This window comes from Actinomadura parmotrematis (genome assembly GCF_019458805.1).
GTDB lineage: Bacteria > Actinomycetota > Actinomycetes > Streptosporangiales > Streptosporangiaceae > Spirillospora > Spirillospora parmotrematis.
Window position 1 is genome coordinate 167,831 of record NZ_JAIBOA010000013.1, and the last position, 55,563, is coordinate 223,393.

A 55,563-nucleotide genomic window follows, 5' to 3' on the forward strand; every position below is an offset into this window, starting at 1 on the left:
GGGGTGCGGTGGAGAAATGGTCGACCAGGGACGCGTATCCGCCCGCTCCCGGGTAGCGCTCCGCCCGGTCGAGCTGGATCATCCGGACCTCGAACGGAATGTTCGCCGCGAACCGCAGCCCGTCGGCCAGCAGCGCTGCCAGAGCCACGAACCCGGCGATGGAGAGGGCCGCGGGCCACCCCACCGGCGCCCCGCGACCCGCCACCGCGCGGCGCAAGTGCAGGCGCACCGCGCCGACCAGCAGGTCGGCGGTGTCGGCGGCGGACGGCCGCGTCTGGCCGGGACGGGCGGCGTCCAGCAGCACGTCCAGCATCTCCCGCCGCTGCCCGGCCGGGTAGAGGCCGAGCAGGCGGCGGTAACGCTCTTCGAGTGTGCGCAACGATCTTCCTTCGGAGGGGGGCGCGGGTCGGTCAGGCGGACGGGTGGGCGCCCTTGCGGAGCCGCGCCGGGAGCTCGATCAGCAGGAGGCCGCCCAGCGCGACGGCGAGTCCCGCGACGGCGGTGAGCATGGGACCGTGCGGGCCGTCCTCCACGGAGAAGCCGCGCACGGCCGTCTCGGCGACCGTCGCAAAGACAGGCGTGACGGGCAGCACGAGCAGCGCGCAGGCGCGGCGGCCGTGGCCGCTGCGAGCGAGCACGGCCAGCAGCGCGATCCCGAGGGCGGCCACCACCAGCAGGCGGCCGACCTGGAGCATCCGCAGCGCACCGCTGAACATGTCCAGCGCCCCTGGCTGGTACCGGTCGCCCGGCCAGTACATGCGGCCCGTCACGAGGGCGGCGCTCGGCGCGGTGAACAGCAGGGCCAGCAGCGCGCCCGCGGCCGGGACCGCCGAGGCGACGCGACGCCCCAAAAGCCGCGCGCCGTGCGCGGGTCCTGGCGAGGTGACCAGGGAGGCGGTGCACAGCAGGCCCAGCAGGAACGGGACCGTCGAGACCGAGGTCGCGGGCATGCCGTACGGGACCGGGCCGTGCGCCAGATACACCGTGAGGACGGCGGACTGGGCCGTGAGGACGAGGGCGGTGAGGCCCGTCGCGGTCCGCCGGAACCCGCGCCGGACCAGGACGGCGACGGCCGCCCAGGCGAGCCAGTACGGACCCGTCCCGAGCGCGGCGGACAGGTGCTCGAAGGCGCCCCGGCTCTGGTCGCCGGCGGTGAGCGCCAGCACGTACGGCGCGTTGACGAGGAAGCGCAGCCCGTCCGCGAGCAGCAGGACGAGCGACACGTACCCCGCGATCGCGAGGCCCTGCTGCCACGTCCCGCCGCCCGCGCCGCAGACCAGCCGGCGCGCCCGGATGCGGACGGCGCCGAACAGCAGGTCGGCGGTATCGACGACGGACGGCCGCGCCTGGCCGGGGCGGGCGGCGTCCAGCAGGACGTCCAGCATCTCCTGCCGCCGCTCGGGCGGATACAGCGCGAGCAGGCGGCGGTAGCGGTCTTCGAGAGTGCGCATGGGGGGATTCCTCGTCTCGGTCAGGCGGGCGCGGTGCCGGGGCGCGGGCGGGCGGCGAGGCGGCGGGCGGCGGCCTCGGTGCGCCGCCGCAGGGCGTCGACCTCGGCGGCGAGCGCGGCGGCGCCCTCGTCGGTCAGCCGGTAGTAGCGGCGGAGGCGGCCGTCCACGACCTCCTCGCGGTCGGCGCCGATCAGGCCGTCGGCCTGGAGGCGGTCCAGGGCGGCGTAGAGCGTGCCCGCGCGCAGCCGCGTCCGGCCGCCGGAGATCCGCTCGGCGTCGGTGATGATCCCGTAGCCGTGCTGGGGACCGTCCGCGAGCGCCGTCAGGATCAGGAAGGTGGGCTCCTGCATGGTCTTGCTCATGTCATCTTTATATACCGATGATCTGACTATGATCAACCCGCGTCCCGGACGCGGCCGGACGCCGTCCCCGTCAGCGCTCGGCGGGGTGCCGGAGGCAGGGCGAGGCGACGTGGACAGTGATCCGGGACCGTCCCGATTCGGTGAGCGCCACCCCGAGCCGCGCCCCGTACCCCTCGTCGGGCGCGTCCATCAGCAGCACCGGCTCGTCACCGGCCGCGTTCGGGGCGAGCACCGACGCGCGCTCGCGCCAGCCCGCCGCCTCCAGCCGCTCGCGCGCGGCGGCGAGCGCGGGGACCGCCGCCGACGGCGCGACCAGCTCGACGTGCCCGATGTAGAAGACCTGGTACGGGCTGTAGTCCACCCACCAGGCGGGCAGCGGCGGCTCGGGCACCGGCTCGTCCACCGCCACGGTCCCCTCGAGCGCCTCGCACGGCTGCGGACTCACCTCGTCCGGCGACCGGCTGAGCGCCCCGGCCTCGGCGAGCGCGCGCCCGACCGTGAAAGCGTGCCGCGTCACCTTCTCCGCCGCGTCCCGCGGATGCTCGACCGCCAGGCCGGACGGCATCCACGCCTCAGGCATTGGGATGCCTGAAGCAGTCGGTCTCCAGCTGAACGGTCAGAGTGGCTCGCGGAGGTGTACCGGTGTCATAGACCGACAGTCGAACGTCGTCCTTCTCGCCGCTGAGGCCGCCCGGCGCTCCACCCATCGTCTTCTGTTCTGACGGATGCCAACCGCCCACGTTCTTCACTTGCCGGAGCACTGCCGCCAGCAGCGCCCGCCGGTCCTGCTCATCGCGCAACACCACCTGAGCATCGAAGTGGATGCTGTAGAGGGCGTACTTGACCTTCCTCGGATCATCGGCCAGCGGAGCGACCTCGCGGTTGTAGTCCTTTTCGTAATCGTTGCCGCAGGGAAACCCGTAGACGCCGCGGCCGCGCACGTCACGCCCGCCGAGAGCCGGAACCAGCTCGCGGCTCAGCGCCGAGACCTCATCCCCCACACCCTTCGGATCCCTGCGCGAGTAGTGCCCGGAAAGCGGATCGCAGGCGCAGCCGGCGAAAGCGCAGGCGAAGACGGCGACCGCCGCTCGGATCATCGTGTTCCGCATCCGCCCCGCCATCGGCCTGCTTGAGGCGGACGAACTCAGAAGAGGCGTTGCCACCATGTGTCCTTACTCTCGCCGGGCCCGCCCGACCCGTAGGGAACCGGATCGTTGCCGCTGCCGCCCGCGTCGTAGGCGGTCCCGGCCACCACCCTTCCCTGTTGGTCGAGACTCCTCATGGCACCGCCGAAGGTGTAGGGATCCGGATCCTTGTCCGTCCAGTAGGAGCTGTGGCCGCCCCCGTCGGTGACGAGACGGCGGCCGCCGAACTCGGGGTCGGAGGGGACGCGCGGCGGGCCGATCGCACCGCCGTCGCCGTGGCCGTACCTGCCGATGCTCGGGACCTGGTCGCCCCGGGCCTCCTGCGCGTAGACGTGCCCTGCGCCGATGTGGAGGTCGCCCGCCTTGTCCACGCGCATGCCGGGGCTGCCCGCGACCATGATGTCGTTCACGCGGAGCCTGTCGTCGGCGTGGCGGGCGGCCTCACCGATGACGGTCGAGCCGTAGCTGTGGCCCACCGCCGTCATGTGCGCGTTCGGGTTGCCCTCCGCGGCCTGGGTGGCGCGCAGGCCGTCGACGAAGGCGTTCAGTTTCGGGCCGCCCGCGTCGGCGTACTTCCCGCTCGGCGAGTCCGTGTAGACGCTGTCGGGCGCGTCGTAACCGAGCCAGGCGATCGTGGAGACCGGCTTGTCGGTGTAGGCGCTCGCCGCATCGTTGAGGTTGGCCGCGCGGTTCATGCTGCCGCCGAACTTGTCGAGGTCCTCGGTGGTGCCCGGGACGTAGGTGGCGACGTGCGTGGCGGTGTCGGGATTGCCGAAGGCGACGATCGCGCGCCCGTCCGAACCGTCCTTCTCGGCCTTCTCCCGCACGGTCGAGTCCAACCCGAGCAGGTACAGGTCGCGGCCCTTCGCCTCGTAGGTGCGCATGGCGGCGTCGAGGTTCGTCAGCCGTTTCAGGTCGCGCTGCTCGAAGGCGCTGAGGTTCGCGCCCTTGGCCTGGAGTTCGGCGAGGCGGGCGTCCAGGCGGGTGCGGTTGGCCTCGTCGCGGTCCTCGGACGGGATGCCGTTCGCCCAGCCGATCTTGTCGGGGTAGGCGTTCATCAGCAGGTGCCGCTGCTCTTCGGGCAGGCTCTTCCACCAGGCGGTGACCTTCTTGGGGTCGGTCATACCCTTCGGCGGCACGTTGCCCGGATCGAACCCGGCGAGGGCGGTCGCCTTGCGGGCGTCGTCGCGGAGGTCGGCGAGCGGGTGCCTGCTGGTGAGGATGTCGGGTTGGAAGGCACGGAGCGCCGCCGCGACCTGTGTGTCGGCGTCGGTGGCCTTCTTGACGGCCGCGGCGAACCGGTCGTGGACGGCGTTGGCGGCCTGCTGGTACTGCTGCCAGTTCGCGTAACGGGGCGGCAGGCTCGGCGCCAGTCGGATCGAGCCGTCGTCGCCGACCGACAAGTACTCGCCCTGCGCGGCGTGCAGGACGTCGCGGAGCTCCGCCTGGGCCGCGGAGATCTTCGCCTGGGCACTGCACAGGACGCCGGCGATGCTCGCCGCTTCGGTGCCCGCGACCTTCATCCTGGTCCGCTCCAGGAGCAGGACGGGCATCGCCGCCTCGGCGTCCTTGCCCGTCCAACGCGCCTTGCGGATGCCCTGGAGGAACCCGTCGTGATAGGCGTCCTCGGCCTTCTCCAGGTGCTCGACGAGCTTGCGCCACGACCGCCAGGCACCGTCCAGCTCACCGGGTTTCGCGTCGCGGAGCTGTGCGAAGGAGACCACCGCGTCACGCCCCGGCCTGGATCCGGCCGAGCCGCCGCCGGGTCGCCTCGTCGGCGTTGCCGTGGTTGGCCGCGCAGGTCTCCACGGCCTCGCCGGCGCGCTCGACCTGCTCGGCGAGCTTGCCGAGGGCGGTGCGCCAGCCCGACACTGTCTCCTCCAGCGCGGCCGCCATCGTCCAGCCGCGCAGCGCCGCGACGGCCTGCTGATTCTCGCCAGGGACGGGACGGGCGCCGCTGACGATCCCCTCGCTGACCTGGGACGTCTTCTTCGAGGCGCTCCTCATGGCCGCGGAGTCGAAGCCGATACCCCCGGAGGCGGCCGGTCGCGGGTCCGGTCGCGGGGGGCGCGGCGGGGCGACGGGCGGCGCCTGCGGGCTGGGCCGCGGCGCCGTCGGGGCGGCCGGGGACGGCGCGGGTGCTCGGGGACTCGGCTGCGGCTGAGGGATGGGGCCGTTCAGCAGTTGGTCGATGCGGTTCGGCGGGGCCACGCTGGGGTGCTCCTCCCGGAAGGGGCCACGGGACGGCGTGGGGTGGGCAAGATGATTCACAGAGCCATGACTCTCGGTCAAGTGGTGCGTTGTCCTTGATCGGGCTTTCGGTCGGACCGGGAAGAGAATCTCCGGTGCGGGGCACGGCGCGTGTCGAGGGGCGGTCGTCGGCTCCGACCTTGTGTTGATGGCAGGGCGCGCGAGTGGCGGTCCGCTCGCGGACGTGGTGGGGTCGGACAGGCCCGGCCGGCCGCGTGACCTGCCGCGCTTCCGATCCGCACGACGCCCGACCCGATACGAGAGGACCACCGCCATGGCCACCACCACCGTCACCTCCGCCGACGGCACCACGATCGCCGTCGAGACCGCCGGGGACGGGACGCCCGTCGTCCTGATCGGCGGGGCGTTCAACGACCGGTCCACCGTCGCGGGCCTGGCCGCCGCGCTCGCGCCGCACGTCGCCGCCGTCACCTACGACCGGCGCGGGCGGGGCGGCAGCGACGACAAGGACCCCGCCGGGTTCCGGGTGGAGCGCGAGGTCGAGGACCTCGCCGCCGTCCTCGCGCACGTCGGCGGATCCGCCGGGGTGTTCGGGCACTCCTCGGGCGCGCTGCTCGCGCTGGAGGGCGTGCTGAGCGGCCTGCCGATCTCGCGGCTGGCGATGTACGAGCCGCCCGTCATCGTCCCCGGCACCCGGCCCGCGCCGCCCGCCGGCGCGCTGGAGCGGCTGCGCGCGCTCACCGAGGCCGGTGACCGCGACGCGGCCGCCGCGCTGTTCCTGACCGAGCAGGTCGGCGTCCCCGCCGAGGTCGTCGAGGGCATGAAGAGCGGCCCGGCGTGGGGGTTCATGAGCGGCCAGGCGCACACGCTCGGCTACGACGTCGCCGTCTCGGCGCGCAACGCCGACCCGCGGGACGCGCGGCTCGCCGCGATCGGCGTCCCGGTGCTGGTGCAGAACGGCGGCGCCGGGGAGGCGTGGATGGCCGAGGGCGCCGCCGCGCTCGCCGCGTCCGTCCCCGGCGCCCGCCACGAGGTGCTGCCCGGCGAGGACCACGCCGTGCTGCAGCGCCCGGAGAACCTCGCGCCGTCGCTCGCCGCGTTCTTCGCCTGACGGGCGGCGGGGGCTGCGGGGACGGTCAGGACTCGATGTCGTCCGGGCCCCACAGGGCCCGCATCTCGACGACCTTGCCGTCCTCGCCGAACGTCATGACGTCGATCGCGCGGATCCGCATGTTCATCGCCGGCACCTCGACGGTGAACGCCATCGCCGCCTGGTTTCCGTGCGAGCCGCGGATCGGCCCGTCGAGTGTGAGCTTGCTCCCTGCCGCGATGGCGTTGGCGTAGAACTCGTCGATCGCCGGGCGGCCGTGGACCGGCGGCGTGCCGACCGGGTCCTCGATGACGGCGTCCGCCGCGAACAGGTCGGACACGGCCGCGGCGTCGCCGGCGGCGAAACCGTCGATGTAGGCCTGCAGGGCGCGCTTCATGTCTTCCTGGGAGAGCATGCCCGGAGACTAGCAAGCGGTTGCTCGGTTCACCATGGAGCAGAATGCCGCCATGGCGATCGCATCGTTCATGGTCCCGCTGGGCTCCCCCGCGCCCGGCTTCTCCCTGCCGTCCGCCGCGGGCGGGACGGTCGCGCTGGACGACCTGGCCGGCGCGCCCGCGCTGCTGGTGGCCTTCCTCAGCAACCACTGCCCCTACGTGCGCCGCGTCGAGGCCGGCCTCGGCGCGCTCGCCGCCGAGTACGCCGCGCGCGGCGTCGCGACCGTCGGCGTCTGCTCCAACGACACCGACCGCTACCCCGACGACGGCGCCGCGCACCTGCGCGAGCAGGCCGCGCGCGCCGGGTTCGCCTTCCCCTACCTGGTGGACGCCGACCAGACGGTCGCGCTCGCCTACAAGGCGGCCTGCACGCCCGACTTCTTCCTCTACGACGGCGCCCGCCGGCTGGCCTACCGGGGCCAGTTCGACGCGGCGCGGCCGAGCAACGACGTCCCGGCGGACGGGGCGACGCTGCGCGCCGCGCTGGACCGGGTCCTGGCGGGCGAGCCGGTCCCCGGGCCGCACGTGCCGAGCCTCGGCTGCGGCATCAAGTGGCGGCCCGGCAACGAGCCCGCCTGAGCGGTCAGGCGCGGGCCGCCGGGGCGGCGAGCGTGCGGCGGGCCCGCTCGGCCGCGGAGGCGAGGGCCTCCATCAGGTCGGCGGGGCCGCCGGCGGTGTCGCAGTGCCAGTTCCGGACGATCCGCTCGCCCTCGGGGCCTGGGTCGAACCGGCCGCCCGCGAAGCAGCCCGCCGCGTCGAGGCGGGCGACGGGATCGGCGTCGTCGTCCAGCCGCATCGCGTAGGCGGCGGCGTCGATGAGGCCGATCGCCGCGCGGGCGTCGTGCCCGCCGTCGCGGTCGGCGCCCTCGTCGTCGCGGGCGCCGGCCCGGTCGACGCGCCACCGGGCGTACGGGCGCAGGTAATCGGCGATCATCCAGCTCTTGCTCACCGCCCCATGGTGCGCGCCGCCCGCCCGCCCGTCAGCGGCTTGACCGGTTCCTTGCCCGCGCTTTCCGCATTCCGGACGGCCGGCGCCGGGGTCAGCCGCCCGGGGCGAGGCCGTGGCGGTAGGCGTAGGAGACGGCCTGGGCCCGGTCGCGCAGGGCGGCCTTGGCGAACAGGTTGTTGATGTGCGTCTTCACCGTCGCCTCGCTGATCACCAGGTCGGCGGCGATCTCGGCGTTGGAGCGGCCGCGCGCGATCAGCGCCAGCACCTCGGCCTCGCGGCGGGTGAGGCCGTCGGGCAGGCCGCCGGCGCGCGGCGCCCGCGGCTCGGCGGCGGCGACCGCCTCGACGAGGCGCCGCTGCACCGCCGGGTCGAGCTGGGACGCGCCGCCGCGCACCGCGGCGACGGCGCGGGCGATCTCGTCGGCGCCGGCGTCCTTGGTCAGGTAGCCGCGGGCGCCGGCCCGCAGCGCCGCGAAGATCGACTCGTCGTCGGCGTAGGTGGTGAGCACCACCACCTCCACCTCCGGGTGGGCGGCCTTCAGGCGGCGGGTCGTCTCCGCGCCGTCCATGCGCGGCATCCGCAGGTCCATGAGGACGACCTCGGGGCGCACCTCGGGGACCAGCCGGAGCGCCTCCTCCCCGTCGGCCGCCGCGCCCACGACCTCCAGGCCCGGCAGCAGCTCCAGCAGCAGCACCAGGCCCTCGCGGACCACCGTCTGGTCGTCCACGACCAGCACCCTCGTCCGCCCGCTCACGCCGGCACCCGCAGCGCCACCCGGAACCCCTCCCCCGCGGCCCCCGTCTCCAGGGCCCCGCCGATCAGCTCGGCACGCTCGCGCATGCCGACCAGCCCGTAGCCGCCGCCCGCCAGGTCCAGCACCGGCTCGGTGCCGCCGCTGTCGACGACCTCCAGGCGCGCCTCCTCCGGACCGTAGTGCAGGACGATCCGCACGCGCGCGCCGAGGGCGTGCTTGCGGACGTTGGTCAGCGCCTCCTGGGCCGTGCGCACGATCGCCAGGGACGCCTGCACGGGCAGCTCCCGCGGCTCGCCGGTCACCTCGACGGCGCACGCGCGGCCCGTCGCGGCCCGGAACTCCTCGGCGAGGTCGGCGAGCGCGGCCTCGGGCGGCGGCGCGTCGCCGCGGAGCGCGGCGAGGGCGCGGCGCGTCTCGTCCAGGCCCGCGCGGGCGAGGCGCTGCGCGCGCTCCACCCGGTCCAGCGCCTGCGTCCGGTCGCCGTCGCGCGACAGCAGCAGGCGGGCGCCCTCCAGGTGCACGATCTGCGCCGACAGCGAGTGCGCGAGGATGTCGTGGATCTCGCGGGCCAGCCGCGACCGCTCGTCCAGCACCACCGCCTCGGCCTCGGCCCGCCGGGTCGCCTCCTCGGCGAGATCGCGCTGCCGGGTCGCGACCGCGCCGAGCAGGATGCCGAGGACCGCGACCAGCAGCCCGTACTCGGGCCCGCCGCCGCGGAACAGCGCCCCGGTGCCCGTCAGCGCCGCCATGAACGCCAGCCCGAGCGCGCCCACCCAGGCGGCGGGCAGCATCCAGGCGAGCGGCCACAGCGCGATCATGCCGAGGACGATCCCGGCCCCGCCCTTCGCCAGCGCGTACAGGGCGAGCGCGGCGGGCAGCACCGCGACCAGCGCGGCGGCGCCCGCGCGGCTCCCGCCGTCCCACGGCGGGCAGGGGCCGGGCCGGTCGTGCCGCCGCGCCCGGGTGGCCCAGAGGCCGGCGGCGAGCAGCACGACCGCGAGGGCGTTCAGCACGATGACGGCGAGCCCGGCGCCGCGCGGCGAGGGGTGCGGATATCCCGTCCACACGCTGTGCAGGTAGGTGACCGCTCCCCACGCCGCGCAGCAGAGGACCAGGATCTCCCGCAGCCGGACGGCGGTGTGGCGGGGCGGGTCGGTCCGCACGGGGCTCATGTCCCTCACGCTAGACGGTCGCCCGCCACGGGGGATCGGAGCACGGGCGGACCTTCCCTCTCCACCCGGGGGCGGAGCCGGCCGCTGTCAAGGGGCACGCCGCCGGCCTGCCCGCCGCTCCCGGCCGGCCAGGACCCCGCGCCCGCCAACTGCCTCCAGCTGGTGGTCGTGGGCGGCTCGATGAAGCTCGGCGCGCTCACCCAGCAGACCACCTCGCCACTGAAGATCACCGCGCTGGTGCCGGCGCCCGAGCTCGGCGACGACTTCACCGCCACGCAGGTCACCATGACCGGCGACTCGCTGACCGTCCCGGGCGGCGTGCTCGGGCTGCTCGACCTTCACCGTGCCGGAGACCACCGGCTCCGGCCTCGTCGGCCCGATCGCCGGCTGGAAGGCGGGCCTGCCCGCGGCGGTCGGCAGGGCGGCCGCGAAGGCGACGGCGAAGCAGAGCCCGCTCCAGCGGCCCCGGCCGCTTTTGGACGAGATGTCAACTCTTGTTCGCAGGTAAGTGCTCCGTTACGTTACGGCCGGGAAACTCGCGCCCTGGAGGTAGTGACGATGCGCCGTGCCATCCGCTGGACCGCCCCGCTCGCCGCCGCGGCGCTCGCGTTCGGCGGCGCCGTCCCCCCGGCCCACGCCGCACCCGCGAAGGCGGCCGCCGCCGCGTGGAAGGCCCGCCCCGCCGCCTACGGCGTCACCGCCCAGCAGGACGTCCGGCTCACCATGAGCGACGGCGTCCAGCTCGTCGCCGACATTCGCCGCCCCGCCCTGAACGGCAGGGCCGCGCCGGGCCGCTTCCCCGTCATCGTCACGATGACCCCCTACAACAAGACGCTGCCCGGCGCGAACATGGCCGACGACTACCTCGTCCAGCGCGGTTACGTGCAGGTCATCGTGGACGTACGCGGCACCGGCGGCTCCCACGGCAAGTGGGAGGCGTTCAGCAGGCGCGAGCAGCTCGACGGCAAGGAGGCCGTCGAGTGGGCGTCGTCGGCGAAGCGGCCCTGGAGCGACGGCCGCGTCGCGATGGTCGGCGCCTCCTACGGCGGCATCAACCAGATCTTCACCGCGGCGCAGCACCCCAAGGGCCTGAAGGCCATCTTCCCGGTCGTGCCGATGGGCGACAGCTACCGCGACGTCATCGGCACCGGCGGGCAGCTCGGCCTCGGCTTCGTGCCGCTCTGGCTCGCCGGCGTCGGCGGCCTGTCGCTGCTGCCTCCCACCTACAGCGGCAAGAGCCCCGACGAGGCGATCGCGCTGCTGAAGGAGCACTTCGGCAACATCGGCGACTTCCAGATCGCGATGCTGTTCAACGCCCTCACCGGCGGCGACAAGGCGTTCGACGGCCCCTTCTACCGCGAGCGCTCGCCGCTGGAGGTCGTCGACAAGGTGAACGTCCCCGCGTTCGTCGTCGGCGGCGAGTTCGACATCTTCCAGCGCAGCGAGCCGCTCCTCTACCAGCGGCTCGCGCGGCGCGTCCCGGCCCGCTTCACCTACGGCCCCTGGTACCACATCAGCGGTGCCGCGCCCGCCCTCGGCCTGCCGCTGCCGAACGTCCCGCAGCCGCCCGGCCCGTCCATGCAGGAGCTGATGCTGCGCTGGTTCGACCACTACGTGCGCGGCGCCGCCGACCCCGGCCTGGACCGCGACGTCGCGCCCGTCACCTACTACGACAACGGCGCCGGCACGTGGCGCACCGCCGGCCAGTGGCCGCCCGCCGGCGTCCGCTACCGCGCCCTCCGGCTGACGGGCCGCGCGGGCCTCACCACCGGGCAGGGCTCCGGCGGCCCCGACGCCGTGCCGTTCCAGCCGTTCGCCGGGCTGTGCAGCCGCTCCACCGTCCAGTGGGCGGGCGCCGGGGTGCTCGGCCTGTTCGGCTGGTCCTGCGAGCTCGACAACGGCGAGAACGACCGGCTCGGCGCCGTCTACGACCTGCCCGTGACTAAGCCGCTCCGCCTCGCCGGGCCGATCAACGCCCACCTCAGCGTGTCCACCGCCGCCAAGGACGGCCAGCTCACCGTCCGCGTCGAGGACGTCGCCCCCGACGGCAGGGCCACCCAGCTCACCGCCGGCTGGCAGGTGCTGTCCCTGCGCGCCCTGGACGGCGCCCGCACCGTCCGGCAGGACGGCCTGACCACCATCCCCTACCACCCGTTCACCAAGGCGTCGGCGAAGGCGATGCCGAAGAACGCCCCCGTCGGAGTGGACGTCGAGGTGTTCCCGATCGCCGCGACCGTCCAGCCCGGCCACCGCCTGCGCGTCTCGGTGCAGACGGCCGACTTCCCGCACCTGTTCCCCGACCTGCCCCAGCTCGGGAACTCCCTCGGCGGCGGCGTGCGGATCTGGCACGACGCCGCCCACCCGTCCTGGGTCGCGCTGCCCGTGCAGGGCTGACGCCCGCCTCGGCCCCCGGGGCGGGTCAGGTGTCGATGCGGTCGGTGTCCAGCTCCGAGGCGCCCGCGGTGATGAACGCGCGGCGCGGCGCGACCTCGCTGCCCATCAGCAGGTCGAACACCTTCGACGCCTCCTCGGCGTCCTCGATGCGGATGCGGCGCAGGATGCGGTGCTGGGGGTCCAGCGTCGTCTCGGCCAGCTGGTCGGCGTCCATCTCGCCGAGGCCCTTGTAGCGCTGGATCGGCTCCTTCCAGCTCTGGCCCTTGCGCTCCAGCTCGACCAGGCGGCGCCGCAGCTCGGCGTCGGAGTAGGTGTAGATGTACTTGTCCTGGCCGCGCTTCGGCCGCACCAGCTCGATGCGGTGCAGCGGCGGGACCGCCGAGAACACCCGGCCGGCCTCCAGCATCGGCCGCATGTAGCGGTGGAACAGCGTGAGCAGCAGGCAGCGGATGTGGCTGCCGTCCACGTCGGCGTCCGCCATGATGATCGCCCGGCCGTAGCGGGCGGCGTCCAGGTCGAAGGTGCGGCCCGAGCCGGCCCCGAGGACCTGGATGATCGCCGCGCACTCGGTGTTCTTCAGCATGTCGGCGACGGACGCCTTCTGCACGTTCAGGATCTTGCCGCGGATCGGCAGCAGCGCCTGGAACTCGGAGTTGCGGGCGAGCTTGGCGGTGCCGAGCGCGGAGTCGCCCTCGACGATGAACAGCTCGCTGCGGTCGTCGGTGGCGCGGCAGTCGACCAGCTTGGCCGGCAGCGCCGAGTTCTCCAGCGCGTTCTTGCGGCGCTGGTTGTCGCGCTGCGTGCGGGCCGCGATGCGGGTCTTGGCGGCGCCGACGACCTTCTCCAGGACGGCGCGCAGCTGCGGCTTCTGCCCCCGCCCCGGGTTCTCGAAGATCTCCTTGAGCTCCTTGGACACCACGGTGCCGACGATGCGGGTCGCCGCCGAGGTGCCGAGGATCTCCTTGGTCTGCCCCTCGAACTGCGGTTCGGGCAGCCGCACGGTGACGACGGCGGTGAGCCCTTCGAGGGCGTCCTCCTTGATGACGTCGTCGTCGCTCGCCTTCAGCAGCCGGGCGGCGCGCAGCTGCTCGTTGAGGACGCGGGCGAGGGACCGCTCGAAGCCGCGCAGGTGCGTGCCGCCCTTGGGGGTGGCGATGACGTTGACGAACGAGCGCATCGTGGTGTCGTAGCCGCCGCCCCAGCGGAGCGCGATGTCGACCTCCAGCTCGCGCTCGACGTCGGTCGGGGTGAGGTGGCCCTGGCCGTCCAGGACCGGCACCGTCTCGGTGAAGCGGCCGCGGCCCTGCAGCCGCAGCACGTCGCTGATCGCGGCGTCCTTGGCCAGGTAGGTGCAGTACTCGCCGATGCCGCCCTCGAAGCAGAAGGTCTCGTGGACGGTCTCCTCGCCGCGCTCGTCGCGGACCTCGATGGTGAGGCCCGGGATGAGGAACGCGGTCTGGCGCATGCGGTCCAGGACGAGCGACTGCTCGACGGTGGCGTCCGGCAGGAAGATCTGCAGGTCGGGCCAGAAGCGGGTGCGGGTGCCGGTGGTGCGGCGCGCGACCCGGCGGATCTGGCGGACGCCCGAGCTCTTCTTGAACCGGGCGTTCGGGCGGCCCTCGTCGGCGAACACGCCGGGCAGGCCGCGCTTGAAGCTGATGGCGTTGGTGTGGCCCTCGCGGTCGACCTCGACGTCCAGGCGCGCCGACAGGGCGTTGACGACGGAGGCGCCGACGCCGTGCAGGCCGCCGGAGGCGGTGTAGGACACGCCGCCGAACTTGCCGCCGGCGTGCAGCCGCGTCATGACGAGCTCGACGCCGGGCAGTCCCGTCTTCGGCTCGATGTCGACGGGGATGCCGCGGCCGTTGTCGCCGACCTCGAACGACCCGTCGGCGCGCATGACCACGCTGATGTGGGTGCAGTGGCCGGCGAGGGCCTCGTCGACGCTGTTGTCGACGATCTCCCACAGGCAGTGGGCGAGACCGCGGCTGTCGGTCGAGCCGATGTACATGCCGGGGCGCTTGCGGACGGCCTCCAGCCCCTCCAGCACCGAGAGGTGCCGGGCGGAGTAGCCCTGCTGATCGTCGGTCGTGGGTTCGGCGGTGGCGGCGGTCAACTGCGTGCGCTCCTCGGGGGTGAGGCAGGTCCGGTTCGTGGTGGCGAACTGCCGGGACGAGAGTACCCCCGCCGTCCGACAATCTTTTCGAAGGCTCGCCGCCGGCCCCGGCGGTGATGGCCGCCCCTGGCCGTCCTCGACCCTCCTCGGGGTGGAGAGCGGAGATCCACCCGTGGTGGGGTGTGCCCGCGCGGCCCGCTCCGTAACGTCCAGATCATGGCATACACCATCAGCGCGAGCGGCCTGCGCAAGCGGTACGGCGACGTCGCGGCCGTCGACGGCGTCTCCTTCGACGTCGAGGCGGGCGAGTTCTTCGGCATCCTCGGCCCGAACGGCGCCGGCAAGACCACCGTCCTGGAGATCGTGGAGGGGCTGCGGCGGGCCGACGGCGGCGAGGTGTCGGTGCTCGGGCTGCCGCCCTGGCCCCGCAACCCGCGGCTGCTGCCGCGCATCGGCGTGCAGCTGCAGTCCAGCGCGTTCTTCGAGCGGCTGACGGCGCGCGAGCAGCTTCAGACGTTCGGGTCGCTGTACGGGGTGCCGGCCGCGCGCGCCGACGCGATGCTGGAGATGGTCGGGCTCACCGACAAGGCCGGCGTCCAGGTGGAGAAGCTGTCGGGCGGGCAGGCGCAGCGGCTGTCGATCGCCTGCGCGCTGGTCCACGACCCCGAGCTGGTGTTCCTGGACGAGCCGACCGCCGCGCTCGACCCGCAGGCCCGCCGCAACCTGTGGGACGTGCTGGCCGGCATCAGCACCGAGGGCCGCACGATCGTGCTGACGACCCACCACATGGACGAGGCCGAGTCGCTCTGCGACCGCGTCGCGATCATGGACGCGGGGCGGATCCTTCAGCTCGGCGCGCCCGCCGCGCTGGTGCGCGGGCTGGACGCGCCCGCCCGGGTGAGCGTCGCCTCCGGCACCCTGCCGGTCGAGGACGCGCGCGCCCTGCCGGCCGCCGACGAGGTCGCCGACGACGGGGTCTCGCTGGTGGTCTCCACCCGCGACCCCGGCGCGGTGGTGGCCGCGCTCGCCGCCAAGGACGCCCTCGCCGGCGTCCGGATCGGCGGCGCCACGCTGGAGGACGTCTTCCTGGAGCTGACCGGACGGGAGTACCGGGCATGAGCACCTACCAGAGCTTCACCAGCCTCGCGCGGGCCATGCTCCTCGGCTTCCGCCGCGACAAGGGCGCGCTGTTCTTCACCGTGCTGTTCCCGCTGATGTTCCTGGTGATCTTCGGCGGGGTGTTCGGGCACCAGGCGACCGCCAAGGTCACCGTCGTCGCGGCCGGACCGGTGCCGCTGGTCGACCGGGCGGTGGCGCACGACGGCGACCTGGCGGGGACGCTGAAGGTGGTGCGCGCCGCGAGCCGGGACGCGGCCTTGAAGAAGGTGGAGAAGGGCGACGCCGACGCCTTCGTCGAGCAGTCCGGGAACGCGCTGAACGTCCGCTACTCGGTGGCCGACCAGGTGAAGTCCGGGACGGCGCGCGGCCTGCTGTCGTCGATCGCCCAGTCGGCGAACCTGGCGGCGACGGGACGGCCGCCCGCCTACACGGTGACCGAGGCGCAGGTGGAGGACAGGTCGCTGAAGGCGATCCAGTTCTTCACCCCGAGCCTGCTCGGCTGGGCGCTCGCCTCGGCGGGCGTGTTCGGAGCGTCCCAGACGCTCGTCACCTGGCGCACCAAGGGCATCCTGCGGCGGCTGCGGCTGTCGCCGGCGCCCGTCCCGACGGTGTTCGCCGCCCGGGTGGCGGTGAGCCTCGGCATCGCGCTCGTGCAGTTCGCGGTGTTCGTGGCGGTCGCGCACCTGCCGTTCTTCGGGCTGAAGCTGACGGGCGACTGGTGGCTGGCGATCCCGACGCTCATGGCCGGGGTGCTCGCCTTCCTCGGCATCGGCACGCTGATCGGGTCCTGGGCCAAGACCCAGGAGACCGCGCAGCTCGTCGGGCAGCTCGTGGTGCTGCCGATGGCCTTCCTCGGCGGGTCCTTCTTCCCCCTGGACTCGATGCCGGGCTGGATGCGGGCGGTCTCCTACGTCTTCCCGCTCCGCTACCTCAACCAGGGGATGCTCGACGTCATGGGCCGCGGGCTCGGCCCGGGGTCGGTCCTCGTGCCCATCGCGGTACTGCTCGGTGTGGCGCTGGTCACGGCGCTGCTCGCCGTCCGGGTGTTCCGCTGGGACGCCGCCTGATCGGCCCCTGCTGATCGACTTCTCGCCGCCGGAGGCCGCATCCCTTGCGCCGCAGGGGATGCGCTCCGGCGTCCCGAAAGGATGTGACCTCGGTCACCATGGGGGCCATTCCGCTGTGAGCGTATGCGTGGCCGGATTGGGAACGTCCACGTCGGGTTAGATGTTCTCCTAAGTACCGACCCCGAGCATGAGGAAGGTGCCGTGACTGGAGCCCTTGCCCCGACCAAGCCGCTGTCCGTCGCAGACCGCTGCGACCGCTGCGGCGCCCAGGCCTACGTCCGTGCGGTCCTTGTAGGCGGCGGCGACCTTCTGTTCTGCGCCCACCACGGACGCAAGTACGCAGAGGCGCTCCGTTCCAACGGGGCCGACATCCAGGACGAGAGCGACCGTCTGATCGAAACCCCGGGCACCGCCTCCGAAGAGGAGCGGTAAGCCCTCGAAATAAAAGAATCGCGGAACGGCGGCCACCCACGCGGCGGCCGCCGTTCGCATTTCCCGCGATACTTCGCAGCGTGCCCATTCAACTACGGAGAGTGTCGGCGTTTCGCCGGGCCTTTCCGACGCGATAGTGATAATGGCCCGCCGGGCGGAACCCCTCGCTCTCGTAGAGGGCGCGGGCGCCCGCGTTGGCCTCCACCACCACCAGGTAGGCGCGCCGGCAGCCCTGCGCGCGCCCCCAGGCCATGAGCGAGCGCAGGACGCGCCGCGCGAGGCCCTGACGGCGCGCCTCCGGGACGACCGCCATCGCGTACACCCCGAGCCACTCCCCCTGCGGCACGCCGCGCCCCACGGCGGCTCCGGCGAGCGAGGCGTACCCCGCGGGCACGCCGGCGAGGATCCGCTCGGCGACCGCCAGGCCGCCGGGGAAGCGGCCGTCCACCGACCACCACGTGTCGAGCCAGGCGGGCGACGGCGCGTCCGCGATCTCCACCTCGGGGTCCGCCCCGCCGGGCCCGAGGTCCGCCGCCATCGCCAGCGTGCGGTCCACCTCGGCGTAGCCGCGCGCGGCGAGCCGGGCGTCCAGGTCGGCGGGACGGGACCGGCCGGTGACGGTGAAGACCGGCGGCAGGCCGAGGGCGGCGTAGTGCCGCTCCACGGCCGCGATCGCGGCGTCCGGGTCCGCCGGTTCGCCGAGGGCGAGCACGGAGTTGGCGCGCTTGGTGACGCCGTGCGCGCTGCGCAGCGTCCAGCCCGCCATATCCTGGGAGTGCAGGGCGGGCCACGCCGCGGCCACCAGCTCGCCGAGCCGGTCGTCGAGACGACCGCCGGGGCCGCGGCCGCGCTGTTCCATGAGCTCTGCCATGGCCTGCACCCTAGACAGGCCTGCGGTCCATCACGCTTTCGGGGGGAAAGTGCACATCCTGCTGCCGCCGTCGGAGAAGAAGACCCCGGCCGGGGACGGCCCGCCCCTCGACCTGGCCGCGCTCAGCTTCCCCGAGCTGAACCCGACCCGCGAGCGCGTGCTCGCCGCGCTCGGCGAGGTCTGCCGGAGCGACGACGCGCCCGCCGTCCTCGGGCTGCCCGGCGGCCAGATCGACGAGGCCCTCGCCCGCAACCGGGCCCTCCGCACCGCGCCCACGCTGCCCGTCGCGCGGCTCTACACCGGCGTCCTCTACGCGCAGCTGCGGCTGGACGCGCTCGACGCCGCCGGCGCCGCCCGCGCCGCCGACCAGATCATCGTGTTCTCCGGCCTGTGGGGCGCGCTCCGCCTCACCGACCGCATCCCGCCCTACCGGCTCGCCATGGGCGTCACCCTGCCGGCCGAGGGCCGCCTCGCCGCCACCTGGCGGCCCGCGCTCGCCGCCGCCCTGGACGGCCTGGACGGCCTCGTCGTCGACATGCGCTCGGGCCCCTACGCCGCCGCGTGGAAGGCCCCGGAACCCGCGGTCGCCGTCCGGGTGTTCCGCGAGCGCATCCTCGGCGGCGTGCCGAAGCGCACCGTCGTCAGCCACATGGCCAAGGCCACCCGCGGGCGGATCGCGCACGACCTGATCGCGTCCGGCGCCGACCCGCGCACGCCCGAGGAGCTGCTGAAGGCCGTCACCGGCCTCGGCCACACCGCCGAGCTGAACGGCGCGAACCTGGACGTCGTCCTCGCCGCCTGACCGGCCGCCCGCTCAGGCCGCCATGACGTTGAGCTGCCGGCACGCCTTGACGTACTGGCCGACGCCGTCGCCGCCGCCGAGGTAGGTCCACGGCAGCCCGCTCGGCCGCCCGAACGTGCGCAGCAGGTGCTGGCGGGCCGGGCGGCGCGCGTCGGCCAGGTGGAACGCGGCCCCGAACAGGTTGTGCGCCTCGATCGTCCGCGGATGCGGGTGCGGGCCCTCGAACCAGCCGCGCGCGGCGGCCGCCACGTCCCGGATCTCGTCGTCGTCGAACCACGACGACGCGCCCCGGATGATGGACGAGCGCTCCTGCACGAAGTACTCGAAGTAGGCGAGCGGCACCAGCGCGGCCCGCGGGTCCGCGCGGCCCGCCAGCCCCATCGCCACCCGCGCGAACTCGAACATCTCGCCGTGCACGCCGCCCCACTGCGGCGACAGGCTGACCACCCGGGCGACGTGCGCCCCGTACAGCGTCGGGCAGCGCGCCGACGCGCGCCGCCAGAGGACGTCCTTGTCCTCGCGGTCCAGGTCGAGGCCGAGCGCGAGCCAGAGCATCGCCTCCCACGGCACCGGATCGTCGTGCCAGATCTCGGCGGCCCGCATCAGCGGCTCGCGCGCCGACCGCATCGTCTTGGTGTAGGCGGTGTAGGCGGCGGTCTGCGTCGACCGGGCGCGCGCCTCGGGACGCATCGCCCACGCCTCCTCCACCCGGGTGCGGCCGAGCCAGAGCCACAGGTCGGGGTTGCCGGGATCCTCGGCGAGCAGCGCCTCGATGCTCGAACTCCAGCCGCGGGCGGCCTTCGCGAGGGCCTCCACGCGCAAGGACCGCACCTCGAAATCGTGCCGGGAGGTGCCGAGCAGGTGCGCGCCCAGCCGGAAGTAGCGGTCGTGGACGGCGTTCACGGCCTGGTCGAGCGCGGCGTCCGCCCAGGGACGCCCCCCGACCACCTGGGCGGGCCGGGGACGGGTGGCGGGGCCGGCGGCGCGGTCGTACTCCACCGAACCTCCAGGCGCCGGGTCGAGCTCCATGAGTCCCATAGCGCGGAAGCGTAGGAACGCGCAGCACGGCGGACGCTACCTGGACGTAAATCCTGTGTTACATCCCGGAAAGCGCCCTGACCTGGAGGTTCACCCCGCGTCAGGACGCCCGGACGGCCCCCCGCCCGCGCGGTACACACGCGCGTAACGGTGCAGGCCCCCGCCGGAGCGGGGGCCTGCACCGTCGCGCGGCGTCCTAGTCGAGGTAGTCGCGCAGCACCTGCGAGCGCGACGGGTGGCGCAGCTTCGACATGGTCTTGGACTCGATCTGCCGGATGCGCTCGCGGGTGACCCCGTACACCTTGCCGATCTCGTCCAGCGTCTTCGGCTGGCCGTCGGTCAGCCCGAACCGCATCGAGACGACGCCCGCCTCGCGCTCGGACAGCGTGTCCAGCACCGAGTGCAGCTGCTCCTGCAGCAGCGTGAAGCTGACCGCGTCGGCCGGGACGATCGCCTCGGAGTCCTCGATGAGGTCGCCGAACTCGCTGTCGCCGTCCTCGCCGAGCGGGGTGTGCAGCGAGATGGGCTCGCGGCCGTACTTCTGGACCTCGACCACCTTCTCGGGGGTCATGTCCAGCTCCTTGGCCAGCTCCTCCGGGGTGGGCTCGCGCCCGAGGTCCTGGAGCATCTGCCGCTGCACGCGGGCGAGCTTGTTGATGACCTCGACCATGTGCACCGGGATGCGGATGGTGCGGGCCTGGTCGGCCATCGCGCGGGTGATCGCCTGCCGGATCCACCAGGTGGCGTACGTGGAGAACTTGTAGCCCTTGGTGTAGTCGAACTTCTCGACCGCGCGGATCAGACCGAGGTTGCCCTCCTGGATCAGGTCCAGGAACAGCATGCCGCGGCCGGTGTAGCGCTTGGCGAGCGACACCACCAGCCGGAGGTTGGCCTCCAGCAGGTGGTTCTTGGCGCGCCGGCCGTCCTCGGCGATCCACTCGAAGTCCTCGAGGTCGTCCTCGGACATCGACGGGCCGTCGGCGGCGAGGCGCTCCTCGGCGAACAGGCCCGCCTCGATGCGCTTGGCGAGCTCGACCTCCTGCTCGGCGTTGAGCAGCGGGACCTTGCCGATCTGCTTCAGGTAGTCCTTGACCGGGTCGGCGGTGGCGCCGGCCGCGGCGATCTGCTGCGCGGGGGCGTCCTCGTCGTCGTCACCGAGGGTGAACGACTCCTCCTCGCCGGGGGCCTTGACGCCCTCGGGCTTGGCGCCGGGGGCGGCGGTCTTGGCGGCCGGCGCGGCGACCTCCTCGACCTCCTCCTCGGTCTCCTCGGCCTCGTCGGCGGTCTCGGCCTCGGTCTCGCCCTCGATGTCGAGGTCGGCCTCGAGGTCGGTCAGGTCCTCGTCGAGGTCGACGTCCACGTCGTCCTCGAGCTCGGGGTCGTCGGCGCCCTTCTTGCCCTTGGCGGCCGGGGCGGCGGCCTTCTTGGCCGGCGCCTTGGCGGCGGCGGCCTTCTTCGGCTTGGCGGCGGCGGGCTTGCGCGCGGCGGCCGGCTTGGCCGGGGCGGCCGCGGCCTCGGTGGCGTCCTCGTCGTCGCCGACGACAGCGGTCACCGTCTCGGGCTGCTGCTCCTTGGCTGCAGCGGCGGTCTTGGGACGCGCCGGTTGCGCCGCGCGCTTGCGCGGTCGCTTCGGCGCTGCGGAGTCGGCAGCGCTCAACACGACGGTCACACCCTCCTTGCTGAGGCTCCGCAGGATGGAGGTGGCTTTCGACACGGGGATGTCGGCCTCTTCGAACGTACGGCGTACGTCGTCGGCTTCGAGGTAACCCTGGGACCGTCCACGCTCGATCAGTTGCGCGATGACATGCTCGTGCAGATCTGACGCTTTCGAGGTCGAGCTAGCAGGCGACACAAATACCTCTCGAACGAACGTGTGGCTTGGTTGACCCAAGTGCCCTGACGGGCCGGCCTCACACGGGGTGGGACCACACACCGAGCGGGGCCACCCTGTGCGGGACCGCAGCGTACCCGCTTCTGTCTAGGGTCAAGCATTCTGGCACGGCTGCGCATTCCGCTTCGAAACCCTGCCCGGTAACACACCACCTTAGAGGGCGCGGAGCTGTCCTTCGTACGTGCTGCGGCGACCGCAGGCCGTCACGAGTGGGGGTTCTAGGAGGACTTGGGCGGAACGTGCAGGGCAAGTACGGTCACATCGTCCACCTGCTCGTAACCGGCAAGCATGCGATCGACCAGGAAGTCGACGAGTCTCTCGGGATCTCCTACCACTTCAGGTGGGGCGTCCTCCGCGGCGGCGACCAGCTCGTCCAGCCCGGCGTCCACCCCACGCCTACGGTTCTCGACAAGTCCATCGGAATAGAACACCACAGTGTTGCCGGTCTCGATGGAAAAATTCGTCTGCTGCCGCTGCGAGGGCCAGCCGAGGGGCGTCCCCGGCTCGTTGGTGCTGACCCGCGCGGGCTCGTCCGGCGAGATCAGCAGCGGCGGCATGTGGCCGGCGTTGCTGAAGGCGCCCTGGCCGGTCTCGGGGTCGATGACCGCGTAGGCGACGGTGGTGAACTGCTCCTCGTCCTCGGTGGCGCTGAACAGCCGGTCGAGTCCGGCGAGCACCGCGGCGGGGCGGGGGTCGTTCAGCGCGAGGGCGCGCAGCGCGTTGCGGACGCGTCCCATTCCGGCCGCGGCGAGCACGCCCTTGCCCATGACGTCGCCGGCCGCGACGGCGAGGCGGTCGTCGGGCAGCCGGAACACGTCGTACCAGTCGCCGCCGACCTGCACGTGCCGGGTCGCGGGGTTGTAGCGCGCGGCGAGCACCATGCCGGGCAGCTGCGGCAGGTCGCTCGGCAGCAGGCTGCGCTGCAGCTCCTCGGCGGTCTTGTGCTCGCGCTCGAACAGCAGCGCCCGCTCGACGGCGAGCGCGCACTGGCCGGCGAGGGCCTCCAGGAAGACCCGCTCCTCCTCGGTGATCTCGCGCGGGCGGGTGAAGGAGAAGCGCAGCGCGCCGATCGGGGCGCCCGCGGCGAGCAGCGGCAGCCCGACCCAGGCACGCTCCTCGTTGTGGCGGCTGAACAGCTCGGCCTCGTCGCGGCCGAGCTGCAGGCGCAGCGCGTTCGGGTGCTCGGCGAGGAACGGGCGGCCCTCGCGGACCGCCACCGACATGACGGTCTGGTCACCGACCTTGATGTCCTCGCGGTAGGCGCGGCGGGACTCGCCGGACTCGCCGCCGGGCTGCGGCGGCTCGACGATCGACAGCCGCAGCTTGTCGTCGTCCAGCAGCGCGACGGCCGAGTGGTCGGCGCCGATCGCCGACCGGCCGACCTCGGTGATGACCTGCACGACCTGCGAGACCGTCAGCGCCTCGGCGAGCATCGAGGTGGCCTGCTGCAGGCGCGCGGTGCGCAGCGCCGCGGCCGACAGCTGCTCGGTGAGGCGGCCGCGCATCTCCTCGGCCTCGCGCTGGCCGGTGACGTCGGCGTTCGCGCCGACCCACTCGACGACGGTGTCGCCGCGCCAGATCGGCACGGCCCGCACGTCGAAGTGGCGGTAGGTGCCGGACTTGGTGCGGACCCGGTAGCCGGCCTCGAAGACGCGGTTGTCGGCGGTGCACTCGTGCCAGACGCGCTCGACCTTGGCGCGGTCCTCGGGGTGCACGACGGCGAGCCAGCCGCCGGTGGCGTAGTCGTCGGGGCTCTGGCCGGTGATGGCGCGCCACTCGGGGGCGTCGTCGATGGCCGAGCCGTCGGCCGCCGCGACCCACACCACCTGGGAGCTGGCCTCCACCAGCGAGCGGTAGCGCTGCTCCTTGCGGCGCACGACCTCCTCGGCGCGGCGGCGCTCGGTGACGTCCTGCACGGTGAGCACGCCGCCGCCGTCCGCGGCGGGCAGCCAGCCGCAGGCGAGGACGCGGCCGCCGATCTCGGCCTCGGCCTCGGCGGGCTCGCCGGGGGCCGCGGCGAGCTGCGCGGCGGTGCCGGCGGGCAGCGTTTCGGCCAGGGACCGGCCGTCGAGCTCGGCGGGCGCGACGCCGAGCAGGCCGCCCAGCGCGTCGCTGGCACGGCGGCACCGCAGGGCGGTGTCGAAGAACGCGAACCCGACGGGCGCGGCCTTCATCAGCGTCGCGTACAGCGCGGCGTCGGACGCTTGCATCGGCTGCCCCCCTGCCCCGGCTCGACGGGGACGCGGAAGGGAGGTGTCGGTGCTCATGGACGACACCTCCGGCCCTGGGGATCCCGTACCGCGCGGCAAGTTCTCATCACTATGGGTGAATGGGAGCAGGCTAGTGCTCCCGCCTCCATCACAACACCGGTCGAGGTCAGGTTCCCATCATCCCGACGGTTCGGCGCCGGCGGAAGACCCGCGGGCATCGGAGTCACACGGCCCCCAGCGGCGACGGCTGATTCGGACGCCGCACCGCCGGCGTCCCCGGGGCGCCGGGGCACGCCCGGACGGACGGCAGGTACGCGATGGTACGGCGCGGACGGCTCTGCACGCGGCCCCCTTCCCGGCATCCCCTCGTTACGGCCACCCGGAATCCTCTCACGGCATGCCCTATACCCCCGGGCAAAATCCAGGTAAAGCCGCCCGGCGCCCCGCTCCTCCGAACATCGCAGAACGACCGGAAAGCGTCCTGACCGGGACAATCACCCCACGGGCCGGCGGCGCCGCGCCGAGGGCCTTGCTACCCGGCGGCTTTGGCGGCCTTGGCGGCGGCCTTCTGCGCCTGCTTGAACTCGCGCACCCGGCCGAGCGACTCGGGACCGGTGATGTCGGCGACCGACCGGTGCGAGCCCTCCTCCCCGTAGGCGCCCGCCGCCTCGCGCCAGCCCTCGGGCCGCACGCCGTACTGCTTGCCGAGCAGCGCCAGGAAGATCTGCGCCTTCTGCTCGCCGAACCCCGGCAGCCCCTTCAACCGCTTCAACAGCTCCCGCCCGCTGCCGGCGTCCCGCCACACCGCCTCGGCGTCCCCGCCGTAGTTCTCCACCAGGTACTGGCAGAGCTGCTGCACCCGCTTGGCCATCGACCCGGGGTAGCGGTGCACCGCCGGCTTCTCCGACAGCAGCGCCGCGAACCGCTCCGGGTCGTACCCGGCGATCTCGTGCGCGTCCAGGTCCTCCCCGCCGAGCCGCAGCACGATCGTGTAGGGCCCCGCGAACGCCCATTCCATGGGGATCTGCTGGTCGAGCAGCATTCCAACAAGGGCGGCGAGGGGGCTGCGGCCGAGGAGGGCGTCGGCCTCGGGGCGCTGGGCGAGGTGGACCGTGGGCATGGCGCACAGCTTAGGGGGCGGTCAGAAGCCGGTGAGGGTGACCTTGCCGACGGCGCCGCCCGACTCCAGGACGCGGTGCGCCTCGCGCAGGTGCGCGGCGTTGACCGTGCCGAGGTCGCGGGTGGCGGTGGTGGCGAGGACGCCGTCGTCGACCAGGCGGGACACGCGGGTGAGGATGCGGTGCTGGGCGGCCATGTCGGGGGTCTGGAACAGCGCGCGGGTGAACATCAGCTCCCAGTGGAAGGAGATGCCCTTGGCCTTCAGCACGCCCATGTCCAGCGACTCGTCGTCGTCGATCGCCACGATGGCGCCGAAGGGGCGCAGCGCGTCGGCGTAGACGGGCAGGTTGCGGGCGGTGCCGGTGGTGCTGAAGACGTGCGTCAGGCCGCCGGGCGCGAGCTCGGCGAGCTGGGGCGCGAGCGGGCGGTGGTGGTCGACGGTGTGGTGGGCGCCCATCCGGCGGGCGAACTCGACGGTCTCGGGGCGGGACGCGGTGCCGATGACGGTGAGGCCGGTGAGGGCGCGCGCGAGCTGCGTCGCCATGGCGCCGACGCCGCCCGCGGCGGCGGTGACCAGGAGCGTGCCGGTGTCCTCCACGCCGACGCCGAGGCGCTCGAACAGGCCCTCCCAGGCGGTGAGCGAGGTGAGCGGCAGCGCCGCGGCCTCGCCGAACGACAGCGTCGCGGGCTTCGGGCCGACGAGGCGCTCGTCCACGACGTGGAAGCGGGCGTTGGCGCCGGGCCGGTCGATGGCCCCGGCGTAGAAGACCTGGTCGCCGGCCTCGAACAGCTCGGCCCCGGCGCCGGCGGCGACGACGGTGCCGGCCGCGTCCCAGCCGAGGACGCGCGGCTCGCCGCCGGGGTCGCTGTTCTGGCGCTGCTTGTAGTCGACCGGGTTGACCGCGACGGCCTCCACCCGCACCAGCAGGTCCCGGGGGCCCGGCTCGGGGACGGGCAGTTCGACGTCCAGCAGGCTCTCCCCGTCGTCCACCGGCAGGCTCCGGCGGTAGGCGACGGCGGGCATCGTCTTCTCGGTCATCGGGCTCCCCCCACGTTCCCTGCGTACCACTGTCGCCCTACCCGCAAGCGATCGCGCGCCACCGTGATTGTGACGGGGTTCTTACGGGCGGCGGGCGCGGGGGGCCGGAACGGGCTCCGGAGTGGTCGAATGGTGGGGTGAGCAGTGAGCGAGGGACGCCGGTCGGGCGGCGGGTCGTGCTCGGCATGGCCGGGCTCGGCGTCGCCGGCGTGGCCGTCGGCGCGGCCGTGCAGCGGGGCGTGAACCGCGCGCTCGCGCCGGTGAAGAACGTGCTGCCCGCCGCGGGCGGGTGGCGGTACTACTCGGTGACCGGGAGCGTGCACCGGCGGACGCCGCAGGGCTACCGGCTGGCGGTGTCGGGGATGGTGGACGCGCCGCGGGCGTTCTCCATGGCCGACCTGGCGAAGCTGAAGCAGACGCGCGTCACGCGCGACTTCCAGTGCGTGACCGGGTGGCGGGTGCCGCAGGTGGCGTGGGGCGGCGTCGCGCTGCGCGACCTGCTGGACGCCGTCGGGGCGAGCGGGGACGCGGCGGCGGTGCGGTTCAAGTCGTTCGACGGCCTCTACACCGAGTCGCTGACGATGGAGCAGGCGCGGCGCCCCGACGTCCTGGTGGCCACGATGATGCTCGGCGGCGCCGTCACGCACGACCACGGCGGGCCGGTGCGGCTGTTCGTGGCGCCCATGTACGGCTACAAGTCGCTGAAGTGGCTCGGCGCCGTCGAGGTCGTGGACGAGGTCGTGGCGGGCTACTGGGAGCGGCGCGGCTACGACGTCGACGCCTGGGTGGGGAAATCGAACGGACGTGACGATGAACCGACGTGAGGCGATCGAGCGGTTCACCCGCGCCGAGCGCGCGATCCACCACGCGACGGGGCTGCTGATGCTGGTCCTGCTCGCGACGGCGGCGCTGCTGTACTTCCCCGCGCTGGCGACGCGCGTCGGGCGGCGCGACCTGATCGAGACGGTGCACGTGTGGAGCGGGTACGCGCTGCCGGTGCCGATCGTGCTCGGGCTCGCCTCGCGGGCCTTCCGCGCCGACCTGGAGCGGCTGAACCGGTTCCGGCCGGCGGACTGGGCGTGGCTGCGGAGGTCGGACCGGCGGGCCGTGCGGCTGGGGCGCGGCGTCGTCGAGGTCGGCAAGTTCAACGCCGGGCAGAAGCTCAACGCCGCGTTCATGGGCGGGGCGATCGTGGTGATGCTCGGCACGGGCCTGGTCTTGGCGTTCCCGAAACCGTTCCCCGACGCCTGGCGGACAGGTGCGACCTTCGTGCACGACTGGCTGTTCCTGGCCATCGCCCTGGTCACCGCCGGTCACCTGTGGGAAGCGCTGCGCGACCGCGGCGCGATGGCGGGGATCCTCACGGGGCGCGTGGATCCGGGATGGGCGGCGCGCCACCACGCGGCCTGGGCCGCCGAGATGGAACGTGCTAACCCGGCGTTCAAACACGTGGCGGAGTCAACAATTTCTGACCCCCCCAAGCCTTGACTCTCCGCCGGAAACCGATGGAATTGGACATCGAGGCGTGGTCGGCCGGCACGCTCCCGCCGTGGGGGAGGGAACGGCCCGCCTCGCCCGGCGGCGCCCCGTTCGCCGGGACCTTTCGGGCGCGAAAGGTGTGCAGAATGCCCGCACTCGCCGACCACCGCTCCACGAGCCGCGACGATCTCGCGCGGCGGCTGGAGGCGGAGTTCCTCGATCTTCCGAGCGGCACCGTCGACCGCTGCGTCGCCGACGTCCTCGCCTGCGTGACCCATCTCGGCATCGACGCCACCCCGGCCCTCGTCGAGCGGATGGCGCGCGAGCACCTCGTCGGCAAGGTCCGGTCCGAGCCGCCGTCGGGCCGCGCCGGCCTCTGGAGCGGCGCGCCCCCTCATCGGGCGGCGCGGGCGGCCCGCGCGGCCGGCGCGGACGGCTGACCGGCCGGTCCGTCCCATTCCGGTCTCCCCGGCCGTCCCGGCCGACCCGCGGGACCGGATCTGCGAAGCTGGGGAACGTGAGTCCGCGCAGCAGCAGCCGCCGCCCGCCCGAGGACCCCGGGGGGCGCCCGGACGAGGTCGCGGCGATCTTCGAGGGGATGCTGCGGCACGCCCGCGAGCTGCTGGCGGTGCGCAGCCCGCTGGACGCCGAGCTGATCGTCAGCGAGATCCTCGGGTCCTGGTGGGGGCACCGGGTCGAGGGCGGCGACGTGGAGCGGGTGATCGGCGAGGCGCTGGTCGACCACGCGGCCCGCGCCGCGACGCCGGCGGCGCTCGCGCTGCTCACCGGGATCGGCTACCTCGGCACCCCGGGGCAGGCGGCGCGCGCCGAGCGGGCCGCGCTGGAGCTGATGGAGCGCGGCGTGCCGCGCCCCGCCTGGGCGGACCGGATCGGCACCATCGGCCACGAGGAGTGCTACGCCTCCCGCGACGTCTACGGCGACCAGGACTCGGTCGTGTGCGTCTACTCCTACGGCGGCGAGGAGCGGCACGCGCTGGTGGTGACGGTCGACCGGACCCGCCCGTCGGTGCTGCCCGGCCCGCCCGACGGGCGCCCGCCCGCGCCCGGCATGGTCCGCGACGCCTGGGTGTCGTCCAAGGTCGACAAGGTGCTGGAGCACTCCCGCCGGGAGGGCCGCGCCAACCCGCTGATGCGCTTCGAGCGGCTGGACGCGCGCGACACCCGGGCGCTGCTGCGAAGAGCGCTGGAGTTCACCGGCGAGACCCCCGACCCGCCGGTGAACGACACCTTCGGCTCCTACCACGCGTTCCTGCGGGCCCGGCTGCGGGCGCTGCCGCCCGGCGGCCGGGCGCCGCAGCCGGCGGTGCACGGCCGCGACCGGCGCGCCGCGCTCGCCGTCCGGTTCCTGGCCTCCGACGAGGCCGAGGACCTGTCGGACCGGTCGGCGGCGAGCCGCTGCGTCGACCGGATCATCGACTACGGGTGCGCGCACGACTTCGGGCGGCCGCTGCGGGTCAGCCCGGCGAAGGCCGAGATGTTCCTGCTGGACTGGCTGCCGCGCAAGGTGCTGCTGTCGCCGTCCGAGCAGGAGGCCGTGCCGCACGTGCTGGCGTCGTGGGTGCGGTGGGCGGGCGAGCGCACCGGGCTGCCCGAGGAGGGGGTGCGGGCGACGCTGGACGCCGTCTGGGACGCCACCGGCAAGTTCGCCGACGCCTACCGCGACCCGACCGCGTTCGGGCTCGACCGCGCGCTGGTCGGCCGGCTCCTCCCCGACGGCGAGCTGGAGGCGCTGCCGCGCCGGGCGTTCGCGCTGCCGTTCCTGTCGGGCAAGCACCGCGTCATGGGCCGGCACGGCTGGATCGACCTGGCCACCCTGGACCCGGCCGACCCCGCCGACCGCCGCGTCATCCTGGAGTTCGAGCATCCGGGCGCGCCCGCCGCGCACCTGGACGCGCACGAGCGGCTCACCGTCCGGCTCTGGGACGGCGATCCGCCGCAGCTGTGGGAGACCGCGCAGGCCATGCTCGACGTGGGGTTCGAGCGGCACGACATCCTGCACCGGCTGATCGAGGTGCTGGAGCGGTGCGGCGGCGACCGGCGGGCGCTGCGCGCGGCGCTCGGTGTGCTGCGTCACGAAGTGCCGCCGGAGTGACGGCCGGTTTGCCAGGACACGTCCGGGGCGACAATCATCGGGAGCTCGGGCTTGGGGTTCGGGGGACGGCCCCGCACAGAGGGAGTGATCTTGTTGGAGTGGTCCGAGTTCGCTCGGCGGCTGGGGCGCGAGCTCGCGGGCCTCGACCCGGACACCATCCTCATCGTGCGCGAACGCGACGAGAGCCGGCACTACGTGCAGGCGATGCGCGAGCCCGACCGGCTGTACGCCGAGGCGGTCAGCAACAACTTCCTGGACGGGCCGCTGCTGCTCACCCTCGCCGACGAGGAGGTCATGAGCGAGGCCGGCTGGCAGCCGCCCGCCGACCCCGCCCCGCGCAACTGGTGGACCGAGCTGCCCGGCCACGCCGCGCCCGCCGACCACGACCGGCTCGCCGACGTCATGGTCACCGCGCTGCGCGACGTGCAGGGGGTGCGGCGCCCGTCCGACCTCGTGCACGAGTCGTTCCACCGGCACGGCACCGGGCTGATCGAGCTGCTGGACTTCGGCATCGACGCCGCCGACCCCGCCCGCGTCAGCAGCCGCCGCCACACCCCCGGCGGCCCGCCCGCCCCGGCGGCGCCGGCGCCCGAGCCACTGCACGCCGCGCCGGTGCCGCCGCCCGGCGGCGACCTGGAGGCGCGGCTCGCCGCCGCCCGCCAGCGCCAGGACCAGGACGCCTACTTCGAGCTGCTGCTCGCCGCCGACCTGGTGCTGCCGGCGGTCGCCGACCCCGGCGCGGACGGCCTGCCGATCATCACGATCGGCGGCGCGACCTTCGTGACGGTGTTCACCTCCCAGCAGGCGATGGGGCCCGGCCCGTCCTATCCGACCTCGTTCCCGCTGATCGCCGGCGGCTGGCCGGATCCGGCCTGGCAGCTGGCGATCAACCCGGGGCTGCCGAGCGAGAGCCACCTGGACATCGCGGTGGTGCGCGGCCTGGCCGCCCGCCGGCTGGCCGCCGAGGCGGCGCCGCCCGCGCCCGTCCCCGGCGTCCCGCTGCGGCCCCCGCACGGCACCCGCATGTGGCGCGACGACGGCGACGGCGCCGAGGCCCCGGTCGCGGTGTACGACGCGATCGGCGGAGCGTGGGCGCAGGTCCGCGCCGAGGCGCTCCCCACTTCCCGGACCGAGTGACCGCCCGCGCGCGCGAGCGACTACCAGAATGCGGGCCGGTGCTCCGTCCTTCAGAGCGGTGGTACGGGCAGGACGGCGGCGGCGATCCGGTGGCCACGGTTGGTTACGCTGTTGCTCGTGCAGCTCCGGTACAACTTCCGCGTCTATCCGACGCCCGGCCAGCAGGTGGCGTTGGCGCGTGCGTCGGGGTGTGCGCGGGTGGTGTTCAACGACGGGCTGCGCCTGCGCCGCCAGGCCCACGAGCAGGGCCTGCCGTACGTTTCGGATGCCGAGTTGTCCCGGCGGGTCATCACCCAGGCCAAGCAGACGCCCGAGCGGGCATGGTTGGGCGAGGTGTCGGCGGTGGTGCTGCAGCAGGCCCTGGCGGACTTGAACACCGCCTACCGCAACTTTTTCACCTCGGTGTCGGGTGCGCGCAAGAGCCGCAAGGTCTCCCCGCCCCGCTTCCGGTCGCGCAAGGACAGCCGGCAGGCCATCCGCTTCACCAAGAACGCCAAATTCAAGGTGCTGGCCAACGGCCGCCTGCGGCTGCCCAAGATCGGCGACCTGGCGGTGCGCTGGTCCCGGCCGCTGCCCGCCGATCCGTCATCGGTGACGATCGTCAAAGACGCGGCGGGCCGGTACTCCGCCTCGTTCGTCGTGCAGACCGAACAAGATGAGACACTGCCGCCGGTCGATCGCGAGGTCGGGATCGACCTGGGGCTGACGCATTTCGCGGTGCTGTCGGACGGCACGAAGATCACGGCGCCGAGGTTCCTGCGGCGCGCGGCCCGCAGGCTCAAGCGGCTGCAACAGGAGGTGTCCCGCAAGCAGAAGGGCTCGGCCGACCGCCGCAAGGCCGCCGCCAAGGTCTCTCGCGCGCATGCGCGGGTGGCCGATGCCCGGCGCGACTGGCACCACAAGCTGTCCACGGCGATCATCCGCGATAACCAAGCGGTGTACGTCGAGGATTTGTGCGTCACCGGCCTGGCCCGCACTCTAATGGCCAAGAGCGTCCATGACGCCGGCTGGGCGTGCTTCACCGCCATGCTGGAGTACAAAGCCACCCGTTACGGGCGCACCTTCGCCCGGGTGGACCGGTTCCTCCCCTCCACCCGCATGTGCTCGGCCTGCGGGCGCACCGGTGAGAAACTGGCGCTGAGCGTCCGCGCGTGGACCTGTTCCTGCGGAGCAGTCCATGATCGGGACGTGAACGCCGCGATCAACATTCTGGCCGCCGGGCAGGCGGACAGGCGAAACGACCGTGGAGCGCACGTAAGACCGGGACCCGTCCCGGCGGCGCGCGACGAAGCGGTAACCCGCCCCGACGCCGCGCGGACCCCGCGCGGTGTGGAGGGAATCTCCGCCCTCTAGGACGGAGAGGATGTCAACTTCTGGAGGGACACTCCAGGATCACGGACGCGAGGTTGGGCTCGATTGGACTGGGAAGACTTCGCGGGGCGGTTGACCCGCGAACTGTCACGGCTCGCGGACGGCTGCTTCGTGATCGTCCAGGGCACCACCGGGCTGCCCTACACGCAGGCGATCCGCACCGCCGGCGCGCTGGAGGCCGAGGCGGTCGGCAGCGACTTCCTGCCGAAGCCCCTGACGGCCCGCCAGCAGCGGCGGCTCGCCGCGCTCGGCTGGGAGGAGCCCGACGGCCGCGACCGGCGCAACTGGTCGTTCCGGCTGGCGCTGCCGGGGTCGCCGCGCGACTTCGAGTACCTGGCGGGCCGCATGGTCGCGGCGTTCCGCGACGTGTACGGGCTGCGCGGGCCGCTGGAGCTGGTCTACCAGGCGGGCGGGACGCGCGCCGGGGAGGGCCTCGCGCTGCCCGGCCTCGGCATCCCCGCCGCCGTACCCGAGGGCGAGGACGCCGCGCCCGCCAAGGACGTGGAGAGCGGTCTCGCGGCCGCCCGCAAGCGCGGCGACCAGCGCCGCTACCTGCGGCTGCTCACCGGTGCGACGCTGTACCTGCCGGCCGGCGAGGACGTCGCGGAGGGCGCCGCGCACCAGTACGCGACCGCGCAGTTCGGCGACGAGACGTTCGTGCTGGCGTTCACCTCGCCGGAGGCGATGAGCAAGTCGCTGCGCGGCCAGGCGCAGCGGCACCGCGCGTTCGCGCCCGCCGACCTCGCCGCGGCGTGGCCGCACCCCGAGTGGCGGCTCGCGGTGAACCCGGGGCTGCCGAGCGCGGCGTTCCTGGACGCCGCCGCGCTGCGGCCCGCGGAGCGGGCGAAGGCGGACGGGAAGCGGTCGGCCGAGCCGCGGCCGCGTCCGGGCACGCCCGCCGCCGCGTTCGTGATCATGCAGAAGGTGGTGCGGCCCGAGCACGTCGCGCACTACCTGGACGGCGGCTACGACCGGGTCGCCGGGTACGTGCACCGGGTGGTGGACGTGCGGCGGCTGGACAGCCCCGGCCGGATCGTGCGCGCGCTCGGCCTCACCTACGAGGGCGCCCCGTTCGGCGCCGCCGACGAGGAGCTGCACGTGATCCGCTGGCCGGCGGTGAAGCCGGCGCTGTTCCGCACCCCGCTCGGCGGCATCGACGAGTGGAGCATGGGCATCGTGCCCGGCGGCTGGGTGATCGAGAAGGCGCCGTTCCCGGGCTCGGGCTACGCGCCGGGCGAGGGCGCCGCGATCCCCGAATTCAAGATCAACAGTCAGCGGCTGCCGCACGGCGCCGAGATGTACCGGATCGGCAGGGAGGGCTCGGTGACGCTCGTCGCCGGGTACGACGCCGACCGGCGGCAGTGGCGCCGCACCGCGCCGCCGTCCCCGGGGGGAGGACGATGAGCATCAGGCACGGGTTCTACGCGCGCTGGCGCGGCGCCGAGTACGAGGCGAGCCCCGACGGCGACCGCGTCCGGCTGTACGCGGGGCGCTCCGCCGAGGGGTTCGCGCGCGTCGCCGACGACCGGTACGTGCGGGTCGTCCCGGTCGCCGACGTCGACCGGCTGGTGTACGTGACGACGTTCTGCACCTGGCGCGGCGAGCCGTTCTCGATCCTCGGCGAGCACGAGGGCTGGCTGCGGGTCGAGTACACCGGCGGCCGCGCCCCGGTCGCCGAGCGGCTCGGGCTGGAGCCGTTCGACCGCGGCGTCTACCAGGGGTGGGCGCCGCGCGGCGAGGTGGGCGACCTGCACGAGGAGTCCGTCTGAGCCCGACCGAGGGGACCGCGATGCCCGTCATCGACCTCAATGCCGACCTCGCCGAGGGCTTCGGCATGTGGACGCTCGGCGACGACGACGCGCTGCTGGACGTCATCACCAGCGCCAACGTGGCCTGCGGGTTCCACGCCGGCGACCCGCTGATCATGCGGCGGGTGTGCGCGGCGGCCCGGGACCGCCGCGTCACCGTCGGCGCGCAGGTGTCCTACCGCGACCTCGCCGGGTTCGGGCGCCGCGAGATGGACGTGGCGCCCGCCGAGCTCGCCGCCGAGGTGCTGTACCAGCTCGCCGCGCTCGACGGCATCGCCCGCGCCGAGGGCACTCGCGTCGCCTACGTCAAGCCGCACGGCGCCCTGTACAACCGGATCGTCCGCGATCCGGTGCAGGCCCGCGCCGTCGCGGACGCCGTCCGCGCCTACGATCCGGCGCTGCCGCTGCTCACCCTGCCGCGGTCGGCCGTCCACGGCGTCGCGGGCGGCCTCGCGGTCGTCGCCGAGTGCTTCGCCGACCGCGCCTACACGCCCGCCGGGGGGCTCGTGCCGCGGCGCGAGCCCGGCGCGGTGATCCACGACGCGGCGGCGGTGGTGGACCGGGCGGTGCGGATGGCGGTGGACGGCACCGTCCTCGCCGTCGACGGCACCGAGATCGCCGTCGGCGCCCGCTCGATCTGCGTGCACGGCGACACCCCGGGCGCGGTCGGGCTGGCCCGCGCCGTCCGCGCCGCGCTCCTGGAGGCGGGCGTGCGGCTGGAGCCGTTCGCGTGAGGATCCGGCGGGCGGGCGACCGCGGCCTGCTGATCGAGACCGACGCGCCGCACCGGCTGAACGCCGCCGTCCGCGCCGCCGGGCTGCCGGGCGTCGTGGACGTCGTGCCGGGCGAGCGGACCGTCCTCGTCACCACCGCGGGCGACCCGGGCCGCCTCGCCGGGCTGCTGCCGGGCCTGCCGCTGCCCGACGACGACGCCGGGGACGCCGCGCCCGTCGAGATCCCCGTGGTCTACGACGGCGCCGACCTCGCGGAGGTCGCCGAGCTGGCGGGCCTCACCGTCGGCGAGGTGGTCGCGCTGCACGGCGGCGCCGACTACACCGTCGCCTACCTCGGCTTCTCCCCCGGCTTCGGCTACCTGACGGGGCTGCCGGAGCGGCTGCACGTGCCGCGCCGGGAGTCACCGCGCACGGCCGTCCCCGCCGGATCGGTCGCGATCGCCGGACCGTACGCGGCGGTGTACCCGTCGCGCTCCCCCGGCGGCTGGCGCCTCCTCGGCCGCTCGGACCTGCCGCTGTGGGACGTCGCCCGGACGCCGCCGTCGCTGCTCCAGCCGGGCACGCGGGTGCGGTTCGTCGAGGCGGGCCCGTGATCGAGGTGCTGCGGAGCGGCCCGCTCGCCACCGTGCAGGACCTCGGCCGGCCCGGCCTGGCGCATCTCGGCGTGCCGCGCTCGGGGGCCGCCGACGCGCCGTCGCTGCGGCTCGCCAACCGCCTCGTCGGCAACCCCGAGGGCGCCGCCGGGATCGAGTTCACCTTCGGTGGCGGCGCGCTCCGCTTCCACCGCGCCGCGTGGATGGCGGTCACCGGCGCGCCTGTGCCGTTCGCCGTGGACGGCCGCGGGCAGGGCGCGAACGCCCCGTGCCGCGTCCCCGCCGGGGCCGTGCTGGAGATGGGCGCTCCCCCGCACGGCCTGCGCAGCTACCTGGCGGTGCGCGGCGGCGTGGCCCCGGACGCCGTCCTCGGCAGCCGCTCCACGGATCTGCTGTCGGGCCTCGGCCCGGCGCCCCTGACTCCCGGCGACCGGCTGCCCGTCGGCGCCACCGAGGGGCTCGCCGCCATCAACGTGGACGTCGCGCCCGTCCCGCCGCCCCCCGACGAACCGGTGCTGCGGCTCCTGCCCGGCCCGCGCGACGACTGGTTCACCCGCGACGCCCTGCGCGTCCTGACCGGCGCCCCCTACGAGGTCACCGCCGACAGCAACCGGGTGGGGGTGCGCCTGGACGGCGCGCGGCTGGAGCGCGCCCGCGACGGCGAGCTGGGCAGCGAGGGCATGGTGACGGGCGCGCTGCAGGTCCCGCCGAGCGGCCTGCCGATCCTGTTCCTCGCCGACCACCCGACGACCGGCGGCTATCCGGTCATCGCGGTCCTCACCGCCGCCGCGATCCCGTCCGCGGCCCAACTCCGCCCCGGCCGGCGCGTCCGCTTCACCCTCTGAGGCGAACGGCATGGACGGCGGGGCGGGACGGGCGCATCATCGGCACATGGGACTCCTTCTGGTGGCGGGTTTCCTCCTCGTCATCGCGGTCTTCGGGCTGTTCGGGTGGTTCACCGCCGACAGCCGCGACGGGCGCGACCACCAGCCGGTCGACTGGCCTACGTCGTCAGCCTCCGGTAGTTCTCGACGGACCTTCTGAGCTCGTCCGCCGGCAGCCGCGCGTCCGGGAAGGGCGTGACGGCGGGACCGTCGCCGGTGTCCGCCCAGACGCCCGCGACGCGGCCGCCGTGCAGGACGACCGGGGAGATCCAGCCGCCGGGGCGGCTCACCTCGGCGCGGTGCTCGGGCGGGACGAGGTGCGGGGAGGACGTGCCGCCCGCCAGGACGTACTGGTCGAACGCGCCGAGCAGCCGGACCGAGGTGCCGGGGGCGGTGTCCAGCAGCCCGGCGAGGTGCTCGGGCAGGACGTGCATGCGCTCGCCCTCGACGTCGACCTCCGCGAGGTCCCCGGCGGCGGCGAACCATTCGCGGACCTCGCGCTTGCGGCTCGCGCCGCGCGTCAGCCAGGCGTCGAACGAGGCGGGGGTGGCGGGGCCGTGCGCGCCGAGGAAGGCGCGGACGACGGTGCGGGCGGCGTCCGGCACGTCCGGGAGGCCGGCCCAGCCGGGGATGCGGTGTTCGGGCGCCGTGAAGGTGACGCGGGCGCCCCGCGGCGGGCCGAAGCAGAGGACGCCCCACCAGGCGAGGGGTTTCAGCAGGGTGCCCCAGCCCGAGCCGAGCAGCTCGGCCAGGTGGGACGAGCCGGTGGCGTCCACGATCGCGGCGGTGAGCTCCTCGCGGGTGAGCGCCGCGCCGCCCGCGAGCGCGTCCGAGGCGGCCGCCGCGATCGCCTCCAGGTCGGCGGGGGTCGCCTTGAAAGTCCTCTGCCAGGACGGCTTCTCCCAGTTGCGGACGGTGCCGCAGAGCGCGAGGTAGGCGGCGGCCCCGTCGCACGGCAGCAGGTGCAGGGTGCCGCGCATCGCCCACGTCTTGACGAGGCCGGGCTCGGCGCCGAGCGGCGCGGGCGCGCCCCGGCGGAGCGCCACCGCGAGGTCGGCGGCCGAGGCGACCTGCGCCTGCACGCCGGCGAGGCGCCGCGCGACCTCGACCGGCCCGCGCCCGTCCGGCCGGTCGAGGAACTGCCGCCGCATCCGCCAGGCGAGCACCTGGCCCCACGTCACCGCGTCCACCCCCCGATGACATCACACGCCTCCGACATTCCCGCCCCACCCGCCATGACCAGGTGGTCGCCCAACGTTGACTTGCGGCGTGTTGCGCAGCGGGAGCGCTCCCACGGCGCAACACGCCGCAAGTCAACGAGGAGTGACCGGGTGGTCAGGCGAGGCGGTGGGTGAGGTCGGCGAAGGCGGCGCGGACGTCCTCGGCGGTGAGGACGGTGAGGTCGGCGGGGGTGGCGGCGGCGCCGAGGCCGGCGGCGCGCAGGGCGCGGGAGGCGCACGCCTTCTCGTACAGGGAGCGGGCGAACCGGCCGTTGCCCAGCGAGTCGATCTTGCCGGAGCCGACGGCGCGCTGGAAGACCAGGGCGAGGTCGTCCAGGGCCCGTTCCTCCCAGCGGTCGCCGCCCTGCTCGGCGATGAGCTGGGCGATCCGCAGCAGCTCGTCGGGGCCGTAGGACGGGAACCGCACCCGCGCGTCGAACCGGGACGCCAGCCCGGGGTTGGAGCCGAGGAAGCGGTCCATCTCCGCGCCGTAGCCGGCGAGGACGACGACGAGCCGGTCGCGGTCGTCCTCGGCGCGCTTCAGCAGCGTCTGCACGGCCTCGGCGCCGAACGCGTCGCCGCCCGCGTACCCGGGGTTGACCAGGGAGTACGCCTCGTCGACGAACAGCACGCCGCCGAGCGCGGAGTCCACCACCTTGTTGGTCTTCAGGGCGGTGGAGCCGAGGTGGTCGCCGACGAGGTCGGCGCGCTGCGCCTCGACGACCGAGGGCCGGGCGAGCAGGCCGAGCGCGGCGAAGATGCGGCCGAGGACGCGCGCCACCGTCGTCTTGCCGGTGCCGGGCGGCCCGGCGAACACGAAGTGCCGGGTCGGCGGGCGGGTGACCAGGCCCTGCTCCTGGCGGAGCCGCGCCACCTGGAGCTGCGCGGCGATCTCCTGCACCTGCCGCTTGACCGGGGCGAGCCCGATCATGTCGTGCAGCTCGGCGAGCGCCTCGTCGATGGTGGGGGTGTCGGCGTAGCCGCGGTAGCGCTCGGTGGCCTCGGCGAACGCCGCCTCGACGTCCTCGGCGCGCAGCGTCACCAGGTCGTCGGCGGTCGGGCTGCCGCCCGCGCCGACCACCCGCACGTCGCGGGCGCGCGCCGCGGTCTCGGTGAGGGAGCGGACGAACCGGCCGTTGCCGAGCTCGTCGACGATGCCGCGCCGCCGCACCTCCTCGAAGCGGTCGGCGAGGCGGCGGCGCGCCTCGTCGTCCAGCCGGTCGTCGCGGAGGCCGGTGTGGTAGTCGGCGATCCGCAGCAGCTCCTCGGGCCGGTAGGACGGGAAGTGCACGCGCGTGCCGAACCGGGACGCCAGGCCGGGGTTGGAGTCCAGGAACTCGGTCATCTGCGCCTCGTAGCCGGCGAGGATGATGACGAGGTTGTCGCGGTCGTCCTCGGCGCGCTTCAGCAGCGTCTGCACGGCCTCGTTGCCGAACCGGTCGGGCTGCCCCTCGGCGGCGTTGACCAGGCCGTAGGCCTCGTCGACGAACAGCACGCCGCCGAGCGCGGAGTCCACCACCTGCCCGGTCTTGATCGCGGTGGCGCCGAGGTACTCGCCGACCAGGTCGCCGCGGTGCACCTCGACGACGTGCGGGGTCGGCAGCAGCCCGAACGCGTAGAAGATCTTGGCGAGGGCGCGGGCCACCGTCGTCTTGCCGGTGCCGGGCGGGCCGACGAACACGAAGTGCCGCATCGGCTTCTCGGTGGGGACGCCGGCGGCGGCGCGCAGGTGCGCGGCCTCGATGGACGCCGCGATCGCGCGGACCTGCCGCTTGACCGGGGCGAGGCCGACCATGTCCTCCAGGTCGGCGAGGGCCTCGGCGACCGAGATGTCCGGCGGCTCCTCGCCCGCCTCGGCGGGCGGCGCGTCGGCGGCGGCGCGCTGCTCGTAGGCGGCCTGGGTGGCGGCGGGGACGCCCGCGGCGTCCTCGTCGCGGCGCGCCGGGTCGAGCGGCGGCGGCCTGCCCGGAAGCGTCATTCCCTCCCCCTTCGGGCCGTCCTGTTCCTGCACCCAGCCGGTGGCGTAGGTCTCCGCCGCCACCGTACGGCGGGCGCGCGCCCAGCGGTAGGCGAGGACGGCGAGTCCGGCGACCCACGCGGGTGCGGCGCCCGCCGCCGGGACGGTGAACACCAGCGCCGCGGTGGCGGCGGCCGCGGCGAGCAGCGCGATCAGCGCCGTCCGCCAGGGCGTGTAGCCGCCGAGGCGGAACGCGGTGAGCGCGACGGGCAGCGCGAGCGCGGCGAGGAGCGGCGTCTCGTAGTGGGGATGCGGGTAGAGGCCGCCGAGCGGGACGGACGCGGCGAGCCAGCAGGCGATGACGCCGCCGACCGCCGTCCCGGCCGGGGACCGCAGCGTCAGGTGCACGACGACGAGCAGGATCGCGGCGGCCGCGGCGGTGACGAGCACCGGCGCCTTCAGCAGCACCGCGGCCGCGACGGCCGCGGCGATCGCCACGAGCCCGGCGAGGAACCGCAGCCCCGGCACGACCTGGAAGTACCGGGACCGCAGGCGCTCGAACAGATCCCGCGCCGTGGTCACCGCCGTCGGACGGGAGCGGAATCCGCCGAACAAAGCCATCGCCCCGAGTAAACCGTAGGTATCGCCTGAACGGGACTACCCGCCGACGGTTCGTTGACTCGTACAAGGCGGAACGGGTTGCGGCGGCGTGTCACGCCGGTGGGACATTCGTCCTGGCGGGCACCGTATTTCCGGCCCTGCCGCAGCCCGGTTGCCGGCCCGTACGGTGTCGGGGTGAGACTGAAGGACGTCACGGGCGCCGCCCGCCCGCGATCGCAGGGCATCGACGTGGACACCCTCGACGCCACCGGCCCCGACAGCCGGGGCTTCCTGCTGTGGCTGCTGCTCCTGTCCTTCCCGGTCCGCGACATCGTCCTCGGCCGGGTCGGCCCCTGGTGGGCGGCCTCGCTCGCCCTCGCGACCCTCGCGGTCCTGTACGCCGCGACCGTGCGGACCGCCTTCGACGGCCGGTTCCCGCTGCGCGTCCCGGTCACGCTGTTCGTCGTGCTCACGGCGGCGGGCGCCGTCGTCGTCGCTCTGCTGGACCGGCGGTGGAGCAGCGTCTACGCGCTGGTCGGGCTCGCCGCCGGCAGCGTCGGCGGGCACCTGCCGCGGGCGCGGCGCGGCGTCGAGTGGCCGCTGCTGCTCTGCGTCGGCGGCCCGGTCGCCGTCGTCATGCTGTCGGCGTGGTGGGGCGGCGCGGACGCCGAGGGGGTCCTCGGCTCGGCGTACGCGGTCGGGACGGCGGGGCTGGTCACCGCGATCGTCATCCGGCTGTTCGGGGTGATCGGGATGCTGCGCGCGGCCCGCGAGGAGCTGGCCCGCGCCGCCGTCGAGGCCGAGCGGCTGCGGTTCTCGCGCGACCTGCACGACCTGCTCGGGCACACGCTGTCGCTGATGGTGGTGAAGGCGCAGGCGGTGCGGCTGCTGGCCGCCCGCGACCCGGCGGTGGCGGCCGCGCAGGCCGCCGACATCGAGGACGTGGGCCGGCGGGCCCTCGGCGAGGTCCGCCAGGCCGTGTCGGGCTACCGGGGGCGGGGCCTCGCCGCCGAGCTGGAGGCGGCCCGCACCGCGCTCGCCGACGCGGGCGTCCGGCCGGTGATCCGGAGCGCCGGGGACGCGCTGCCGGGCGAGGCGGACGCGCTGCTCGGCTGGGTCGTCCGGGAGGGCGTCACCAACGTGATCCGGCACAGCGGCGCCCGCACCTGCGAGATCACGCTGCGGCACGGCGGCGGGGAGGCGGTCGTGCAGGTCCGCGACGACGGCGCCGGGCCCGCGCCCGGCGCGCCCGGCAACGGCCTGCGCGGCCTCGCCGAGCGCCTCGCCGAGGCGGGCGGCTCCGTCGCGGCCGGTCCCGGCGACGGCGGCGGGTACGCGCTGACCGCGACGGTGGGCACGGAACAATGGGCACCGTGACAAGGGGCACCGTGATCAGGATCCTGCTGGCCGAGGACCAGGGCATGATGCGCGGCGCCCTCGCGCTGCTGCTCGGCCTGGAGGACGACTTCGAGGTGGTCGCGCAGGCCGGCGACGGCCTCGCGGCGCTGGCCGAGGCCCGCCGCACCCGGCCCGACGTCGCCGTCCTCGACATCGAGATGCCCGGCCGGAGCGGCCTCGACGTCGCCGCCGACCTGCGCCGCGAGCTGCCCGGCTGCCGGGTGCTGATCGTCACGACCTTCGGGCGGCCCGGCTACCTGCGCCGCGCCATGGAGGCCGGCGCCCGCGGGTTCCTGGTCAAGGACGGCCCGATCGAGGACCTGGTCACGGCGATCCGCCGCGTCCTGGCGGGCGAGCAGGTCGTCGATCCGGCGCTCGCGACGGCCGCGCTGTCGGTCGGCCCGAACCCCCTCACCGACCGCGAGCGCGACGTGCTGACGGCCGCCGCCGACGGCGCCACCGTCGCCGACGTCGCGGGCCTGCTGCACTTGTCGGAGAGCACCGTCCGCAACTACCTTTCGTCGGCGATCGGCAAGACCGGCGCCCGCAACCGCATCGAGGCCGTGGGCACCGCCCGGCAGAACGGATGGCTCTGAACATGCGGACCCTGCGCACCCCGGAGGCGCGGTTCGCCGCCGTCCCCGACTTCCCCTACGAGCCCCGCTACGCCGAGGTCCCCGCCCCCGGCGGCGGCACCCTGCGGATGGCCTACGTGGAGGCCGGGCCCGCCGACGGCCCCGTCGTGCTGCTGCTGCACGGCGAGCCGAGCTGGTCGTTCCTGTACCGCAAGGTGATCCCCGTCCTCGCGGACGCCGGGCTGCGCGCCGTCGCGCCCGACCTGGTCGGGTTCGGGCGATCCGACAAGCCCACCGAGATCGCCGACCACACCTACGCCCGCCACATCGAGTGGACGCGCGCCCTGGTGTTCGACGCCCTCGACCTGCGCGACGTCACCCTCGTCGGGCAGGACTGGGGCGGCCTCATCGGCCTCCGCCTCGCCGTCGCCCACCCCGGCCGGTTCGCGCGGATCGTCGCCGCCAACACCGGCCTGCCGACCGGCGACTTCCCGATGCCCGAGACCTGGCTGCGGTTCCGCGAGTCGGTGCGGACGGCGCCGGAGTTCGACGTGGCCCGCAGCGTCCGCTCCGGCTGCCGCACCGAGCTGCCGGCCGCGGTCGCCGCCGCCTACGACGCGCCGTTCCCCGACGAGGCCCACAAGGCCGGGCCGCGCGCCATGCCCGGCCTCGTCCCCGCCGAGCCGGACGACCCGGAGGCGCAGCCCAACCGGGACGCCTGGGACGTGCTGCGCGCCTGGGACAAGCCGTTCCTCGCCGCGTTCAGCGACCGGGACCCGATCACCGGGCCGATGGCGCCGCTGTTCGCGAGCATGATCCCCGGCGCGGCGGGACGCGCGCACCCGACGATCGAGGGCGCCGGCCACTTCCTCCAGGAGGACGGCGGGGAGCGGCTCGGCCGCGTCATCGCCGGCTTCGTCCGGGAGACCGCGTGACCGGCGACGCCCTGCCCGGCCTGGACGCCGCCCCCGCCCCCGGCGCGCTCCCCCGCCACGCCGGCTACGCCGTGGAGGACGAGCTGCGCGCCCGCCTCGGCGGCGCCGTCCGCATCGCCGGGCTGGACGAGGTCGGGCGCGGCGCCTGGGCCGGGCCCGTCGTCGTCTGCGCCGCCGTCGCCGACGGGTCGGCGCCGCCCGAGCTGCCCGGCCGCGGCGGCCGTCCCGTCCGCCTCACCGACTCCAAGCTGCTCACCGCCGCGCACCGGGAGGCGTTCGCGGAGATCCTGCCGGGCTGGCTCGCCGGGCACGCGATCGGCGCCGCGTCGCCGGAGGAGATCGACGAGGCGGGCATGACCGCCGCGCTCCGCCGCGCCGCCGTCCGCGCCCTGGAGGCGCTGCCCGCGCCGCCCGGCCTCGTCCTGCTGGACGGCGCGCACGACTTCCTCGGCGCGCCCTGGAAGGTCCGCACCGAGATCAAGGCCGACCAGCGGTCGGTGACCGTCGCCGCCGCGTCCGTCCTCGCCAAGGTGCACCGCGACCGGCTCATGGCCGACTTGGACGCCGCGCACCCCGGCTACGGCTTCGCCGACAGCGCCGGCTACCCCTCGCCCGTCCACCAGGCGGCGCTGGAGGAGCGCGGCCCGACGCCGCACCACCGCCTGTCCTGGTCCTATCTGGACGACCTGCCGCGCTGGCGCCATCTCAAACGCCACCGCGACCCCCTTGCCGGAGAAGGCCAACTCACCCTTATGTGACTCTCAGGGCGACTCGCGCTTTGCCCGCTGGGTAAACCTCCGTGAACGGGAGGTAGGTGGCATGGACACTGTCGTCAGGAGACTGCTGCGCGCGGCCGGTTCGGAGACCTTCGCCGAGCAGGCCGGCATCCCCCTGAAGGACCAGCCCGCGGCCCTGTTCAAGCTGCTGGTGCTGGCGAACCTGCTGAGCGCCCGCATCTCCGCCGACATCGGCGTCGCCGCCGCCCGCGAGCTGTTCGCGGCGGGCGGGGGCACCGCGCGCGGCCTCGCGCGGCTGGACTGGCGGACGCTGGTCGACGCGCTCGACCGCGCGCGCTACGTCCGCTACGACGAGAGCACCGCGACGCGCCTCGGCGACATGGCCGAGCAGGTGCAGGAGACCTACAACGGCGACCTGCGGCGGCTGCCCGTCGAGGCGGGCCGCGACCTGGAGCGCGCCTCGGCGCTGCTGCGGCGCTTCCCGGGCATCGGCCCGGTCGGCGTGGACGTGTTCTGCCGGGAGGCGCAGGCCATGTGGCCGTGGCTGCGCCCCTACGTCGACGCGCAGGCGCTGAAGGGCGCCGAGCGGCTCGGCCTGCCCGCCGACCCGAAGCGGCTGGCCGACGAGGTCCCCGACAGGGACCTCGCCCGGTTCACCGCCGCGCTCGTGCGCGTCGCCCGCGACAAGCGCCTCGCCGAGGCCGTCGCGCGCGGCTGAGCGCCGGCCGGTCCTCGCCGATCAGTCCTTGCCGCGGGAGGCGACCCACTCCAGGTTCCAGCCGTACGCCTCGTCCACCGCGAGCTTGCCCCAGCGCGGCCGGCCGGGCGGCGGCAGGACGAACCGGCCTTCGCGGTGCACGACCAGCTCGCCGTTCACGTTCTCGATGAGGGCGAGGACGGCGTCGCGGGAGGCGTCCGTGCAGTCGTCCATGCGCATCTCGATGGGCGGGGAGCCGATCGGGGACAGCGTGGCGACGGCGTCCAGGCCGCGGAAGTCGGGGGCGCCGTCGTAGATCTCGGCGAACACCAGGATGCGCTTGAAGCGGGCGGTGTGGTCGAGGTTGATGGTGAGGTTCTCGCCCTGCGCGCGGGCGCCGCTCCGGTCGTCCTTGTCGAGCTGGATGTAGGGCGGCCGGTCGAGGGCGCCCATGTCGCCGATGGCGTGGATGATGCCCTTGCGGCCGTCGGTGAGCTCCCACAGGCAGCAGAGGTCCAGGTCGAGGTCGACGCCGCGGCGCAGCTTGCCGAGCAGGCCGGTCGCGGCGCCCTCGCGCGCCGACCAGTTGAGGTTGACGCGCATGTGGCCGGACGTGGCGCCCTGCTTGGTGAGCGAGACCGTCGGGGCGCTCTTGGTCAGCGAGATCCGGCCGCCCTGCACCTGCGGCGGCGGCGGTGCCTGCGGCTGCGGCGGCGCGGGCGGAGCGGGCGCCGGGGCGGGCGGGGGCGGCGGGGCGGGCGCGTCGTCGACGGTGATGCCGAAGTCGGTGGCGAGCCCGGCGAGGCCGCTGTCGTAGCCCTGCCCGACGGCGCGGAACTTCCACGCGCCCTGCCGCCGGTACAGCTCGCCGAGGACGAACGCCGTCTCGGTGGTGGCGCCGGTGCTGTCGTAGCGGGCGATCTCGGCGCCGGACGCGGCGTCGAGGACCCGCACGTACAGGTCCTGGAAGTCGCCGAACGTGCCGCCGTCCGCCGACGCCGCGATGACGATCTTCTCGATCGCGGGCTCCACCCGGTCCAGGTCGGCGGCGAGCGCGTCGACGACCTCGGGGCCGCGCCGCTTGCCCTCGTGCCGGACCGCGCCCGACGGGTGGGCGGGCTGGTTGTAGAAGACGAAGTCGCCGTCGGAGCGCACCTTGCCCGCCGCGCCGAGCAGCAGCGCGGACGCGTCGGCGTCCGGGACGCCGAGGCCGCCCCGCCAGCCGAGCTCGACGCGGACGGCGGGAGCGGGCACCGCGGTGTTGGCGCCCTTCTGCAACGACATGGACCCTCCTTGTGATCAGCCCTCGCCAGCGCAGACGAACGGGCGGGGCCGAAGGTTCCGCGCTCAGGGCACCCGGGCCGTCCAGTCCGGGGAACCGAACTTACCGGCCGCGAGCTCCTCGGCGCGGCGCATCTCCGCGTCGGTGACGCCGCCCGCGGCCAGCCCGTACCGCCCTCGGAAGTGCGCGATCATGCGGTCGATGACCTCCTCGCGGGGCAGGCCGGTCTGGCTGCGCAGCGGGTCCACGCGCTTCTGCGCGCTGGCGATGCCCTTGTCGGAGATCTTCTCGCGGCCGATCCGCAGCACCTCGGTCATCTTGGCCGCGTCGATGTCGTAGGACATGGTGACGTGGTGCAGGACGGCGCCGGCGGCGAGCCGCTTCTGCGCCGCGCCGCCGATCTTGCCGTGGGCGGAGGCGATGTCGTTCAGCGGCTTGTACCAGGCGTCGATGCCGAGCTCGGCGAGGGCGCCGAGCACCCAGTCGTCCAGGTAGGCGTAGCTGTCGGCGAACGACATGCCGGCGACGAGGGAGTCCGGCGCGTACAGCGAGTAGGTGACGGTGTCGCCGGGCTCGACGAACATCGCGCCGCCGCCGCTGATCCGGCGGACGACGGTGACGCCGTGCGCGGCGGCCGCCGCGGCGTCCACCTCGTTGCGCAGCGACTGGAAGCTCCCGATGATCACCGCGGGGGACGCCCACTCCCACACCCGCAGCGTCGGCGGGCGGCGCCCGGCGGCGACCTCCTCGGCGAGGACCTGGTCGAGCGCCATGTGCAGGGCGGGCTCCTGCGGCCCGTCGTGGACCAGCCGCCAGTCGTGGTCGCGCCAGTCCGAGGCGCCGGTGAGGGCGCGGCGGACCGCGACGCCGACCTGCTGCGCCGACAGGCCGAGCATGACGGTGCCCGGCGGCAGCGCGGCCTCGACGCGGCGGGCGAGCCCGTCGGCGTCCAGCCCGGCCGGGGCGCCCTCCAGCGCGGTGTTGATCGCGTCCAGGGCCTCGTCGGGCTCCAGGAAGAAGTCGCCGCTCACGCGCACATCGCGGAGCAGCCCGTCCGTCACGTCCAGGTCGACGGCCGCCAGCTTGGCGCCGGGCGCCTTGTACTCGCCATGCCTCACACCGGGCACAACCACCGGACGCCGCCGGTGATTCCGCAGGTCAGCCCCGGCGGCCGCGCGGCTTCAACCGGGTGGGCGGCAGCGCCGGCGCGGGGATGGGGGCCCCGTCGTAGCCGCGGACGGTGCCGAAGCGGCCGCCGTCGCCCATCCAGTCGGCACGGGCGGCGGCGATGTCCTCGTGGGTGCGGCCGACGAAGTTCCACCACATGACGAGCTCCTCCTCGAACGGCTCGCCGCCGAGCAGCACCAGGCCGCTGTCGGCGGACGCGCGGAGCGGCAGCTCGCGGCGGCCGCGGCCGAGGTAGAGCATCGAGCCGGGGTCGAGGGGGACGCCGTCCACCTCGGTCCGCCCGGACATGGTGAGCACCGCGTACTCGTACTCCGGGCGGAGCGGCAGCCGCGCCTCCGCGCCGTCGCGCAGCGCGAGGTCGGCGCCGACGATCGGGGTGTAGGCGGTGCCGGGCGACACCGCGCCGTCGAGGTCGCCGAGGATGACGGTCGCGGTGAGGCCGGGCGCCTGGACGACCGGCAGGTCGGGGTGGTGCTCGAACGCGGGCGCGGTGCGGCGGTGCGCGTCCGGCAGCGCCACCCACAGCTGCGCGCCGTGCAGGATCGCCGGGTGCTCGCGCGGCGACTCCTCCGAGTGCGAGATGGCGCGGCCCGACGTCATCAGGCCGAGCTCGCGCGGGCGGATCGTCGCGAGGCTGCCGAGGCTGTCGCGGTGCAGCACCTCGCCGCCGTGCAGCCAGCTCACCGTCTGGAGGCCGATGTGGGGGTGCGGCGGCACCTGCATGCCGGGCTCGCCGGCGATGTCGTCGGGCCCGTAGTTGTCGACGAAGCACCACGCGCCGACCATGCGGCGCCCGAGCGTCGGCAGCAGCCGCCGCACGACGGTGCTGCCGCCGAGCGGCACCTCGCGGGGCTTCAGCAGCTCGCGGACGGGCGCGTGGGCGACGTCGCCGCGTCCGCCGAGGGGCCGTTCGGACGGGCGGGGGTCCAGGTTGCTCACCGCCCGATCATCACACAGGTCAGCGCGCGGTCCCGACGAGGATCGCGACGCCGATGAGGGCGAGGACGCACCCGGCGGCGACGAGCCCGACGGCGCCGGACGCCCCGCGGTTCCCGGCGGTGTCCACCCGCGCCCGATCCGGGTCGGCGGGGTCGTAGAGCACCGGGACGCTGCGGCCCTTGCTCTGCTGGAGCTCCCACGCGCTGCCGGGGAGCTCCCCGACCGTCCGGACGTCGGCGCCCTCGGCGGTGCGGAACCGCAGCACCGGGAAGTACTCGTTGGAGTCGGTGGAGCGCACCACGCGCACGTCCTCGACCACGCCCCAGGCGCGCCGCGCCGACGCCAGGAACGCGCGCGTCGTGCGGAACCGGTGGACGCCCCCGATCACGAACCCCGCGCCGAACGCCAGGAACACCAGCGCCGCGAACCAGCCGGTCACCAGTACCCGCCGCCTTCCTTCTCGCGTTCCGCGATGCGGGCGGCCACGAGCAGCCCGATCGCGGCGCCGCCGACGCCCTCGGCGGCGGACAGCGCGCCCGCGGCGGGATCGACGGCCCCGGCCGCCACGCCCGCGAGCCCGGCGAGGATCGCCAGCGCGGGCATGAGCAGCAGGCTGGGCAGCCAGCGGGCGAGCCGCGTCCGGTCGCGGCAGAACGCCCCCGTCACGATCACCATGAGCGCGCTGATCAGGATCCAGGGGACGTCGAGGCGGACGAGCCGGTCGAAGGCCGACAGCGTCGCCGGCCCCTCGGCGCCGCCCGCGAGCTGGGACACGACGGTGAACCCGACGAGCCAGACGACGAGGGCGGCGGCCCAGCCGCTCAGCAGCCGGACCATCTCAGCCGACCCGGATCGAGCCGATGATCCCGTCGACGACGTCGCGGGGCAGCTTCCCGCGCGCCCAGGTGATCCGGACGGTGTGCACGTGGTCGTCCTCGCCGAGGACGCCGATGTCGGCGCCCTGGCCGGGGCCGCCCGCGCCGCGGAAGTCGGTGAAGGTGTAGTCGGTGCGGTGGGCGGCCCGCGCGCCCTTCACCTTGATGTCCTTGCTGCCGGTGCGGTGGTAGTCCTTGGCGCGCAGCAGCGCCCCGGCCGAGCTGATGGACTCCAGGGTGCCGGCGCTGCCGTGGTCGGAGACGTCCAGGACCGCTTCGAGGAGGGCGCTCCGGTCCGGCGCCTGCGCGGAGAGCGGCAGGGACGCGTCGGGGCCCTTCGTCCAGTCGCCCGGCCGCGCCACCGACAGGGCGGGCGCCTGCATCCGCACGTACCCGCGCGGGGTGGCGCCGTCGCCGCCCCCCGCCGAGCAGGAGGCCGCGACCAGCAGCGGCACCGCGCCCGCCGCGAGGACGGCGCCGAGCCGGCCGCGGGGCGGCGCGCTACCCGGTCGTGCACTCGGGCCAGTCCTGGAACGTCCGCTGCCCGTTCTGCGGAGCGCCGAGATACTGCGAACCGACCAGCGTCTGCTTCTCACCCTCGTAACCCCCCTCGATGCCGAACTTCAGCTCCGCCGCGATCTCCGCGGCGATCTTGAACTCGTCCACGTCGCCCGCGTAGGTGTTCCGGCTCACCACGCCCCGGTCGTAGATCAGCTTGTCGAACGGATCCCCGCCGGGTCCAGGGTCGCGCGTCACCAGCGGGCCGTCCTGGTCGAAGGTGTTGCGGACGGTCTGCAGCGGCATCAGGAACGCGTTGTCGTGGATCCACTTCTCGCCGAGCGCGCGGTTGGAGTCGTCGAAGTTGAGCGTGGTGGTCGTCACCGACACCTTCTTGTCGGTGCCCTTGACCGAGCCGTTGTTCTTGCCCGGGTTCTTGAACCCCTCGCTGGCGTTCTCCTCCTGGGTGGTGATCCAGGTGACGCTGAGCAGCCGGCCGTCCTTGTCGTAGGTGACCTTGGTCTGCCCGGTGTAGGAGCGCTCGCCGCCCGGCCCGTACCCGATCACCTTCGCGCCGAGCTTGTAGGAGCCCTTCACCTGGAAGGTGTAGGAGGTCTTCGGGAACCCGTCCTTGGCGGCGCCGCTCTTGTCGGTGGTGACGATCACCGCGTCGCCCGCCTTGCCCTCGACCTCGGCGCCGGTGCCGATGTCGGTGACCTTCTTCTTGCCGTCGGAGCCGGTGGTGAGGTTGCCGAACCCGGCGGTGCCCTTCAGCACGCCCTCGACGCCGACCTCGACCTGGCTGATGTCGGGGTCGCGGGCCTTCGGCTTCCAGCCGGTGGCCTTGTCCCAGAGCCAGAGGCCGGGGCTCAGCTTCTCGCCCTCCTTGTGCAGGACGTCCCACTTCATCTTGTCGATGAAGTCGCTGGCCTCCTTGTCGTCCTTGAAGACCCAGGTGTCGCCGTACTTGAGGTTCACCGACCCCTCGACCTTGGCACCGAGCTCGCCCCCGAAACTTCCCTTGCCGAACTGCAACTTCCCGCCGACCTCGGCCTCGGCCCCGAGTTTGTAGTCGACCGGGACCACCATCACCTTGACCTTTCCGTCGGCCGTCCGCATCTTCACGACCTGGAAATTCTGGCCGATCTTGATGGAGAAGATGGTGACCGATCCGCCGACCTTCTTGGAATTGGAGCTGAGCAGGCAGGCGGAGGTCGGCGGCTTGTACTCGAACGGCGCGGACGTGCCGCAGTCCTTGCCGCCGAACATGGTGCAGATCGCGGCCCGCACCCCCGACTGGACGGGGTTCGGGACGAGCAGCAGCAGCGCCACGATGATCAGGCCCGCGAGGACGAGCAGGGCGGTGTACTCGGTGGCCGAGGCGCCCCGGTCCCGCCGCTCGCCGCCCGGGTGGAGCCCGATTCGTGCTGGCATGGCCGAGATGCTAGGAAGCTCCGGTGATCGCTCCCAGAGTCCTGGGGCCCAATGTGCGGGCCCTAATCGGCAGGGCCCTCCGGGCACCTGCGGGGACGCGGGTCAGCCGAAGCGCCGGACGCCGCTCACGCCGCCGCGGACCGGGGTGACGCGCACGTTCAGGCCGGTCTGCGGCGCCTCGACCATCTTCCCGTCGCCGTAGTAGATGGCGACGTGGTGGGTCGGATTGCCGTAGAAGATCAGGTCGCCGGCCTCCATCTGGCCCGTCACGACCGTCCCGCGCGAGTCGCTGATCTGGTCGCCGGTGTAGTGCCCGAGGGCGATCCGGCCCTTGGACGCCTGGTACACGGCGAACAGGGTGAGGCCGCTGCAGTCGAAACCGACGGTCCGGGCGCCGCTGTAGCCGCCCGGCGAGCAGCAGATCCCGAGGCTCGGGCCGCTCGGCCCGCCGCCGCCCCACGAGTAGGGGGTGCCGAGGTAGCAGAGGGCCCAGGCGACGACCCGCGCTCCGAAGGGCAGGTTCTCGGCGGGCACGCTGCCGTCGGTGGCGCAGTGGTTCACCACCGCTCCGCCGCCCGCCACGAGGCCGGTCGGCTGGCCCGTGTAGGGCACCGCGCTGGGCTGGTCGACCAGCCGGATCTTGAAGACGCGGGTGAGGGCGGCGCGGTCGGCGACCGGGTAGGCGGTCACCCCGTCGCAGACCACCCTGACGGCCCCGGCGATGCCGGTGTCGCCGGGCAGCGGGTCGGCCGGGAGGAAGACGCAGTGCGGCAGGATCAGCTTGGCGACCGCCGTCGCCGCCCCCACCCGGCCGATGCCCTTCTTGCCGGCGGCGTCGGTGCACAGGTTGCGCCGGTTGCGCAGGTCCTCCTTCTCCTTGGCGGAGAGCTCGTCCTTGCGCTTGAGCTGGCATTCCTTGGTCGCGACGCTCACCTGGGCGGTGTCGCCCGTCGCCCCGCTCAGCGTCACCTTGCGGAGGACGGCGTTGTTCTCGCCCGCGTACTTGCCCGCCGGCACCTCGGGCTCGTCACGCACCGACCAGTAGCCGGCGGCGGCGGGGTCGATGCCCTCCATCACCAGCGAGACCGCCTGGTCGCGCAGCGGCGCGATGGCGCCGATGGCGGCGGCGTCGGCGCCGATCTGCGCGCGCTGGCGCAGGTCGCTGGCCTGCCCGAGGCGGCCGAAGACGAGGACGCCCGCGGTCAGCAGCAGCGCCATGCCGACCACGAGCGCGGAGGTCGCCAGGCCGGCGTCCCCGCCGGCGCGCCGTCCGTACCTGATCCGCCGCAGCATCCGGGCCCCATCGACGCAAGATCGGTCGCTTGTCCCCGCGACCGTAGCCCTGCCGCGACGGCCCCCGACAGGGCCCACAGACCCAATCGGTCAGGCGTGCACGAGCACCGCGAGGACGGTCCCGGCGACCATGAAGGGGCCGAACGGGAACGACGTCCGGCGCCCGGCCCTGCGGGCGAGGAGCATGAGGACGGCGAAGACGCCGCCGAGCGCGAACATCGCGAACAGCCCGAGCGCCCAGGCGGGCCAGCCGAACCAGCCGAGGTAGAGGCCGAGGACGCCGGACAGCTTCACGTCCCCGAACCCCATCGCGCGCGGGACGAGGAACCACTGCGCCGCGAACAGCAGGCCGAGCCCCGCCATGCCGGCGAGCGCGGCGAGGTAGCGGCCGCCCCCGCCGTCGGTGAAGAGCGCGGCGCCGCCGAGGAGGGCGGCGCCGATCGGGTAGCCGGTGAGGGTCAGCGGGTCGGGCAGCCGCTCCAGCGCCACGTCCACGGCGCTCAGCACGACGCCGACGGCGCCGAGGTAGGCGAGCGCGGCGGCGTCGGGCCGCGGCCCGGCGCGCCAGGCGAGCAGCGCCGCGACGGCGAGCGCGGCGAGCGCCACCGGCAGCGGCCGCCGCCGCAGCGGCTCGGTCCAGTCGGCGTGCCGGGACCAGGCGGTCCCGGACGCGCCCGCGCCCTCGTCCGCGGCGGTCGTGCCGAGGACGGCGTCGGCGTCGCTCTGGTCCGGCGGCATGGACGCCCCTCCTCCAGGGTGGCCGGGCGCGCCCGGCGGGGTTCCGGGCGCCCAGCATGTCACCTGCCGGACCGCCGCGCGGCCGGACGGCGGCGGCGGGCGCCGCGGTCCTGGCGGTCGGCGAGCGCCGTCGCCAGCGACAGGCCGAGCACGACGGCGAGCAGGGCCTCGATCAGGTGCAGGCCGACGCCGACGGCGGTCCCGAACGTCGGGACGCCGAGGACGGCGCCGAGCGCGGTCGCCGCCAGCGGGGCGGGCAGGCCGCCCGCGGCCCGCCAGCGGGCCCGGGGCTGGTCGCGCAGGTACACGCCCGCGGCGAACGCCATCGCCACGCAGAACAGCGTCCACGGCAGGTGCACGCGCATGACCTGCGCGTACTCGTCGACCGGTTCGCCCGGACGGTCCGGCGGCGCCAGCGCGCGCGCCGCCGGCAGCGCGACGGCGGCCACGGCGGCCGACAGGAGCCAGGCCGAGGCCAGTGACCGCGGGAGATCGGGTCGCATGATCGAACGGTAGAGCGCGGGCCGCCGTCTGCCCAGGGTCCGGGGTCCCTACCGAACGTCGCCGATTCCGGTCCCGGCGAGAAACCTCCCCAGCGTGACCGGAAAAGGACACCAGGGTGAACTCGCGCCTCAATTCAATGACGATTCCCGCGTCGCACCAGCACTTGCCGTGAGGGCGGTGGACAAAGCCCGCAACGGTCCTTAATGTTCTCCCCCTGATCAAGCTTCTTCGCCCGAAGGAGTTCCGTTCTGATTGTTAACCCGTCCGTAATACGCCGTTCCGCCGCGTCACCGCCGGCGGGCGGCCGGCCTTTCCGGGAGCTCCGGTGACCGCCGTCCTGCTCCTCGGCGATTTCCCGAGCACCGGCGTGCTCGGGGCGGCCCCGGCGCAGCGGGTCACGCTGCCCGCCGAGGCGCGCGGCGCCCCGACGTTCCTGGACCTGGTGGCGGCCGAGCTCGACACCCGGGCCGCGGTGCTGGTGCTCTACCCGTCGTGGCGGCCCGCGGAGGCGGGGCGGCTCGTCGCGCTCGCCCGCGCCGCGCGGCTCACCGACCGGGTCGCCGCGCTGCCGCTCGCGCTGCCGCCGCTCGCGCTGTCGCTCGTCGCCGACCAGCTCGCGTTCGCCGCCCCCTACGTGCAGGCGGGCGTCCTCGCCAGCCTCGCCGTGCGCCTCGTCGGGTCGGTGTACGCCGGGGCGTGGGTGAACAGCGTGACGCACCTGGAGCACGTCCCCACCGGGCTCGGCGCGCACGTCAGCTCCTTCCTGCCCCGCAGCGGCTTCTCGGTGTGCGCGGCGCCCGAGGGCGGCGTGCACCGCATCACCGACGCCCGGCCCGTGCAGGCGATCGCGGCGCGTCCCCCCGCGCCGGTGCGGCTGATCGTCGCGCCGAGCGGCGGCGACGTGGAGTGGGTGCGGCGCGAGCTGTTCCCCGCCGTCGGCGCGTCGTCGGCGGTGGAGGTGCCCGCGCAGCCGCTCGGCACCGAGTTCTGGGGCACGAAGAGGTACGCCGAGTTCGTCGCGTTCAGCGCGCACGCGCAGGCCCTGCACTCGACACTGCGCGCCATGGCCTACCGGCGCTGCACGTGGTGCGGCGAGGCCGCCGACCTGCCGGCGTGCCCGTTCTGCGCCATGCCGCTCCCGCCCGCTCCCCCGTCCCCGCCCGCCGCCGCGCCGCAGGGCGGCGGACCGTTCCAGGCGGCGGCCCCCGCTCCGCCGCGGACCGTCCCCGACGCCCCCGCCGCTCCCCCGCCGCCGGCGGTGACCCGGCCCGAGACCCCCCGCCCGGTCGTCCCGCTCGCGGCACCGGCCGCACCGCCCCCCGCCCCGCCCGATCCGGACGACGACGAGTGGCCGGGCCGCACCGACACCGTCAGCTTCGGGTCGCCGAAGGACCGCTGACCCTCCCCCGGCAGCGCCGACAAGGATCGGAGTTCCATGAACCCCCGCCAGCGACGTGGAGTGCTGCTGATGCTCCTGGCCGCGCTCGGCTCGGTCGCCGTCTTCATCAGCGTCATCGGCTACGTCGGCTCGGTGCGCGCCGAGGTCGGCGTCAAGACCGACGTGCTGGTGCTCCGCCACGACGTCGCCGCCTACGCCCCGGTGACGTCCGCCGACCTGCAGCGGATGCAGATCCCGCGCAAGTGGTCGCCCGCCGGCATGATCACCGATCTCGGCGAGCTGGACGGCCAGGTCGCCGCCGCCGACCTGCGGACGGGCGCCTACCTGCAGGCCGGGATGCTCGTCCCGGGCCCGACCCTGCAGCCGGGGCAGCGCGAGATCGCCATCATGATCGACGCGGAGACCGGCGTGGCCGGCAAGGTCCACAAGGGCATGTACGTCGACATCTACGCGACCTACACCACCCCCGACGCCCAGAAGCAGCGGTCCTGCGCGGCCCGCATCGTCAAGGCGGCGCGGGTCATCCAGATCGGCCAGCTCACCAGCGTGAAGTCCACCAAGGAGAACACCGGCCCCCAGTCGGCGGTGCCCATCACCTTCGCGCTCCAGGCCGCCGACAGCCTCAAGCTCGCCCGCGAGGAGAGCTTCGCCAGCAAGATCAGGCTGGCGCTGATCGGCGGAACCGGGCAGGGCGCCGACAACGTCAAACTGCCGCCGGTGTGTGAGACGGTCCCCGCGAGGTGATGACGGTGCCCCTGCAGGTCCTCCTCGGCGTCGCCGACCCCGCCCTCGCCACCACGCTGCGCGGGCAGTTCCGGGAGCTGCCCGACATCGAGGTGGTGGCGACCGAGTCCACCTCCGAGCACGTCGCCGGCACCGTCGCCACCAGCCCCGGCCTCGACGTGGTGCTGGTGCACGAGGGCCTCGGCCCGCTGCCCGCCCTCGACCTCGTCCGCGACCTGGTGTCGCGCTACCCGCAGCTCGCCGTCGTCCTCATCGCCGACGGCGCCGACGCCGACACCTTCGCCGCGGCGATGGCGGCGGGCGCCCGCGGCGCGGTGACCGGCGACCCGACCCTCGCCGAGCTGCAGAGCCGCGTCGAGCAGGCCGCCGAGTGGTCGCGCGCGATGCGCCGCCACTTCGACGCCGGCGAGCCGGCCGCCAACAACGGCCGCCTCGCCACCCTCGTCACGCTCTGCGGCGCCAAGGGCGGCGTCGGCACCACCACCGCGGCCGTCCACCTCGCCATCGCCGTCGCCAAGGCGGGGCGCCGCGTCTGCCTCGTCGACATGGACCTGCAGAACGGCGACCTGCCCGCCTTCCTGGACGTCCAGCACCGGCACAGCATCGCCGACCTGGCCGCCGCGGCGGGCGGCGAGCTCGCCGGCGCCGTCGTCGCCGAGGCGCTGTTCGTGCACCCCGAGGGCCCGCACCTGCTGCTCGCGCCGGCCCGCGGCGAGGACGCCGAGGAGATCTCCTCGCGCGCCG

57 protein-coding genes (2 of these 57 only partly in view) are annotated in these 55,563 nt (G+C 74.5%); 27 read left to right on the forward strand and 30 right to left on the reverse strand.

What is annotated here, in order from left to right; genetic code table 11:
* The 7 genes from K1Y72_RS21110 to K1Y72_RS21140 form a co-directional block, all read right to left on the reverse strand.
* Window positions 1-379 carry the 5' end (the start) of a hypothetical protein gene (locus K1Y72_RS21110; protein WP_220168125.1) on the reverse strand. Its footprint begins 653 nt before the window's first position, so the window shows 379 of its 1,032 coding nt (coding positions 1-379); its start codon is at window positions 377-379; the stop codon falls past the left edge of the window.
* Between the two features lie 31 nt (window positions 380-410).
* On the reverse strand, window positions 411-1,451 hold the full coding sequence (locus K1Y72_RS21115) for a hypothetical protein (protein ID WP_220168126.1): 1,041 nt from the start codon (window positions 1,449-1,451) through the stop codon (window positions 411-413).
* Between the two features lie 20 nt (window positions 1,452-1,471).
* A complete protein-coding gene (locus K1Y72_RS21120; RefSeq protein WP_258573071.1) occupies window positions 1,472-1,813 on the reverse strand; it encodes a PadR family transcriptional regulator in 342 nt (113 codons plus the stop codon).
* A 70-nt stretch (window positions 1,814-1,883) separates the two neighbouring features.
* Window positions 1,884-2,393 (reverse strand): hypothetical protein, encoded by a 510-nt coding sequence (locus K1Y72_RS21125; RefSeq protein WP_220168127.1) that lies wholly within the window; start codon window positions 2,391-2,393, stop codon window positions 1,884-1,886.
* Window positions 2,386-2,922, reverse strand: coding sequence for a hypothetical protein (locus K1Y72_RS21130; RefSeq protein WP_220168128.1), 537 nt, complete (start codon window positions 2,920-2,922; stop codon window positions 2,386-2,388). Before K1Y72_RS21130 ends, K1Y72_RS21125 begins: the two co-directional genes overlap by 8 nt.
* 35 nt (window positions 2,923-2,957) lie before the next feature.
* Window positions 2,958-4,682, reverse strand: a complete 1,725-nt coding sequence (locus tag K1Y72_RS37265; protein ID WP_220168129.1) for an alpha/beta hydrolase — start codon at window positions 4,680-4,682, stop codon at window positions 2,958-2,960.
* 4 nt (window positions 4,683-4,686) lie between these two features.
* Window positions 4,687-4,965: a hypothetical protein gene (locus tag K1Y72_RS21140; protein WP_220168130.1), complete on the reverse strand. Its 279-nt coding sequence runs from the start codon at window positions 4,963-4,965 to the stop codon at window positions 4,687-4,689.
* 517 nt (window positions 4,966-5,482) lie between these two features.
* Between K1Y72_RS21140 and K1Y72_RS21145 the strand changes: the two genes are divergently transcribed.
* Window positions 5,483-6,280 (forward strand): alpha/beta fold hydrolase, encoded by a 798-nt coding sequence (locus K1Y72_RS21145; RefSeq protein ID WP_220168131.1) that lies wholly within the window; start codon window positions 5,483-5,485, stop codon window positions 6,278-6,280.
* 25 nt (window positions 6,281-6,305) lie between these two features.
* Here the strand turns inward: K1Y72_RS21145 and K1Y72_RS21150 are convergent, their stop codons facing one another.
* Entirely contained in the window at window positions 6,306-6,674 is a 369-nt protein-coding gene (locus K1Y72_RS21150) for a nuclear transport factor 2 family protein (protein ID WP_220168132.1), read from the reverse strand.
* 52 nt (window positions 6,675-6,726) lie between these two features.
* On the opposite strand from K1Y72_RS21150, the gene K1Y72_RS21155 reads away from it, so the two are divergent.
* Window positions 6,727-7,293, forward strand: a complete 567-nt coding sequence (locus K1Y72_RS21155; RefSeq protein WP_220168133.1) for a thioredoxin family protein — start codon at window positions 6,727-6,729, stop codon at window positions 7,291-7,293.
* A gap of 4 nt (window positions 7,294-7,297) precedes the next feature.
* On the opposite strand, the gene K1Y72_RS21160 is transcribed toward K1Y72_RS21155, so the two are convergent.
* The 3 genes from K1Y72_RS21160 to K1Y72_RS21170 all read right to left on the reverse strand — a co-directional run bounded on the left by K1Y72_RS21160 (window position 7,298) and on the right by K1Y72_RS21170 (window position 9,589).
* Window positions 7,298-7,663 carry a hypothetical protein gene (locus tag K1Y72_RS21160; protein ID WP_220168134.1) on the reverse strand — a complete coding sequence of 122 codons (366 nt, stop codon included), beginning with the start codon at window positions 7,661-7,663 and terminating at the stop codon, window positions 7,298-7,300.
* 91 nt (window positions 7,664-7,754) lie between these two features.
* Window positions 7,755-8,417, reverse strand: coding sequence for a response regulator (locus tag K1Y72_RS21165; RefSeq protein ID WP_220168135.1), 663 nt, complete (start codon window positions 8,415-8,417; stop codon window positions 7,755-7,757).
* Window positions 8,414-9,589 carry a sensor histidine kinase gene (locus K1Y72_RS21170; RefSeq protein WP_220168136.1) on the reverse strand — a complete coding sequence of 392 codons (1,176 nt, stop codon included), beginning with the start codon at window positions 9,587-9,589 and terminating at the stop codon, window positions 8,414-8,416. Before K1Y72_RS21170 ends, K1Y72_RS21165 begins: the two co-directional genes overlap by 4 nt.
* 343 nt (window positions 9,590-9,932) lie before the next feature.
* Between K1Y72_RS21170 and K1Y72_RS21175 the strand changes: the two genes are divergently transcribed.
* Entirely contained in the window at window positions 9,933-10,097 is a 165-nt protein-coding gene (locus tag K1Y72_RS21175; RefSeq protein ID WP_220168137.1) for a hypothetical protein, read from the forward strand.
* Window positions 10,098-10,147: 50 nt separating this feature from the next.
* Complete coding sequence (locus K1Y72_RS21180; RefSeq protein WP_220168138.1) at window positions 10,148-11,983, forward strand: CocE/NonD family hydrolase; 1,836 nt, start codon at window positions 10,148-10,150, stop codon at window positions 11,981-11,983.
* A 25-nt stretch (window positions 11,984-12,008) separates the two neighbouring features.
* Here K1Y72_RS21180 and K1Y72_RS21185 read toward each other — a convergent pair whose 3' ends face one another.
* The gene (locus tag K1Y72_RS21185) at window positions 12,009-14,099 is read right to left on the reverse strand and encodes a DNA gyrase/topoisomerase IV subunit B (protein WP_220168139.1); all 2,091 of its coding nucleotides are present in this window, start codon (window positions 14,097-14,099) and stop codon (window positions 12,009-12,011) included.
* A 216-nt stretch (window positions 14,100-14,315) separates the two neighbouring features.
* Between K1Y72_RS21185 and K1Y72_RS21190 the strand changes: the two genes are divergently transcribed.
* The 3 genes from K1Y72_RS21190 (at window position 14,316) to K1Y72_RS36465 (ending at window position 16,717) form a co-directional block, all read left to right on the forward strand.
* A complete protein-coding gene (locus K1Y72_RS21190; protein WP_220168140.1) occupies window positions 14,316-15,218 on the forward strand; it encodes an ABC transporter ATP-binding protein in 903 nt (300 codons plus the stop codon).
* Entirely contained in the window at window positions 15,215-16,285 is a 1,071-nt protein-coding gene (locus K1Y72_RS21195) for an ABC transporter permease (RefSeq protein ID WP_220168141.1), read from the forward strand. The genes K1Y72_RS21190 and K1Y72_RS21195 overlap by 4 nt, the downstream gene beginning before the upstream one ends.
* 201 nt (window positions 16,286-16,486) lie before the next feature.
* The gene (locus K1Y72_RS36465; RefSeq protein WP_308287169.1) at window positions 16,487-16,717 is read left to right on the forward strand and encodes a DUF7455 domain-containing protein; all 231 of its coding nucleotides are present in this window, start codon (window positions 16,487-16,489) and stop codon (window positions 16,715-16,717) included.
* 88 nt (window positions 16,718-16,805) lie between these two features.
* On the opposite strand, the gene K1Y72_RS21200 is transcribed toward K1Y72_RS36465, so the two are convergent.
* Window positions 16,806-17,588: a GNAT family N-acetyltransferase gene (locus K1Y72_RS21200; protein WP_258573077.1), complete on the reverse strand. Its 783-nt coding sequence runs from the start codon at window positions 17,586-17,588 to the stop codon at window positions 16,806-16,808.
* Between the two features lie 49 nt (window positions 17,589-17,637).
* Here K1Y72_RS21200 and K1Y72_RS21205 point away from each other — a divergent pair, with 49 nt between their 5' ends.
* Complete coding sequence (locus tag K1Y72_RS21205) at window positions 17,638-18,390, forward strand: YaaA family protein (protein ID WP_220168142.1); 753 nt, start codon at window positions 17,638-17,640, stop codon at window positions 18,388-18,390.
* Between the two features lie 12 nt (window positions 18,391-18,402).
* Here K1Y72_RS21205 and K1Y72_RS21210 read toward each other — a convergent pair whose 3' ends face one another.
* The 5 genes from K1Y72_RS21210 to K1Y72_RS21230 form a co-directional block, all read right to left on the reverse strand.
* Window positions 18,403-19,428, reverse strand: coding sequence for a hypothetical protein (locus tag K1Y72_RS21210; protein WP_258573080.1), 1,026 nt, complete (start codon window positions 19,426-19,428; stop codon window positions 18,403-18,405).
* A 196-nt stretch (window positions 19,429-19,624) separates the two neighbouring features.
* Window positions 19,625-21,280, reverse strand: a complete 1,656-nt coding sequence (locus K1Y72_RS21215; protein WP_220168143.1) for an RNA polymerase sigma factor — start codon at window positions 21,278-21,280, stop codon at window positions 19,625-19,627.
* A 257-nt stretch (window positions 21,281-21,537) separates the two neighbouring features.
* A complete protein-coding gene (locus K1Y72_RS21220) occupies window positions 21,538-23,529 on the reverse strand; it encodes a SpoIIE family protein phosphatase (protein WP_372452944.1) in 1,992 nt (663 codons plus the stop codon).
* A gap of 532 nt (window positions 23,530-24,061) precedes the next feature.
* The gene (locus K1Y72_RS21225; protein WP_220168145.1) at window positions 24,062-24,649 is read right to left on the reverse strand and encodes an HhH-GPD-type base excision DNA repair protein; all 588 of its coding nucleotides are present in this window, start codon (window positions 24,647-24,649) and stop codon (window positions 24,062-24,064) included.
* 21 nt (window positions 24,650-24,670) lie between these two features.
* On the reverse strand, window positions 24,671-25,687 hold the full coding sequence (locus K1Y72_RS21230; protein ID WP_220168146.1) for a zinc-binding alcohol dehydrogenase family protein: 1,017 nt from the start codon (window positions 25,685-25,687) through the stop codon (window positions 24,671-24,673).
* Between the two features lie 137 nt (window positions 25,688-25,824).
* On the opposite strand from K1Y72_RS21230, the gene K1Y72_RS21235 reads away from it, so the two are divergent.
* From K1Y72_RS21235 to K1Y72_RS21285, 11 genes are all read left to right on the forward strand, one after another.
* Window positions 25,825-26,511: a molybdopterin-dependent oxidoreductase gene (locus K1Y72_RS21235; protein WP_220168147.1), complete on the forward strand. Its 687-nt coding sequence runs from the start codon at window positions 25,825-25,827 to the stop codon at window positions 26,509-26,511.
* Window positions 26,498-27,175 carry a cytochrome b/b6 domain-containing protein gene (locus tag K1Y72_RS21240; protein ID WP_220168148.1) on the forward strand — a complete coding sequence of 226 codons (678 nt, stop codon included), beginning with the start codon at window positions 26,498-26,500 and terminating at the stop codon, window positions 27,173-27,175. Before K1Y72_RS21235 ends, K1Y72_RS21240 begins: the two co-directional genes overlap by 14 nt.
* Before the next feature lie 137 nt (window positions 27,176-27,312).
* Window positions 27,313-27,606, forward strand: coding sequence for a hypothetical protein (locus K1Y72_RS21245; RefSeq protein ID WP_258573083.1), 294 nt, complete (start codon window positions 27,313-27,315; stop codon window positions 27,604-27,606).
* Window positions 27,607-27,764: 158 nt separating this feature from the next.
* Complete coding sequence (locus tag K1Y72_RS21250) at window positions 27,765-29,279, forward strand: hypothetical protein (protein ID WP_220168196.1); 1,515 nt, start codon at window positions 27,765-27,767, stop codon at window positions 29,277-29,279.
* Window positions 29,280-29,369: 90 nt separating this feature from the next.
* Window positions 29,370-30,416 carry a TY-Chap domain-containing protein gene (locus tag K1Y72_RS21255; RefSeq protein ID WP_258573085.1) on the forward strand — a complete coding sequence of 349 codons (1,047 nt, stop codon included), beginning with the start codon at window positions 29,370-29,372 and terminating at the stop codon, window positions 30,414-30,416.
* 117 nt (window positions 30,417-30,533) lie between these two features.
* Window positions 30,534-31,769 (forward strand): RNA-guided endonuclease InsQ/TnpB family protein, encoded by a 1,236-nt coding sequence (locus K1Y72_RS21260; protein ID WP_220168149.1) that lies wholly within the window; start codon window positions 30,534-30,536, stop codon window positions 31,767-31,769.
* 63 nt (window positions 31,770-31,832) lie between these two features.
* Complete coding sequence (locus K1Y72_RS21265; protein WP_220168150.1) at window positions 31,833-33,191, forward strand: TY-Chap domain-containing protein; 1,359 nt, start codon at window positions 31,833-31,835, stop codon at window positions 33,189-33,191.
* The gene (locus K1Y72_RS21270) at window positions 33,188-33,556 is read left to right on the forward strand and encodes a UCP033725 family protein (protein WP_220168151.1); all 369 of its coding nucleotides are present in this window, start codon (window positions 33,188-33,190) and stop codon (window positions 33,554-33,556) included. Before K1Y72_RS21265 ends, K1Y72_RS21270 begins: the two co-directional genes overlap by 4 nt.
* Window positions 33,557-33,576: 20 nt before the next feature.
* Window positions 33,577-34,329, forward strand: a complete 753-nt coding sequence (locus tag K1Y72_RS21275) for a LamB/YcsF family protein (RefSeq protein WP_220168152.1) — start codon at window positions 33,577-33,579, stop codon at window positions 34,327-34,329.
* The gene (gene pxpB / locus K1Y72_RS21280) at window positions 34,326-34,922 is read left to right on the forward strand and encodes a 5-oxoprolinase subunit PxpB (RefSeq protein ID WP_220168153.1); all 597 of its coding nucleotides are present in this window, start codon (window positions 34,326-34,328) and stop codon (window positions 34,920-34,922) included. Before K1Y72_RS21275 ends, pxpB begins: the two co-directional genes overlap by 4 nt.
* Window positions 34,919-35,767, forward strand: coding sequence for a 5-oxoprolinase subunit C family protein (locus K1Y72_RS21285; protein WP_220168154.1), 849 nt, complete (start codon window positions 34,919-34,921; stop codon window positions 35,765-35,767). The genes pxpB and K1Y72_RS21285 overlap by 4 nt, the downstream gene beginning before the upstream one ends.
* A 158-nt stretch (window positions 35,768-35,925) precedes the next feature.
* Here the strand turns inward: K1Y72_RS21285 and K1Y72_RS21290 are convergent, their stop codons facing one another.
* Window positions 35,926-36,996, reverse strand: a complete 1,071-nt coding sequence (locus tag K1Y72_RS21290; RefSeq protein ID WP_220168155.1) for a winged helix DNA-binding domain-containing protein — start codon at window positions 36,994-36,996, stop codon at window positions 35,926-35,928.
* Window positions 36,997-37,141: 145 nt separating this feature from the next.
* Window positions 37,142-39,604: an AAA family ATPase gene (locus K1Y72_RS21295; protein WP_220168156.1), complete on the reverse strand. Its 2,463-nt coding sequence runs from the start codon at window positions 39,602-39,604 to the stop codon at window positions 37,142-37,144.
* A gap of 174 nt (window positions 39,605-39,778) precedes the next feature.
* Between K1Y72_RS21295 and K1Y72_RS21300 the strand changes: the two genes are divergently transcribed.
* From K1Y72_RS21300 to K1Y72_RS21320, 5 genes are all read left to right on the forward strand, one after another.
* Window positions 39,779-40,960: a sensor histidine kinase gene (locus tag K1Y72_RS21300; RefSeq protein WP_220168157.1), complete on the forward strand. Its 1,182-nt coding sequence runs from the start codon at window positions 39,779-39,781 to the stop codon at window positions 40,958-40,960.
* Window positions 40,961-40,971: 11 nt separating this feature from the next.
* Window positions 40,972-41,577, forward strand: coding sequence for a response regulator transcription factor (locus tag K1Y72_RS21305; protein WP_220168198.1), 606 nt, complete (start codon window positions 40,972-40,974; stop codon window positions 41,575-41,577).
* A gap of 2 nt (window positions 41,578-41,579) precedes the next feature.
* Complete coding sequence (locus tag K1Y72_RS21310) at window positions 41,580-42,491, forward strand: haloalkane dehalogenase (RefSeq protein ID WP_220168158.1); 912 nt, start codon at window positions 41,580-41,582, stop codon at window positions 42,489-42,491.
* A 20-nt stretch (window positions 42,492-42,511) separates the two neighbouring features.
* Window positions 42,512-43,249, forward strand: a complete 738-nt coding sequence (gene rnhB, locus K1Y72_RS21315; RefSeq protein ID WP_220168199.1) for a ribonuclease HII — start codon at window positions 42,512-42,514, stop codon at window positions 43,247-43,249.
* A gap of 61 nt (window positions 43,250-43,310) precedes the next feature.
* A complete protein-coding gene (locus K1Y72_RS21320; RefSeq protein WP_220168159.1) occupies window positions 43,311-43,946 on the forward strand; it encodes an HhH-GDP family DNA glycosylase in 636 nt (211 codons plus the stop codon).
* Between the two features lie 21 nt (window positions 43,947-43,967).
* Here K1Y72_RS21320 and K1Y72_RS21325 read toward each other — a convergent pair whose 3' ends face one another.
* The 10 genes from K1Y72_RS21325 to K1Y72_RS21370 form a co-directional block, all read right to left on the reverse strand.
* Window positions 43,968-45,209 carry a TerD family protein gene (locus K1Y72_RS21325; protein ID WP_220168160.1) on the reverse strand — a complete coding sequence of 414 codons (1,242 nt, stop codon included), beginning with the start codon at window positions 45,207-45,209 and terminating at the stop codon, window positions 43,968-43,970.
* Between the two features lie 63 nt (window positions 45,210-45,272).
* Entirely contained in the window at window positions 45,273-46,325 is a 1,053-nt protein-coding gene (gene lplAB, locus K1Y72_RS21330; RefSeq protein WP_220168161.1) for a lipoate-protein ligase LplAB, read from the reverse strand.
* Between the two features lie 40 nt (window positions 46,326-46,365).
* Window positions 46,366-47,334, reverse strand: a complete 969-nt coding sequence (locus tag K1Y72_RS21335) for a pirin family protein (RefSeq protein ID WP_220168162.1) — start codon at window positions 47,332-47,334, stop codon at window positions 46,366-46,368.
* Between the two features lie 19 nt (window positions 47,335-47,353).
* Window positions 47,354-47,773 (reverse strand): DUF3592 domain-containing protein, encoded by a 420-nt coding sequence (locus K1Y72_RS21340; RefSeq protein WP_220168163.1) that lies wholly within the window; start codon window positions 47,771-47,773, stop codon window positions 47,354-47,356.
* Window positions 47,770-48,171, reverse strand: a complete 402-nt coding sequence (locus K1Y72_RS21345; protein WP_220168164.1) for a hypothetical protein — start codon at window positions 48,169-48,171, stop codon at window positions 47,770-47,772. Before K1Y72_RS21345 ends, K1Y72_RS21340 begins: the two co-directional genes overlap by 4 nt.
* Before the next feature lies 1 nt (window position 48,172).
* Entirely contained in the window at window positions 48,173-48,664 is a 492-nt protein-coding gene (locus K1Y72_RS21350) for a hypothetical protein (protein ID WP_220168165.1), read from the reverse strand.
* 46 nt (window positions 48,665-48,710) lie between these two features.
* A complete protein-coding gene (locus K1Y72_RS21355; RefSeq protein WP_220168166.1) occupies window positions 48,711-50,141 on the reverse strand; it encodes a hypothetical protein in 1,431 nt (476 codons plus the stop codon).
* A gap of 102 nt (window positions 50,142-50,243) precedes the next feature.
* A complete protein-coding gene (locus tag K1Y72_RS21360; protein ID WP_220168167.1) occupies window positions 50,244-51,434 on the reverse strand; it encodes a C40 family peptidase in 1,191 nt (396 codons plus the stop codon).
* A gap of 90 nt (window positions 51,435-51,524) precedes the next feature.
* Window positions 51,525-52,172, reverse strand: coding sequence for a prepilin peptidase (locus tag K1Y72_RS21365; protein ID WP_220168168.1), 648 nt, complete (start codon window positions 52,170-52,172; stop codon window positions 51,525-51,527).
* Between the two features lie 59 nt (window positions 52,173-52,231).
* Window positions 52,232-52,675 carry a hypothetical protein gene (locus K1Y72_RS21370; RefSeq protein WP_220168169.1) on the reverse strand — a complete coding sequence of 148 codons (444 nt, stop codon included), beginning with the start codon at window positions 52,673-52,675 and terminating at the stop codon, window positions 52,232-52,234.
* A gap of 326 nt (window positions 52,676-53,001) precedes the next feature.
* Between K1Y72_RS21370 and K1Y72_RS21375 the strand changes: the two genes are divergently transcribed.
* The 3 genes in view from K1Y72_RS21375 to K1Y72_RS21385 are tightly spaced (at most 36 nt apart) and all read left to right on the forward strand, a layout consistent with a single transcriptional unit that may run on beyond the window.
* Window positions 53,002-54,075 carry a hypothetical protein gene (locus K1Y72_RS21375; protein WP_220168170.1) on the forward strand — a complete coding sequence of 358 codons (1,074 nt, stop codon included), beginning with the start codon at window positions 53,002-53,004 and terminating at the stop codon, window positions 54,073-54,075.
* Window positions 54,076-54,111: 36 nt separating this feature from the next.
* On the forward strand, window positions 54,112-54,819 hold the full coding sequence (cpaB, locus tag K1Y72_RS21380; RefSeq protein WP_220168171.1) for a Flp pilus assembly protein CpaB: 708 nt from the start codon (window positions 54,112-54,114) through the stop codon (window positions 54,817-54,819).
* A 5-nt stretch (window positions 54,820-54,824) separates the two neighbouring features.
* Window positions 54,825-55,563, forward strand: the start of a protein-coding gene (locus tag K1Y72_RS21385; RefSeq protein ID WP_220168172.1) for a CpaE/TadZ family protein. It continues 827 nt past the right edge of the window; the window shows 739 of its 1,566 coding nt (coding positions 1-739); its start codon is at window positions 54,825-54,827; its stop codon lies off the right edge, out of view.

What these genes read in the sequence shown, in the direction of transcription:
- K1Y72_RS21230 (WP_220168146.1), bottom strand. Translation starts at nt 25,687, where the DNA reads ATGACCGAGAAGACGATGCCCGCCGTCGCCTACCGCCGGAGCCTGCCG.
- cpaB (WP_220168171.1), top strand. Translation starts at nt 54,112, where the DNA reads ATGAACCCCCGCCAGCGACGTGGAGTGCTGCTGATGCTCCTGGCCGCG.
- K1Y72_RS21190 (WP_220168140.1), top strand. Translation starts at nt 14,316, where the DNA reads ATGGCATACACCATCAGCGCGAGCGGCCTGCGCAAGCGGTACGGCGAC.
- K1Y72_RS21250 (WP_220168196.1), top strand. Translation starts at nt 27,765, where the DNA reads ATGCTGCGGCACGCCCGCGAGCTGCTGGCGGTGCGCAGCCCGCTGGAC.
- K1Y72_RS21270 (WP_220168151.1), top strand. Translation starts at nt 33,188, where the DNA reads ATGAGCATCAGGCACGGGTTCTACGCGCGCTGGCGCGGCGCCGAGTAC.
- K1Y72_RS21220 (WP_372452944.1), bottom strand. Translation starts at nt 23,529, where the DNA reads ATGCAAGCGTCCGACGCCGCGCTGTACGCGACGCTGATGAAGGCCGCG.
- K1Y72_RS21170 (WP_220168136.1), bottom strand. Translation starts at nt 9,589, where the DNA reads ATGAGCCCCGTGCGGACCGACCCGCCCCGCCACACCGCCGTCCGGCTG.
- K1Y72_RS21295 (WP_220168156.1), bottom strand. Translation starts at nt 39,604, where the DNA reads ATGGCTTTGTTCGGCGGATTCCGCTCCCGTCCGACGGCGGTGACCACG.
- K1Y72_RS21125 (WP_220168127.1), bottom strand. Translation starts at nt 2,393, where the DNA reads ATGCCTGAGGCGTGGATGCCGTCCGGCCTGGCGGTCGAGCATCCGCGG.
- K1Y72_RS21320 (WP_220168159.1), top strand. Translation starts at nt 43,311, where the DNA reads ATGGACACTGTCGTCAGGAGACTGCTGCGCGCGGCCGGTTCGGAGACC.
- K1Y72_RS21310 (WP_220168158.1), top strand. Translation starts at nt 41,580, where the DNA reads ATGCGGACCCTGCGCACCCCGGAGGCGCGGTTCGCCGCCGTCCCCGAC.
- K1Y72_RS21200 (WP_258573077.1), bottom strand. Translation starts at nt 17,588, where the DNA reads ATGGCAGAGCTCATGGAACAGCGCGGCCGCGGCCCCGGCGGTCGTCTC.
- K1Y72_RS21370 (WP_220168169.1), bottom strand. Translation starts at nt 52,675, where the DNA reads ATGCGACCCGATCTCCCGCGGTCACTGGCCTCGGCCTGGCTCCTGTCG.
- K1Y72_RS21240 (WP_220168148.1), top strand. Translation starts at nt 26,498, where the DNA reads ATGAACCGACGTGAGGCGATCGAGCGGTTCACCCGCGCCGAGCGCGCG.
- K1Y72_RS21145 (WP_220168131.1), top strand. Translation starts at nt 5,483, where the DNA reads ATGGCCACCACCACCGTCACCTCCGCCGACGGCACCACGATCGCCGTC.
- K1Y72_RS21365 (WP_220168168.1), bottom strand. Translation starts at nt 52,172, where the DNA reads ATGCCGCCGGACCAGAGCGACGCCGACGCCGTCCTCGGCACGACCGCC.
- K1Y72_RS21355 (WP_220168166.1), bottom strand. Translation starts at nt 50,141, where the DNA reads ATGCCAGCACGAATCGGGCTCCACCCGGGCGGCGAGCGGCGGGACCGG.
- K1Y72_RS21245 (WP_258573083.1), top strand. Translation starts at nt 27,313, where the DNA reads ATGCCCGCACTCGCCGACCACCGCTCCACGAGCCGCGACGATCTCGCG.
- K1Y72_RS21275 (WP_220168152.1), top strand. Translation starts at nt 33,577, where the DNA reads ATGCCCGTCATCGACCTCAATGCCGACCTCGCCGAGGGCTTCGGCATG.
- K1Y72_RS21115 (WP_220168126.1), bottom strand. Translation starts at nt 1,451, where the DNA reads ATGCGCACTCTCGAAGACCGCTACCGCCGCCTGCTCGCGCTGTATCCG.
- K1Y72_RS21120 (WP_258573071.1), bottom strand. Translation starts at nt 1,813, where the DNA reads ATGAGCAAGACCATGCAGGAGCCCACCTTCCTGATCCTGACGGCGCTC.
- K1Y72_RS21210 (WP_258573080.1), bottom strand. Translation starts at nt 19,428, where the DNA reads ATGGGACTCATGGAGCTCGACCCGGCGCCTGGAGGTTCGGTGGAGTAC.
- K1Y72_RS21180 (WP_220168138.1), top strand. Translation starts at nt 10,148, where the DNA reads ATGCGCCGTGCCATCCGCTGGACCGCCCCGCTCGCCGCCGCGGCGCTC.
- K1Y72_RS21150 (WP_220168132.1), bottom strand. Translation starts at nt 6,674, where the DNA reads ATGCTCTCCCAGGAAGACATGAAGCGCGCCCTGCAGGCCTACATCGAC.
- K1Y72_RS21195 (WP_220168141.1), top strand. Translation starts at nt 15,215, where the DNA reads ATGAGCACCTACCAGAGCTTCACCAGCCTCGCGCGGGCCATGCTCCTC.
- K1Y72_RS21325 (WP_220168160.1), bottom strand. Translation starts at nt 45,209, where the DNA reads ATGTCGTTGCAGAAGGGCGCCAACACCGCGGTGCCCGCTCCCGCCGTC.
- K1Y72_RS21155 (WP_220168133.1), top strand. Translation starts at nt 6,727, where the DNA reads ATGGCGATCGCATCGTTCATGGTCCCGCTGGGCTCCCCCGCGCCCGGC.
- K1Y72_RS21130 (WP_220168128.1), bottom strand. Translation starts at nt 2,922, where the DNA reads ATGCGGAACACGATGATCCGAGCGGCGGTCGCCGTCTTCGCCTGCGCT.
- K1Y72_RS21140 (WP_220168130.1), bottom strand. Translation starts at nt 4,965, where the DNA reads ATGAGGAGCGCCTCGAAGAAGACGTCCCAGGTCAGCGAGGGGATCGTC.
- K1Y72_RS21360 (WP_220168167.1), bottom strand. Translation starts at nt 51,434, where the DNA reads ATGCTGCGGCGGATCAGGTACGGACGGCGCGCCGGCGGGGACGCCGGC.
- K1Y72_RS21225 (WP_220168145.1), bottom strand. Translation starts at nt 24,649, where the DNA reads ATGCCCACGGTCCACCTCGCCCAGCGCCCCGAGGCCGACGCCCTCCTC.
- K1Y72_RS21345 (WP_220168164.1), bottom strand. Translation starts at nt 48,171, where the DNA reads ATGGTCCGGCTGCTGAGCGGCTGGGCCGCCGCCCTCGTCGTCTGGCTC.